Genomic DNA, 57,671 nt, shown 5'->3' on the forward strand with positions numbered 1-57,671 from the left:
TTTTCTTATCTATTGTCAAGTGTTTTTTTTATTATTTTTTATATTTCCCTAAGTTGACGACATTGGACGTCCGGGAACAGCTGACGAGATTGCAAATGTGGCTGAGCTTTTGATGATGCCACAGGGAGCCTTTATTACCGGCGCTGATTTCCTTATTGATGGGGGAGCCACAGCTTCCTACTTTTATGGACCATTAAAACCAGAAGAATAATACTACTAATTAATTGGAGGCATATATATGATTGAAACAAAGGATTTAAGCAAAGGCACTATTTTTTCTATAGGAGGTAAGCTTCCAGAAATGTTCAGCCAGTATTTTATTGGCCAGGCATATTTGAATATGTTAACAACCACAGGAGTTCCAATTGGAAATGTGACCTTTGAACCAGGCTGCCGCAATAACTGGCATATCCATCATAAAGGCGGTCAGATTCTTTTGGTAACTGGAGGAAGAGGATATTATCAAGAATGGGGAAAACCAGCTCAAAAGCTGCAAGCAGGGGATGTAGTTAATATTCCACCGGAAGTGAAGCATTGGCACGGTGCAGCTTCAGATAGTTGGTTTGCTCATTTAGCAGTAGAAGTACCATCAGAGGGTGCATTCAATGAATGGCTGGAGCCTGTAACTGATGAAGAATATAACAAATTAAAATAAAAAGGAGATAATTATATGAATAATTTTGTTTATGACATTCCTGTTAAAGTATATTTTGGTGAAAACCAACTTGGAAATCTTGGAGAGGAACTAAAAAAGTATGGCAAACGAGTATTGCTAACCTATGGTGGAGGTTCCATTAAGAAAATTGGATTATATGATAAAGTTATAGCTGAAATAAAAAATGCAGGGTTTGAAATTTTCGAGCTTTCAGGCATTGAGCCAAATCCACGTATAACCTCTGTTAATAAAGGTGCAGAAATCTGCAAGAACGAGAAAATAGATGTGTTATTGGCAGTAGGAGGTGGTTCTACAATAGATGCTACAAAGTTCATAGGAGCGGGAGCTTTCTATGATGGAGATGTATGGGATATTATTACAAGGAAAGTACCTGTTACTAATTGTCTTCCTATAGTTACAGTTCTGACTCTATCTGCTACTGGGTCTGAAATGGATGCAGGAGGTGTTATTAGTAATCTTGAGACAAAAGACAAAATTGGTTATATGCATCCAATGCTGCTTCCAAAAGTATCTTTCCTTGACCCAACCAATACTTACACAGTCAGTCCATATCAAACTGCCTGTGGGTCAGCAGATATAATCTCTCATATTATAGAAGTATATTTTAATATGAATCAAGACTTATACATGCTAGATTCTATAGCGGAAGCTCTTATGAAAACTGTTATAAAATACACACCAATTGCAATGAAAGAACCAGAAAACTATGAAGCTCGTGCAAACCTTATGTGGGCTTCTTCTTGGGCAATTAATGGTTTTATTAATGGAGGCAAGAGGCAGGCATGGAGCTGTCACCCAATGGAGCATGAATTATCGGCATACTATGATATTACTCACGGTCTGGGGCTTACCATTTTGACACCACGATGGATGGGATATACATTAGATGAAACAACAGTATCAAAATTCTATCAGTTCGGATGTAATGTGTTTGAAATAGATAAGAACATGGAACCAATGGCTGTTGCAAAGAAGAGCATAGAGATGTTATCAGATTTCCTATTCAAAACATTGGGTTTAAAAAGTACTTTCACAGAAATAGGGATTGATGATACTAACTTCAGTATAATGGCCAAAAAAGCTATAAATGGCGGACTTAAATATGCATTCAAACCTTTAAATGAACAGGATGTTAAAAACATCTTTAGAATGTGTTTATAAAAAAATAGATTATATTTTAGGTAATGGGGATGTTTATTGATTGGATCGTTAAATCAATCATTTTTGTAATTAGGTATATAGATGAAAGGTAAGCTTTATACAAGTTGATGTATGTTGTTTTTTTTCTTAACTAACTAAATATGTTAATTGAACTAGATTTTATAGCAATTTTGTTCAACCCACTCCTTGAGAATTACACAAAAATAGAAAAGAGAAAAAGGTTTAGCGTGAAGCTAAACCTTTTTTATATGGCAAGAAAATTTAAATTACTGTAAGTCAAACTTAGTAACTGCTCTTTGAGTTAACTGAGCTGTATACTTAGCAGTTAATGAACCATTTTTACTTAAGAAAACATCTTTAGCTATAATAGTATCCATTAAAGCTGATATCTCAGATTTAGTTATGTCACTCTTAACACCAGATACTGTCATGGAAACCTTGTCCCCAGTTTCAGTAACAAAAGTCATTGATAATGAATATTCCATAATTTCATCTCCTTTCTATAATAAAATAAATTGATTAAAAGTTAAACATTAGCGATTTTTGATGTTTCATTTAATAAGTAATCACGAGCAGGATTACTTAAAACACCTTTGATGGCTTCAGCTACATCAAATACATTTTCGGGAGCAGCATTAATCTTAACACCTGAGAAGTTTTTCTTCTTATAGACAACTTTGCCAGATCCATTAACACCATTCTCCACTTCAATAGCAAGAGAAGTAGAACTTAAAACCTTACTAACGGCCATACATCTCACCTCCTTTCAAAAATACTAGATTGTACACCTATGATCTGTACACTTATGACCTGTAGCATACCACGCAGTGGTTGCATTAGCTTCCTTTTGCCTTAGATGAAATCATCAAATCACTCACATGTACATATAAGATATATGTCAAACCTAAAATTATTGCTGAACTTTTTATAAAAAAAATTATGCAATTTTATCATCATTTCCATTATCTATAACAACTCCAAGCTTAGTTGAAATAATCGTATTTAGTTTGTTTATAGATGAGGTTAAACTGTTTAAGTTTTTCTCAAGTCTAATAAGTAGATATGCACTAATAGCAACAGGAAATCCTAGATTGGCTATTAGGGTTATTAGTTCATTAACTTCCATAGAAAATCACCTCCTTATCTTTTTAACTATCTAAGAACACCTTGTCTCTGTATAGACTTCTTCACAAGCCTCATTAGATTCTTCTTAACACTTAACATATATGCAAAAATATAAAATATTCACATAGTTATTCTTTGTTTTCATAAAAAGTTAGATTATAAAAAACATTAATGGCCTCATCCAGTATGGTACATAAATAAACATTAACATCTGGATGTTTTGCTTTAAGTTCGTTTAATTTTCTTATAGTTGATTCTCTGTAGTTGTGGCAGCGTTTAAGGTTAAAAGGCTCACCATCAATAGGGGGAGCAGCACCGTTGGCAGTTGGTTTTCCATAACGGTTATCCATTGATTTTTTATTAGATTGTTTAGTAAAGAGAATATCTTTGGTGTTATTATTAAAATCTATACTGTTAGAATTATCTGCTTCAGTGGTATCATTACAAAAAGAAAAACTAGATACTTGTGTTCCAAGAGGTGCAACATCAAATCCGCTTTCATCAAAATCTTCTTCAAAAGATAATTCATCTTCAGCAATTGTTTTCTTAAAACTTTTCTTTTTCATACTCATATCTCCTCAAAATTTTCTTATTTAACTTAGATATATGAAAAAGTTAAAATAATTAATGTAAAATTACATCAGTTTTTATTAGAAAAATGCTCTGAATCCGCATAAACACTATATATAGTTATATAGCTAGATAGATATATAGAAAAAAATATATCTATCTATATTTCTAAAATTGGTAAGAATATCTAGCAATAATTATAAAAAGTGCATATATTCTCTGTGATGGACTTCAAGGATTTAAAGAATCCATCAGAAATAATATGAGGAAGGTGTTAAGATGATAAAAGATAGGATAACTGTAAGTTCTAAAGAAGAGGGACAGAGCTTTGATAAGCTGCAGATTGCTTTAGCTATTAAAAATTCTACTTATGATGATGAGTTAAGCTGCTCTTTACTTGAAAATGGAGTAATTAAAGAGTGTAGCCGTTGCAATCTTAAAGAGATTTGTGAAGGAATTGAAGAAGTTTCTAAGGATTATTATGATAGGACTACTAAGGTTGTAGGAACATTTAAGTTTTAAACCTCTATAGAAGTGTTTGACATGAATACATTTTCTATGATAATATGATGTCAATTTGGTGAATTAAAGGAGGACATATATCTATGTATTCAGTACGTTTAAGATAAGAAGGCAATAAAAAAAGCGTTTAAAACATCCATGATGGTGGGCTTTTTTGTTGTGCTTATTTTACGTATTAGGACATAGATAGAGGGAGTGTAGTTATATTAAACTATGCGTTTTTCTTTGTGTCTTTTTAACGTTGATATGCAGACTAAAAATCCCATTGCGGATTTTAGCCTGCATTTTTTATTGCCTAAAACTTATAAGGAATCAACAATAAAAATGCAAGGAGAAATTTGATATGATAAAACAAAATTCGAAATGGAAACAAGATTTTTTTACTATATGGACAGGACAAGCAATTTCACTTATTTCTAGTGCTATTCTTCAAATGGCTATAATTTTTTACCTTACAGAAAAAACAGGATCAGCTATGGTTCTGTCAATTGCTTCATTAGTAGGATTTCTGCCTTATGCAGTATTTGGTCCTGCAATAGGTGTACTAGTAGATCGTTATGACAGAAAAAAGATAATGATTGTAGCTGATTTAATTATTGCTGGGGCTGGAGCTATACTTGCTATTATTGCATTGTATATGGAGTTACCAGTTTGGATGGTTATGGTTGTGCTGTTTATAAGAAGTATTGGGGCTGCTTTTCATTCCCCTGCCCTAAGTGCAGTTACTCCTCTTTTAGTACCAGAAGAACAGCTAACTAAATGTGCTGGCTATAGCCAATCACTGCAATCCATAAGCTATATAATTAGCCCTGCTGCCGCAGCATTTTTATATTCTGTTTGGAAATTAAATGCTATTATAGCCATGGATGTGCTAGGTGCTGTGATTGCATGTATTACAGTGGCACTTGTGAAAATTCCTAAGCTAAATATAGAGGAGCAAAGCCAGAAGAGTCATTTTATGAAAGAGCTTAAGGAAGGATTTGATGTTTTAAAAGAAAACAAAGGATTATTTGCATTGCTGCTTATAGGCACACTATATATGTTTGTTTATATGCCAATAAATGCACTTTATCCTTTAATGACCATGGAGTATTTTTCTGGAACACCCATGCATGTATCTATTACAGAAATCGCCTATGCCTCTGGTATGCTTGTAGGTGGTTTGCTGTTAGGCTTATTTGGAAACTTTAAAAAGCGAATAATATTAATAACTGCATCTATATTTATGATGGGAGTTAGTTTGACTATTTCAGGACTTCTTCATTCAAGTGGGTTTATAATATTTGTAGTTTGTTGCGTTGTTATGGGGCTTTCGGTTCCATTTTACAGCGGTGTTCAAACGGCTCTTTATCAAGAAAAAATTAAGCCAGAATATTTAGGGCGTGTATTTTCTCTAACAGGGAGTATCATATCTCTAGCTATGCCTCTTGGTTTGATCCTCTCTGGATTGTTTGCTGATAGAGTAGGTGTAAACTATTGGTTTTTAATTTCAGGTGTTTTAATAATTATTATTGCTATAGTATGTCCTCTAGTCACTGCTATTAGTAAATTAGATTAAATAAAAAATGAAAACATGGCATTTTAGATATTGATAAAAGGAGTGTGTTCGTATGACAAATAATATCATTCAATTAGTAACAGAGAAATTATCCCTTTTGCCTTTTATAGAAGGTGTTGTATTAGGTGGCTCACGTGCAAGAGGTACCCATACAGAGGATTCTGACATAGATATCGGAATCTATTATAATTCAGAATTATTTGACCTGACTTCTATCAATCAACTTGCTACAGAGCTAGATGATGAGCATAGAAGTAACCTTGTTGTACCTCCAGGAGCTTGGGGCGATTGGGTTAATGGAGGTGGATGGTTAGTCATAAATGGGTATCATGTTGACTTGATTTTGCGTGATAAAAAACGTGTAGTTCAAATAATTAAAGATACTGAACAAGGCATTGTTACTGCTAATTATCAGACAGGACATCCCCATGGATATATTAGTGCCATGTATCGTGGAGAATTGGCAATCAGTAAGTTGCAATACGCTAATGATGAAAAATTTTATGAATTAAAAAAGCAAGCAGAATGTTATCCAACAGCTCTTCAGAAAGGGTTATGTGAATTTTTTATGTTTGAGGCAGCTTTCTCTTTAATGTTTGCCAAGAAAAATATAAATAAAGATGATATATCATATGTTTGTGGGCATTGTTTTCGAAGCATATCCTCTCTTAATCAAGTCTTATTTGCATTAAACAGGGAATACTGTATAAATGAGAAAAAGGCTGTTAAGATGATTGAAGATTTTAAAATAAAGCCAAGTAATTACAAGGAAAGGATCGATAAGGTTATTTCCTTAATATCAACTGATGTAGATTGTACAACAAAAGGAATAGATATTCTTCAAACACTAGTAGATGAGGTTGAAGAACTGAAGGGAGTCAATATACAATGATGGGACCAGATAAGAAAAAACTTTATCCAAATGAAAATATAAAGACCGTTTGCTATATAAGTAACCTACCTAAAAGACTTAATGTTGAGATTGGAGAATACACTTATTATAGCGATAATAAAAAGTCTCCAGAGAAATTTTATGATAATATAGAGCATCATTACGAATTTTTAGGGGATAAACTGATAATAGGTAAGTTCTGTGCAATTGCAGAGGGAGTTAAGTTTATTATGAATGGAGCAAATCATAGAATGGATGGAATTACAACCTATCCTTTTAATATCTTTGGATGTGGATGGGAAAAGGTGACGCCTACAATAGATGAGCTTCCTTTTAAGGGAGACACAGTAATTGGAAATGATGTGTGGATAGGTCAAAATGTAACCATTATGCCTGGTGTTAAGGTTGGAGATGGAGCAATTATAGCATCTAACTCAACTGTAGTAAGAAATGTAGAACCTTATACAATATATGGTGGAAATCCAGCTAAATTTATTAAAAAACGATTTAGTGATGAAAAAATAGAGTTTCTATTAAAACTTCAATGGTGGAATTGGGATGAAGAGAAGATATTTAATAATCTTGAAAAGCTGACATCTGGAGTTGGGGTAGAGCAATTACTTTAAATTTACTATAAATCCTGCATTCTTTTGAGTGTAGGATTTATTTTTTATGCCAAAGGAGCTGGACACTAATTATTTAGTGCCCAGCTCCTTTTAAAGGATAATGTTGAAATGTTGACGGTGTAGATTTTAATACTTTAGGTCCCATATAGTTCGTCTAACTTTAGATAAAGCTTCTTTTGATTTATCTTTATTCATAAACATCAAAATTACATAGAGTGAATCTAATATGCTCAATTGAGATATACGAGAAGATAAAGCTTCTGAATGAAATTCTATTTCTTCAGATATAGAAATAAAAACGATATCACCTATCTTAGCTAAAGGAGAAGATGCATGGCTAGTGATAACAATTACTTTTGCACCAGCTTTTTTTACTACTTCAGCTATTTTGATAGTTTCTTTTGATTTTCCTGTATGTGAAATACAAATTGCACAATCCTGTGACGTTAATAAAGATGCTTCCATAAGTTGCATATGATAATCAGTACTATGCCGAACATGAGTTGGAGAACGTAAAAATTTATGATATGCATCTGCTGCAAGTATACCCGATCCACCCACACCAAAAAAGTATAGTAGATTTGAATTTGATATAATTTCAGCTGCTTTTTTCAAATCTTCTAACTGTAATATTTTTTTAGTATTAGTTAGTGTTTTAATGTTTGAATCAAAGACCTTCTGCGCCATAGTTAACTCATTATCATCAATTTCAATCTTTTCATGAATTGAGGTAGTTGAAAAATTATTTTCTTCAACTAAGATAGCCATCTTAAATTCTCTAAAGCCAGAATAACCTAGCTTTTTTGCAAATTGAAATAATGTAGAGACTGCAACATTGAGCTCAGCAGATAAATCGCTGATAGAATTTTGAGCCACAGAAATTGGATTTTCAAGTATATAATCTGCAATATTTTGTTCTTTAGTACTTAATCCATTGTATAATGATTTAATTTTAAGTCTAACAGATACATCCATGTTGGGCCTCCTTTGTATAAATGGTGTATTGTAACTTCAAAACAATAAAAAAATTGATTGGAATGTATATTTTAAATATTATCATATAAAAATCAAACTAATAAAAAATAGCGTTGTTATAAGTATATCAAATAGTAATTTCATGTCAATATTTTGCTAAATGTTGTTGCTACTTTATATGAATATCATATTATTTCTTAAATTGCAATAGTAGGTGAAAATAGAAATACGAGGGAAAAAATATTTAGAAAAATTTTTTTCTTAAAAAGCTTTACAGAAAAAAATTTTTTTGGTAAAATAAAGCCATGAAATGGAGGGATTGTATGAAAATAGCTATTATAGGTCTTGGCAAGATGGGTTTAAACATAGCATGTAATTTGAAGAGTCAAAGTTATGATGTTATGGGATATGATTTATCTGAACAAGCAAAAGAAAATGCTGAAAAGGCAGGTATAAAAACATTTGATGATTTAGAGGAAATGATTACTTCATTTACTGAAAAAAGAGTTATATGGTCTATGTTACCTTCAGGAGAAATTACGGAAACTGTATTGAATCAATTATTGAAGTTGCTTTCTCCAAATGACATCGTTATTGAAGGTGGAAATTCAAATTTTAAGGACTCAATACGACGTGCAAAAACTTTTAAGGAGAAAGAAATATCTTATTTTGATTGTGGAACATCAGGTGGAACTTCTGGAGCACTAAGTGGTGCATGTACAATGATTGGTGGAGATCCTGAAGTATTTAAGCATATAGAACATATTTTCAAAGATATCTCAGTTGAAAATGGCTACTTATATACTGGCCAATCTGGAAGTGGTCACTTTTTGAAAATGGTTCATAATGGAATCGAGTATGGAATGATGCAAGCAATCGGTGAAGGGTTTCAAATTGTTAAAGAAAGTGAATTTGATTACGATTTAGCTGCTGTTGCGAAAGTTTGGAACAATGGATCGGTTGTTCGAAGTTGGCTTATGGAAATTGCTGAATCACAATTTAAAGCTAGTCTAAATTTAGAAGATTATAGAGGTGTTGTAGCAGCATCTGGGGAAGCAAAATGGACTATTGAAACAGCTTTGGATATGGGAATTGCAGTGCCAACAATTGCTTTAAGTTTATTCATGCGTAATTTGTCTCAGGAAGATGATAGTTTTTCTGCAAAAGTGGTTTCGGCTTTACGAAACGGATTTGGTGGACATGCTATTGTAAAGAAGGATAAGTAAAGATGAGAGAATATAAGATAGCAATTGTTAATTCAAGTAGTTTTGGAAAGATATTCCCTGAGCACATCGATCGTTTGAAGAAAATAGGATCTGTTGATTATTTTCAAGTTGATAATGAAATGCATGGAAAAGAGCTTGCAAAATTATTAAGTGGATACAATATTATCATTGCAAGTGTAACCCCTTTTTTTACTAAAGAATTTTTTGATTACAAAGATGAACTTTTACTGATTACACGTCATGGAATTGGATACAACAATATAGATATTGATGCAGCAAAAGAGCATGATACTGTTGTTACAATAGTTCCAGCTTTAGTAGAACGTGATGCAGTGGCAGAAAACAACATTACAAATCTGCTAGCTGTATTAAGAAAAACAGTAGAATCCAGTAATCGAGTTAAGGCTGATCGTTGGGAAGATAGAGCTAAATTTGTTGGACATACACTTTTCAATAAAACAGTAGGGGTTATTGGAGTTGGGAACACAGGAAGTTGTGTTGTAGAGATTGTTAGAAATGGTTTTAGATGTAATGTTTTGGCCTATGACCCATACAAGTCAGATTTATATTTACAGAGTTATGGGGCAAGAAAGGTTGAATTAGATGCATTATTGACTTCATCTGATATTATTTGTCTTTGTGCAAATTTAACTGAAGAAAGTTATCATATGATATCTAAAAACGAAATTGAAAAGATGAAAGACGGTGTTTATATATCCAACAGTGCTAGAGGTGCATTAGTAGATGAAAATGCGGTTATTGAGGGATTGAAGTCTGGAAAAATTGCTGGTTTTGCCACAGATGTTTTAGAAGAAGAACCAGGAAGAAAGAGTCATCCATATTTAGTTTTTGATAACGTTGTAATGACTCCGCATACATCAGCTTATACTATGGAATGTCTAGAGCAAATGGGTAATAAATGTGTAACAGATATCGAACAAATAGTTCAAGGGGTTTTACCAGAAAGGGCAGTTCAGCCAGCAAGTAAATTTATTAAAGAATAGGGGGAAATCAAAATGTTGACAGATTTAAAGGTTAAAGTTGGTCCTGAGTTCTATAGGTATCATGAAGGTGCAATTGATTTTATTCCGGAATTATTAAAAGAACATAAATCAAAGAACATCTTAATTGTACATGGGACAGTTTCTTGGGAAAAAACTAAACCTAAAATGAAGTTTTTAGAAACTATAGAGCAAAATGTTTTATATCATCAGTATACAGGTGAATGTAGCTATTATGGCGCAGATTTAATAGCAAAAATCGTTGAAGAAAATGATATCGATTTTATTATTGGAGTTGGTGGCGGAAAACTTGTAGATCTAGTTGGATATGCTGCTCATATTTGTAATGTTAAATATGGTGTTGTTCCAACTTTGGTTAGTAATTGTGCACCATGGACGCCTTTATCTGTTATGTATAAAGAAAGTGGAGAATCAGAAGGGAAAACTGAGCATTATATGAGACAAGCTGCTTTTTTGATAACAGATCCCTATTTAGTAATTGATTCTCCAGTACGTTACTTCATTGCAGGTTTGGCAGATACAATTGCAAAATGGTATGAATCAGAATCTATTTTAGCTCAAGAACATTTACAGAACGAACCCTTTTTAAAATTAGCAAGTTATACTGCAAAGTTGTGTAATGAATCAATTGTAAAACACTCTGCTAAAGCAATGAAAGATATGGAGAATAAAGTAGTTTCGGAAGAATTTGTACATTTATCTGAAATTGTGATAGCAGTTGCAGGTTTATGTGGAGGACTAGGAGATAAATATGCCCGTAATGCTGCAGCACATGCAATGCATGATGCAATAGCTAAATATATTCCAGAAAGTCATTCATATCTTCATGGAGAAATAGTAGCTTATGGGGTATTATACCAGTTAGCTCTAGAGGGGAGGTGGTCTACGATTGATTCTTTAATGCCTTTCTATTCAGATTTGAAACTGCCTGTATCTCTAAATCGTATGGGATTGTATCCAGCAGATGAAAAGGTTATCGATGATATAGTTGGTTTTATTGATTCAAAAGAAAAAGTTCATTTAATTCCTATTTCAATTACACCGGAGATTTTGAAAAAAACAATTTTTGAGCTAGAAAAATATATAGAAAAGAGGTAGAAGAAGAGTAATGGAAACTTTAAGTGTATTACAGAGTTTTTTAATCGCTTTGTGGGTTGGAGCGGTTATGTCAAGATGGTTAGGTGGAGGAGCAACCTTAACACTTCGATTTTCACCTTTAATGACTGGTTTGATTGTTGGTATTGTTATGGGAGATGTTGGACAAGCGATGATTGTTACAGCAGCTTTACAGTTGATTTATATGGGGGTTTTCTCTCCAGGAGGATCCATGCCATCAGAACCATCTATTGCAGCTGCTATTGCGGTACCAGTTGCTTTGTTAGGAAATTTACAGCCTGAAGCAGCTATTGCTGTTGCAGTTCCTGTTGGTTTGTTAGGAAGTTATTTATATCAATTCCGTTTCTTTATCAATACATTCTTAGGTAAATATACAGATAAAGCTGTAGAAGATTTAAATGATGGCGCTATTAAACGTTCAATCATTCTTTTACCTACAATTGCATCATTTGCTCTATTTGTACCACTGGTATTCATAGCTTTATATTTTGGGGCACCAATGATTGCAGATGTAATAAATGCTTTAGAAGGAACTTTTGTATTCCATATTCTTGGAGTTGTTGGTGGCGGATTGGCTGCTATTGGTATTGCAACAACAGTTTATGTAATTGGACGTAAAGATTACTTAGTATTCTTTTTCCTAGCATATTTCATGAGCGTTTCATTAAAGTCATTGAATATTACAATGGTAACTTATGCTGTATTTGGTCTATTGATTGCTTTAATTTTCATAATGTCTCAAAAAGGAAAAAATGTTCCTATTACAACTGCGGCTAAGGCTACAGAGACATTAGATGAAGATGATTACGATGACGGGTTTTAAAGGAGAGAAGATAAAATGAGTGAAAGTGTAAAAAGAGCTGCTTCAGCTCCAGAAGAGATTACAAAAAAAGATGTTACTAAAGCATATTTAAGATGGCACTTTGCAAATGAAATTCCACATTCATTTGAAAGATATCTTGCATCTTCTTTATTGTATGCAATGATGCCAATTCTAAGAAAACTATACAAAGATGATGAATCATTAAAAGCTGCTTATAAGAGACAACTATTATTTTTCAATACTCAGTTAAGCTGGGGTGGTGGAGTTATTACTGGTTTGATGGCTTCTATGGAATCAGAACGTGCAAGAGAAGAATATGAAAAATCAGAAATAATGATGAAAGACGATTTGATGTATAATACAAAAGCTGGTTTGATGGGTGCACTTGCCGGAATTGGTGATGCAATCGACTCAGGGACTGTACAATATATATTTATTGCAATAGCAGTTCCTTGGGCTCAGCAAGGTAGTGCATTAGGAGCATTATTCCCATTCGTTTGTTTTGCAATTTATCAGGTTTTATTAGGTATATTCTTTTCTCGCCAAGCATTCAATATGGGACGTAACGCAACAGGACTTATGGCAAGTGCAGGAATTCAGACTGCAATTGACACTTTATCCGTTTTAGGTATATATATGATGGGAATCTTAGCAGGTAACTATGTAAAAGTTAGTTCAACTTTGCAATTTACAATTTCAGGGAAACCATTCGTTATCCAAAGTATTTTAGATTCTATTATTCCAGGACTTTTACCATTAACAGTAGTTATGGGAGTTTATTGGTTCTACAATAAAAAAGGTTTAAAAGTTACCTCAGCATTATTATGGTTAACATTAATTTTAATTGTTTTAGCTGGAGTTGGAATTCTATAAAATAAAAAGGAGATTTGAAAAAATGGGTGTTATAAATTTAGCAAGGGTAGATGAACGTTTAATTCATGGACAAGTTATGATGACTCTTTCACAAAAGAGTGGAGTAAATTCAATCTTTGTAGTGGATGAAGTTGTAGCAAATGACAAATTCATGAGAGAGTTATATAAAAATGCAGGTAGCCGTACTGGACAAAAAACAATAGTAATTACGCCAGATAAAGCTAAATTTTATTGGGATGAATATCAGTTCAAAGATTATAATTGTATCTTGTTAGCAAAAACTGTAAAGGTTATGTATGAGCTAGTTAAACATGGAGTACCAATGAAAGAGTTGAATATCGGTGGTATTGCACAAAAAGATGCAAATAAAGATTTATTAGTTACAAAATCTGTTTATATAAACAAAGAAGATGTGGATAGATTAGTAGAGATGAAAGAGAAATATGGAGTAGAGAATATATATTTCCAAGCTACTCCTTCTGCTCCTAAAACAGAACTAAAAGATGTTGTTAGTAAATTTAAGTAAATTTTCCTAAAATAAAAACTGGAGGTTTATCATGGAGGATATTTTTAACGATAGATTAGCTAGGTACTCCTTTATGTATCGTTCACGGAATAGCGATAAAGAGAAAACTAGATTTCTGAAGGCACTTGTAACAGATATATCACAAGTGAGAAAAGATATTTCCGTAATCGAATATAGTAATCAAAAAAAATACAGTGCACGAAATGTGTATGTTGGAGATATTAAAAAGGCAGATCAAATCGTTTGTACTTATTATGATACACCTCCAGCTTATTTAGGAGATTATGTATTGTTTGATAGAAAAAAACAAGAAAAGCAAACTACAAAAGCGGTTCTTTGTTCATCTCTCATTTGGGTATTCCTAGGTATTTTAGGAACACTTTTATACATGAGGTTGGTTTCTTCCCCATTTGTTTTATTTTCAGTGCAAACAGCATGTCTTGCACTGATATATGGTGGATATTTTATGATTTTATCAAAACTAACAAAAGGTGAGTTGAATCGAAAAAATTTAATTAGGAATACATCTTCAGTACTTTTTTTACTACAGATGCTAACAGAGAATAAAAATCAAAAAAAAGTGGCTTATGCATTTATAGATGAAGGCTCTTATGGAAGTCGAGGATTAGACGTCTTAATGAGTTCTGTAAAAAAGAATGCAAAGATTTATTATTTAGATTCTATTGGAGCTGATGCCACTTTAAATGTAATGGGTAGACAATTTGAAAAAGAGGTTGCTGAATCTAAGGGAGTACGTTATGTATCCCCTAAAGATCAAATCAATTATTTGTTTTGTGCAGATATGAATCAAAACAAAGAGTTTTATTTAGACAAATCAAAGTTAAATAAGAAAAATTTAAATTATGACCATTTTACTAAGGCACTAGAATTGTTAAATCAAGATATAAAAGGAGATTAATTTATGCTAGGAATTGTAATAGCCACACATGGTACTTTAAGCGACGGTATTAAAGATGCAGCTGAAGTTATTATGGGAAATACAGAAAATATCTTAACAGTAAATTTAAATGCTGGAGACGATGTTGAGAAACTTGGTAAGAAAATAAATAGCTCTATTTTAGAAGTAAATCAAGGCGATGGTGTTCTGGTATTAGTTGATTTAGTAAGCGCAAGCCCATATAATCAATCAGTTCTTGTTACAAATAAATTAGAGCAAGACCTAAAAGATAAGGTTTATATTATTGGTGGAGTTAACTTACCTATGTTATTGGAAATAATAAATCATCAAATTTTAGGAACACAAATAGAGATAGTTGCAAAATCAGCTGCAGAACAAGCAAAAGACTGTATTAGTTTATGGCATGCACCTGTAGATGTAGATATGGATGATAATGATGAAGATGATGATTTTTGATGGAGGAATAAAATGAAGTGGGGATTTAGATGGTATGGAGCAAAAGACTCTATTCCTTTAAAACATTTCAGGCAAGTTCCAGGGACAGATGGGGTTGTAGGAACCTTATTAAATAAGTTGCCTGGAGATGTTTGGGAAATAGATGAAATAAAAGAATTTAAAAATTCAATTGAAAAAGAAGGCCTGGAGCTACTTGGTATTGAAAGTGTTGCGGTTCATGATGCAATTAAAGCAAGGACAAAAGATTGTGATCATTATATTGATAATTACATTCAAACAATCAGAAATTTAGCAGCATGTGATATTCATTTAGTATGTTATAGTTTTAAGCCAATCTTTGGATGGGCTAAAACAAATTTAAAATATGAAAATCCAGATGGTAGTTATTCATTACTATTTGATCAAGCTGTGGTAGAAAACATGGATGCGAAAGATATGTTTAAACTTATAAACAGTCAATCGAATGGTTTTAAATTACCAGGATGGGAAGAAGAACGTCTAAAGAAGTTTAATGATTTAATGGAAATGTATGAAAATATTACAGAGGATGATTTATTTGACAACCTTGCGTATTTTCTAAAAAAAGTTATTCCTGTTTGTGAAGAGGTTGATGTAAAAATGGGGATTCATCCGGATGATCCACCATGGGAAATCTTTAATCTTCCAAGAGTAACAAAAAACTTAGAGGATTATAAAAGAATAATAAATATTATAGATTCTCCTTATAATGGGGTAACACTTTGTACAGGATCTTTAGGAGCAAATCCGGAAACAGATTTAGTCAAAGTAATACATGAATTAGGAAGTAGAATTCATTTTGTACACTTAAGAAATGTTGAATTTTTAGGAGAACAAAAATTTAGAGAATCTGCTCATTTGAGTATTGATGGATCATTTGATATGTATTCACTTATGAAGGCACTTGTAGATATTAATTTTGATGGTGTCATCCGTCCAGATCATGGTCGTGCAATTTGGGACGAAATAGCAATGCCAGGATATGGGTTATATGATCGTGCTTTAGGTTTTACTTATTTAAGAGGCTTACATGAAGCTGTTACCAAATCTCAAAAAGAAAATGAATTGGAGAAAAAGTAATGAGTGTAGATGTATATAAAAAATTAGGAGAAATAAAGTTATTACCTCTTTATACTGCAACTGATTTAAAGTATTTAGATGATTTGGAAGAGATTCTTTTGCAAAATGATGTACCTTTTATAGAAGTAACATTTAGAAGCAATCTTGCTTTAGACGCAATTAATAAACTTTCACAATCTGGTAAGTTGATTGTTGGAGCAGGAACTGTGCGTACATTAGAAGAAGCTAAGAAGGCAATTGAAAATGGAGCAAGCTTTATAGTTTCTCCAGCTGTGATTCCAGAGGTAATTGAATATTGTATTGAAAATAAAGTTCCAGTTTTCCCTGGAACAGCAACTCCAACTGAAATTCAAAAAGTAGTTAGTTATGGACTTAATGTTGTAAAGTATTTTCCAGCGGATATCTATGGTGGTTTAAAAGCTATTAAAGCATTAAGTGGACCATTCTATGATGTTAAATTCTTGCCAACAGGGGGAATTAATGCAGATAACTTTATGGATTATGTCAGTAACGATTATATTTTAGCAGTTGGTGGATCTTTTATTATTTCTGAAAAGATGATCAAAGATGACGGTAAAGAAAAGACAAGCAACTTGTTAAAATCATTAGTTGATCAAATTAAAGCTTAGTGCAATATTGCACGGCTTTTTTTTTAAGGAGGATTATGTGAAAATGGAAAAACCTGAATTAGTTATATTTGATATGGATGGGTTAATGTTTGATACTGGACAACTAGCATATCGTGCATATATAGAAGGTGCTAAAAATTTTGATTTTACAGTGAATCATTCTGTATATTACTATTTGACTGGACGTAGAGAGGCCGAGATTCGAGAGGGAATGAAAAAATTATACGGAAAGGATGCTCCTGTATATGAATGGAGAAATAAAATCATTTTAAATAGAGAAAAAATTTTAAGTGATGAGAAACGTGTATACAAGAAAAAAGGTTTATTAGAACTGTTGGAATTTTTAAAGAAAAATTATTATAAAATAGCTTTGGCTTCTTCTAATAGCAGAGAAAAAATAAAACACTATTTTAAAATTGAAGATATGCCTGATATATTTGATATCATTGTATCAGGAGATGAAGTCTATAATGGAAAACCAAATCCTGAAATATTTTTAAAGGCCTGTGAAAAAGCAAATGTTTTACCAGAACATGCTTTAGTATTGGAAGATTCTATAGTAGGTATTAAAGCTGCTTTGCAAGGAAATATTAAGCCTTTTCTAATTCCAGATGACATATCTAATTTACCAACACACAAAGGAAAACATCCGTTATTGATAAATCCTGAAGAGTCTCTTATTACGATACCAGAGAATGTAGAAACTTTTAAAAATTTATTAGAAGTTATAGATTATTTAAAATAATTAACATGAAAATTCATCGATTTTTATTGGGAAAATGCCGTGAAATGCTCTGAAGCCGCATAAACACTATATATAGTTATATAGCTAGATAGATAAGAATATATATAGCTATATTCCCGAGGATTAAAATTATAAATAATTTTATGAGTGAAGTTGTTCTTTACTTCAAAATGTAATAATAAAAAAATGTAGTCTTTGTAATCTTAAAAAGATTTGTGAAGGAGTTGAAGAAGTTAATAAAAAATTATTATTAAAGGGCTACTAAGGTTGTGGGGAGTTTTAAATTTTACACCTCTTAATACTGTAGAAGCTCTAAAGAGCTTTATTAAAATCATTTTCTCTATAGATGCTTTAGGGCATCTGTTTTTATTGAAAGTTTATGTATATAAACATAAGAGTACATTAAGTTGCTTAGTTAACGTAGAAATTTTAGGAGAATTTAACTTGGCACTAACATTAAACAAAGAAAATATGTTAAAGAGAATAAATGATGATTTTAGACAAGGGGAATGTGATTAATTTTAAAAAGTTAAGCAAAAATTTAAAAAAAAGTATTAGAAAAACTGATTTTATAATCCGAATGATGGCAATGAGTTTTTAGTGATATTTCTTAAGACAACAATGAAAGAAGTTAATAAAACATGGAATAGAATAGTAAAGTTGTAGAGGAAAATAACAAAAGTAATGATTAGTATAATCTGAGTTTAAGTTATTATTTCTATGATTATTGAAAAGATGTTTAAAAGATACTCTCTATTAATGATTTAATAAAAAGGCAGATGTTAAAATATATAAGAGTAAAATAAAAAAGATGAAAGTTAAAGAAAAATATGTAATAATATAGCTTAAATGTAATAAAAAACTGTTGTTGTACTTGCAATGCTGTAGTGCAAAAAATAGTCTATAGATTTACTTTAGAAACTTTAAAAGGAATAGTCAAAAAGGAGTTGAAATATGGATAAAAGGGAGTCGTTACTTAAATTAATATGGTTAAATATTGAGAAATTTGTGTCTGGTAGCATAGATAAATTTAGTGATAATTATAACAAACTTAAAGACAAACTAGAACTAAATACAAAAAACTTAGCTGATATGGATTTTGAAAATTTAGCGCCGGTAGAGGAAATAGAAAATGGTGAGGAGTATTTTAATGCTTTGGATTGGGCATTAAAAGATGAAAAAGTCTTTAATATTGCACTAGCAGGACCATATGGTTCAGGTAAAAGTAGTATAATTCGAGCATACATAAAAAAACATCCGAGTATGAAAAGTATAAATATTTCATTGGCATCATTTTTAGAAGATAAGAAGGATAAAAATGGTGAAGTACAACAAACACTTGTAGATATGGGGGGAGAAGAAAAGATTGAAGAAGGTATTTTAAAGCAGCTTTTTTACAAAGTGGATTATAAGAAAATTCCTCAAAGTAGGTATCGTAAGCTTCATAATGTTAGCAAGGCTAAGATTTTTAGCAATTTTTTTATAGTAATAATAATTACAGCTGGAACAATATCTTTTTTTAGTCCTGATAGTTTTATGTACGTAATGAATATTTTAACCAATACAAGTAATTGGTTGAAAGTAGATTTAAAATGGACATTTTTGATTGCTTTAGGTTTGTTTGTATTAACTTTAAAGACGTTTACTCATTTCTTTTGGTGGCTTTCATCAAAATATAAAGTGAAAGAATTGAATTTTTCGGGTAAGACTTCTATAGCAGAAAAAGAAGAAAATAAGGAATCTATTTTTAATAAAAATATGGATGAAATTGTCTATTTTTTCGAAGCAACGGATTTTAATATAGTTTTCATTGAAGACTTAGATAGATTTCAAAGTTCTAAGATATTTATTAAGTTACGGGAATTAAATACAATTCTTAATAACTATGAGATGATTAAACGTAGAATTGTGTTTGTGTATGCAATTAAGGATGATATGTTTATTGACAAAGATAGAACAAAATTCTTTGACTTTATTATTCCAATAATACCAATTATTAATTCAACAAATTCTGGAGAGATTTTTTTAAAACGCCTAAAGAATGGTGAAGATGAAAGCGGAAAAGATATATATAAATATAATATTAGCTCAAAGTACGTGACGCAGATTTCGCCATATATAGAAGATATGCGTATGCTCAGAAATGTTTATAATGAATTTGTTATATTTAAAAATACATTAAGTACAAAACAAGAATTGAATTTATTGGATGAATTAATGATGTCTCTTATGATATTTAAAAATTTGTATCCTAAAAATTTTGCTGATTTGCAGTTAGAAAAAGGAATTGTAAAAAAAGCATTTGATGATAAAAAAGATTTTATTGACAAAAAGGCAAAAGCACTTGAAGATGAAAAAGAAAATTTAGTTCAAAATTTAGAAGCAATAGAATTAGATACTTTAGCTAGTATCAAAGAACTTAAAGCAGCTATGTTGTTCTACTTGTCAGATAGTAGGGGACCAGTATGGCAAATTTATGTTAATGGCAGATATTATAACTATAATGATGTTATGAGAGACGATTTTGATATCAATATTTTAGTAAACACACAAATTAGAGTTTATTACCATTATAATGAATATTCACAAGATTACTTAACAATAGATAATATAGAAACAATTACAAAAGCAAGTGGAAATAATATAGGATATATTGATAGGTATAAATATTTAAAAAATAGTATTCCAGAGCGTCAGAATGAAATTAAGAAACGAATTCGGGAACTAGAAAATGATGTTCATTGCATTAAAACACTGTCATTGCAGCAACTTATTGAAAAAAATAGTGCTGAAATCGTATTATCTGATGAAGTAAGAAAGAATAAACTATTAGTTTTTCTTTTAAGAAATGGGTACTTAGATGAAACTTATGCAAATTATATGAATTATTTCCATCCAAATAGCATTACTAAGGATGATATGAATTTTATTCTAGGGGTGCGAAATCATGAAACAATGGACTATGGATACACATTAACAAAGACTGGTCAGATCATAGATAGACTTCTTGACTACGAGTTTGATCAGAAAGAAATATATAATTTTGATTTATTAGAATATTTATTGAAAAATAATTCAAATAGTTTACAATGCAAATCATTTATGCATCAATTATCAGATAAGAATAAAAGCAGCTGGAAGTTTATTAATGAGTTTATAGATAGAACAGAAAAACAAGATTTGTTTGTTGAACTTCTCGCAAATTCTTGGAAAGGCATGTGGAACTACATATATAATGAGCCAACTTTAACATATGATAGAAGGATATTTTATTTTAAATTAATTCTTAATAATGTAGATATTGAACAAATAGAGAAAATGAATAGTGAATCTTCTGTTAAGCAATTTATGTTAGAAAATGCTGATATTCTACAAAAGTTAATAGAAGTAAGGGCGTTAAATATCAAGAATCTTATTGAAAAATTTGATATTATATTTAAAGCATTAAATTGCGATGGAGTATCAGAAGAATTATTAAATTTTATTTTTGATAATAAATATTATGAAATAAATATAGATATGATTAGAAATATAGTAAATTTAAAAAATCCAGAGGAAGTGGGACTATTAGATTCTGCAAATTATACTGTACTTAGAAATCTTGAATATCAGCAATTAATGGATTATATTGATGAAAATTTTGTTGACTATGTTAATAATATTGTTCTTGGTTTAGATAGTAATACAGATGAATCTATTGAAACAGTAATTTCAATCTTGAAAAAAATATACACAAATCCAGAGTTAAGTGTACAGGTTGTTCAAAAAGAAAATATTTTATTACAACATTTCACAGAATGTTGTATAGAAAATATAGAAGACGATGAAGAATCAAGAAATGCTGTAAAAGCTATTTGGAATGCATTTTTTGATACAGGAAAAGTGGTAGCCTGTTGGGGAAATATTATTACATATTGGGAACAGTTTGCTATAAGCTTCAATTTACTTAGTTTTATAGAAAAAAATATAGACATACTGATTAATTGCACAGACTCAGAGTTTGTAAATGATGAGTTTGTAAAAACTATATTAATTCAAAAGATAGATTTGAATGTATATCGAAAATTCATTGAAAAGTTTAAGGTTTCAGAATTTACAAATACTTTTTCAGAATTTACAAAAGATCAGATTAAAATCATGCTTGATTATTCTTACTTTATTTTGACTCCAGAAAGATACGTAGAAATGAAAAAATATCACAATGAATTGCTAATAGAATTCATATTAAAAAATAAGGATATATTCTTAACTAATCTTGGTGAATTTGAGATAGAAGTACAAGATGTTGAGGAATTAATGTGTGTAGATGAATTATCTGATGAAGAGAAACTTAATATTATTAAAATAATTGATGAAAGTATTATTACAGTAAAAATTGCTCATGCTATACGCAAGATAAAGATATCGGTTAATAAGAGTATAGTAGAAGTATCATGGAGTTTATTACCACAAGAAAATCGTTATGAGTTGTTTTTAAATCAAATAAATGTATATTCGCATGATGAACTTGCAGCGAAATTTGAGGAATTTGGAGGGGACTATAGAGCTCTAGCAAATAGAGAAAATAGTCACAACGCTACGTTAAATGATACTGACTATAATAGAGCATTAATGAACTATTTAGTGAAAATAAATTATTTAACTAGTAAGAAAGATGAAACGAAAACTTATGAAGATCCAATTACCTTTAAAAAGAGAGAAGAAAAGTTTATTGTAGGAAGAGTTAAAGCAAAAAAGTAAAAATAATGAGAAATCATTGACGTATTTATTTAGAAAAATAGCAAGCTTAGTCTTTGTGTTTCAGCAATTTTACCTGGGCATAGAAATGCTGTTAAAATCATTTAAGGTATAGAGTTTTCACTCTATGCCTTATTTTTTTGCTTTGAGATTAATTGAATTAGAGTTATTTTCTAATTATTAGCCGTTTTAAATGGGAATGGACACTATATTTCTACTTAAATTAATTTCAATTTTATCCTCTTTTAACTTAGCAATTTTTTGGAAAGTTACATATATATTCTGTAAGGAGGTTGATAGATTGAGTAATGTATTAAAACTAGCCATTGATATTGGTCATAATTGCAGTTATGACCTAGGGGCATCTGGGATTAAGTCAGAGGATAAGTTAAATCTTGAGGTAGGCACTAAACTAATTGAGAAATGCTTAAGTGCAGGTATTGAGGTTATTAAATGTTTACCTAGTAGTGCTTCAAGTCTTTATGACTCTTTAAACAAGAGAGTAGCTATAGCTAATAATCATAATGCGGATTTCTTTGTATCTATTCATCATAATGCTTTTCCAGGAGCTCAAGGATGTGAGATTCTTTGTTATCCAGGTAGTAAGGGGATAGATATTGCAAAAGTAATACTTCCAGAGATTGTTTCTTTAGGGTTTAGGGATAGAGGGGTAAAAATTAGGGATGATCTCTTTGTATTAAAGAATACTAGTATGCCTGCAATGCTTATTGAATGTGCCTTTTGTGATAGTGAACATGATATGCAAATTTATAACTCTGAAGCTATGGCGGCTGCAATTTTTAGAGGAATTAAAAAGGCTTTTAATATCCATAATGAAGAAAGCAATCAGGCAAAAGAAGAGGGGCTATATCATGTAGTAAAAAAAGGGGATAACTTATGGACATTATCAAAGATTTATTTCACAACGGTAAAAGACATCATAGCTCTAAATAATATTGAGAATCCAGATTTAATATATCCTGGTCAAAAAATAAGAGTTAAGTAAATAATCAAAAATTCTATTTAAAATGAAAGGAGGCGAGTCATATGACAGAATCAATTTTAACTTCATTAGCTTTAGTTGTAGAATATAAAAGCGGATTAGATAAAGAAGGAAAAGATGTCTACAAGAAGCAAAGATATTCAAAAATATCTGAAGATGCTACAGATGAAGCTTTATATGATGTAGGAAATGCTATAGGACAAGTAATTGATACACAGACCTATAGAGTTTCAAAAGAAAATAAATTTGAACTTTTGAGATTGTAACCCTTATTCCTGTAGAAGCTTGGTCTTCAAAGCTTCATTAGAGTCATTTTTAGCCCCATCAAACTCTTTTAAGATTTTGATGGGGCTAATTCTTTATAAAAATGACAGTGGTTGTCAGGGTTTTGTTGATATACTAATAATAAGAAAACAAAAGGAGTGAGTTAATCATAAATATAGAAGGTTTACTTAATGTAAGGACAAGGGAAGAACTAAGAATTTGGTTGAAAGATAACAGTTCAATTGAAACAAGTTGTTGGGTAGTGGTTAGTATTGTGCCTAAATCAGATACATTATTATATCTGGATGTAGTTGAAGAGGCTTTATGTTTTGGGTGGATTGATGGAATTAAAAAGAAAAATTCAGAAAATCAGCTTGTTCAACGACTATCTCCTAGAAGTAAAAAAAGTTCATGGACAGAATTGAATAAAGAACGTGTAAGGCGTCTTGAGAAACTTGGACTTATGACTGATGAAGGAAGAAAGGTCTTACCTGATATGAGTAGTAATTCTTTTGTTATTGATAAGTTTATAGAGGAAAAGTTGAAAGAAGATGAGTTAGTATATAAAAATTTTATGAATTTCCCTGAGCTTTATAGAAGAGTACGAATAGATACAATACAACAGGTGAAAAACCAACATGAATTATTTATGAAGAGATTGGATAAGTTTATAGAAAATACTAAACAAGATAAGATGTATGGTTCGTGGAATGATAATGGACGCCTTATTGACTAAAATAGGGAAGTGAAAAATGAATCACCAGAATAAACCCTAACAGACCTCCACAGTTTTATATAATGTATGTAGAAATATGGAAACAGTTACTGTAAAATAGAAATAAGTGTAAGTAGTTAAGTTTAAATATTTTGGTTAGTTTAGGAGGGTGCTATTTTGTTCTTTATTTTCTTTGAAAAAATATATACTAATCCATTTGTGGAAAAAGCATTCTATTTAGTATGTGGAGAAAAACTTATTACTGATGGATACTGTGATATGAATCGTTATATATCTGGCAAGATTAGCAAAGATTCAATGCTGCAAATATTAAAGAATATAGATTCTCCATTTACTGAACTATATAGGAGCAAATTCGTTGAAGCAAAGGATATTGAGAAAGCTCTTGATGCATTTATTAATTCCAAAGCTATGAGGAATTATGGAAATGCTGACTTTATGAAATTTGAGGAAGCGCAGGCTTTAATTAATTGGATTTACAAGTCAATAAACACAATTGATGAGCGTTTAGTAGCTACTAAGGAAATGATGAAGTCATTAAAAGAAAAGTACAAGCTGTCAAGTGAAGTAAATATTTCTCAAGGGATAGTATATCTAAACTCAACAGTTGAGTTAAATTTTTTGTCTTCCATTGAAGAGTTTTTTAAATATATTAGAGAAATATCACTGCCAGGGAAAACATTATTTTATAGGGGACACGCGGAAGCTAATTATATCTTAATTCCTTCATTAATGCGTAGGCATAACTGGAGGATTAGTGAAAGAAAAATGTACAATGAACTAATAATTAAGTGTCCAAGTAGTTTTGAAAAAATGAAATCTCATCTTGAATATCTTGTGGAAATGCAACATTATGGGTTGCCTACAAGGCTATTAGATATAACAACTAATCCTTTGGTTGCCTTATATTTTGCATGCGAAAACTATCAGGATTCTTTTGGAGAGATTGTAGTTTTTTCTGTTGATGATAACTCTATAAAATATCCTCAAAGTGATACTGTTTCTATATTGGCAAGTTTACCTATGTTTGAATATGAAAAACAACAAGAGATGTATGAGTGTGCAAGTGATAAAAATATGTCACAAGAACAGTTTAATACAAAAGTACATCCTTTATTACAGGAAGTGAAATCTGAAAAGCCTGCATTTAGAGATGAGATTGAAAAAAATGATTTGCTTAGTAGTGTAGTTGTATTGCCGCTTAAAAACAATAATAGAGTTCTTAAGCAGGATGGAGCATTTATATTATGTGGTTTATCTAAGAACTATAAAGAGCTGGATTTAAATGAGTTAAGATATAAAGATTCTAATGAAAAAAGACAAGTATTTATAATTAAGGAGAAGAAAAGTTTTATTGATATGTTGAATGCTTTTTCCATAAACAAATCAACTCTTTTTCCTGAAATTGATGATGTTGCTGATTTTATTAAAAGAAGATACTAATATGCGGAAGACAATTTGTCTTCCGCATAATTACTGATTATTTAAGCTTAATTTGCTTTAATTACCACTAATTGAAATATCATTTCTTAGATTGAATTTCAATTTATTAATAATACTATTTTTCTTATTAACAACTTTTGAGTAGTTAAGATTGCTATGCAAGGAATACTGCTTTAAGGTATGTTTTTTTAGAAAAACATAGTCTACAAGCTTCTTTTCAGTGTGACTAAGCTCACTAATTGCCTTTTTTAAGTTATCAATATCAATTTTTTTGATAACTTCATCTTCTATAAATTCCTTATCATTTGATACTACATGTTCAAGATTATCAGTAAGAATTAATGTAGCTGCCCCATCAGTTTCGTTTCTTTTATTAGCTAATCTTATTAATAAGCCAACTGAGTTTTTTATTGAGATAGTAGCATAGGCAACAAACCTGTGTTTTTCAGGGTTATATCTACTTAAGCAATTAAATAAACTGTTATAACATTCATTAACTATGTCTTCAAACTCAAAACCATGAATGTAAGATTTTTTTGCAAGATTTAATATAAATGGTTTAAAATTTTCTGCTAATTCTTCCTTTGCTCTCATATCTCCTTTTATCGATAGTAACGCTAATCTTTCCACTTCATCAAAATTCAAATTTATCACCTCTTACTCATTTTTAATAGGAGGTTGATGGGGTAAGTAATGAATTAATAGGCCATTGATATTAGTCATAATTGCAGTTATGGCAGGGTTGGAATTGAAGGGATTCTTCAGGTACTTTATCTATAGGAAAATTATACCATAAACCAATCTTGATAGGAATAGGCGTTCTAGATAGCTAACAATTTTTATATTTTAAGCTACTACTTTTTTATCGTTTTTGAATGGTTATTAAATCTCCAAAAATAAACAAATTAGTTTATATGAAAACTAAATTTTGGTAATATTTTTATATTAATCATTGACTATGGGGTTACCCCTTGATTTAAAATTGATTTGTTTTTAATAAAAACAATTAAACAAAGGGGGACAATGATGAAAAGTATAAAATCAAAATTAATAGTATTTGTGGGATCCCTGTTCATAGTTATATGCATAAGCATGGGAATAGTGGCATTCTTAACAGCAAAAAGTTCTCTAGAATCTAATTTAGAGAAAACACTTCCTAATATTTCAGTAAGAACTGCTGCAAATATTGAAAGTAAAATAGAAGGTGAATTAAAATCACTTGAGTCGATAGCTGCTAGAGATGAAATAAGCAATCCTGACATATCTTTAGAAAAAAAATTATCAATTCTTTCTGAGGAATCTAAAAGGATTGGAAGCTTAAGGATGGGGGTTGTAGATAAAAATGGATCAGCTCATAACACAAGTGGTACAACCGCTGAGATAAAGGATAGAGAGTATTTTCAAAAAGCATTATCAGGGGAAGGTACTGTTTCAGATCCAATAATAAACAAAACTGATGAAAGCGTAATTATTATTTATGCAGTTCCGATTAAACATAATAATGAAGTAGTTGGAGTATTAATTGAAACTAGGGATGGAAATTATTTAAGTGAATTAACTAATGAAGTTAAGGTTGGTGAAACTGGGTATGCATTTATGATAAATAAAAAAGGCATAACTATTGCTAATACTAATAGTGACTTAGTAGTTAAAATGAATAATGCTATAGAAAAAGCAGAGAAGGATGAAAGTTTACATAGTCTTGTAGAAATCTATAAAAAAATGATAGTCGGAGAGACTGGATTAGGTGAATATAAGTATAATGGGGTTAAAAAAATAATAGGATATGCTCCAGTAAATGGTGGGGAATGGTCCGTAGGAGTTACAGTAAATAAAAAAGAAATTTTATCAGAATTAGATGGATTGCTGATACTTATATCAGTAGCAGCTGCTGTATTAGTACTAGTAGGTTTTATTATGATTTATATAATATCAAGTACTATAGCAAAAGGGATAAAATCAACTTCTAAACATCTAAAGCTATTATCAGAAGGAAATTTAAATAAAGAAGTATCTCCCAAGTATTTAAGGCTGAAAGATGAAATTGGAGATATGACAAATTCAATGAAAGTAATGCAAGAATCATTGGGAGCAATGATTAAAAAGATAAAGAATAACTCTGAAAATATTAATTTTCGCTCTGAAAATCTAACAGCTATATCAGAGCAGATAGCAAATGTATCAGAAAATGTAACTGAAGCCATTTCTGATATCACTAAGGGGACAGGATCTCAATCAGAAGACTTAATGTTAATTGTAACAATACTTAATGAATTTAGTGATAAATTATCTGAAATGGTTAAAGAGATTCAGGACGTAGACTCAAATTCAAAGCAGATAAATATTATGGCAAACAATAGTAGTAATGATATGAATGAATTAAATAAATCTGTTATAAATGTAAGTACTTCTTTTAAGAGTTTTTATGATAAAATAAAAATCTTAGGAGAAAATATTAAACAAATAAATGAAATAACTAATTTAATCAATAGTATATCAGAGCAAACAAACTTACTAGCATTAAATGCTGCTATTGAGGCTGCTAGAGCTGGGGTATCTGGAAAAGGTTTTTCGGTAGTAGCAGAAGAAATAAGAAAATTAGCAGAGCAATCGAAGGATTCAGCAGAAAATATAAGTAAATTAATAAATATAATATCAAAGAATTCAGATGTTATAGTAAAAGATTCGGTAACTATGGATGATGAATTAATGAAACAAGTTGAGATTATTGATAATTCAACAAAATCTTTTAAAGAAATCATATCTGCTGTGGGCGAAGTAATACCTAAAATTGATAGTATTAAAAGCTCTGCTGAAAATATAGAAGGCGATAAAAATGTTATATTAAGTAGAATAGATGGAATATCTTCAATTTCATTAGAAACTTCAGCATCATCTGAGGAGATATCAGCGTCATCAGAAGAGATGTATGCTTCAACTGAAGAAGTAGCCGAAGCTGCAAAAACGCTTAATAGTATGACTACTCAAATGATAGAAGAAGTAAATAGATTTAAGATTTAATGATAAAATAAAAATAGAATTACTTGCTTATTAGCTAGGTAATTCTATTTTTATTATTTAGCTTCTATCTATAGCTTTAACTCGAGCCCATATTAAAATATAGTATATAGGGATTGTGTCTGCATTTTCAATAAAAAGCAATCTTCCAGAAGTATTATCTACAAATTCATATCCTTTTAATTTTGCATAAGAGGTAAGACAAGATAAATCATCAGGAGAAATAGAGAATATATCCTTTACAGCAATGCAGGTTCTAATACATAAACCTTCATTAGTTATCTTAACATTATTACTACAACTTAAAGATAGATCATCGAAATATTTTTTTGTTATTCCTATACCGATAGTTGAAGAATATTTTTTGCTAAAGGTATCATCATTTAATTCCTCCTTGGATAATGATATAGATATATATGAAAATGGAAAACAATTAACCCACTCTTTTATAAAATTGAATTCTTTTATTGAAGAATCTTTGGTGATTATAGGTAATGAATATATTGTTGTACCATGAAATTCATCAACAGAATTTATTAATTTCATACCAAAACTTGAGTATTTTTTAGTTTCTTTTAAGCGGAACAATTCATCCTCAAGTCTCTTAATTTTATCTTCAAGTTCTGTTTCTTTGTCACATAGAAAATAGTTGAATTCATTTAAGGAGGTATTTTTAATAGTATGTCTTATTTCTGATAATGGCATATGTAAACTAGTTAGCTCTTTTGTAAGTAGAGTAATAAGTGCTTGTCTATTATCATATTTAAAATAACCGTTTAGTGATTGAGTTGGCGTAAGAATATTAATATCTTTATAGTGACGAATAGTGTCAATACTCAAACCTAGTAATTGTGCAAATTTTCCTATAGTATACATAGATAACTCCCTTCAATATTAATTGATGATTCGACATATAAGTACAAATTTAGAGTTTATAATAATTAATTATAATAATTAAATTATGTTTAGTATATAGATTATGGAAGAGAAAAATTTTTTTATGAATAATCTATTAATAAATATTGACTATTGTGTTACCCCATGGTTTACAATCAAGTTGTTAATTTTTAAACAATATTTACATACTAAGGGGGATAATATGAAAAAATTATTAGGAATTCTATTATGCGTATTAATGACAAGTACTATGGTTTCTTGTGGAAGTAAAGTAAAAGATGAAACTACAGATATTGTTATCGTAGGTGGTGGTGGTGCAGGAATGACAGCTGCTATAGAAGCAAAATCACAGGGAATGAATGTTATACTTGTAGAGAAGATGCCTGAAATGGGAGGAACTACTCTTCTTGCATCTACTGCATTTAATGCGGGAGGAAGTTCAGTACAATTAGGTAAAAAGAAGGAAGCGACTGATACAGACGCTACTTCATCAGCATCTGTTGATACAACTGTTGATGAGAGTGAAGTGTATACAGCCGATGATTATTATAAAAAGCTTTTAGGTAGCAAAAAGGAAGACGATCCTTCATTGAGATTATTAGCAGATTTATCAGGGAAGACTGCTGATTGGCTTATAGATATGGGGGCTGATTTATCTAAGGTTATAAATGGCTCTCAACATACAACTGAAGATGGCAGTGCTATGGGAAAAATGCTGGTTTCTGTATTACTAAAAAGAATGGATGAATTAAAGATAGATTACAGAACAAATAGTAAAGCAACTAAGGTTATAATGGATGGAGATAAGGCTGTAGGCGTTGAGATTGAAAGCGATAAAGGTAAGTACAAAATAAATGCAAAGGCTGTAATTCTTGCAACAGGAGGATTTGCATCTAATGCAGAAATGGTAGCAAAATATACTCCTCAGTGGGCTGGATATCCTTCGACAGCAAGTGAAGGAGCAACTGGAGATGGTATTACTATGGCGATGGAAGTAGGAGCTGGTATAGGCAATATGGATGTCACATCTCCACAAACTGTTGCATTTGATACTGGTAATGGTGCAGTGTCTTTGACCAATGTGCGTTACAATGGAGCTATATTAGTTAACAAAGAAGGAAAAAGATTTGTAAATGAATTAGCGAATACTACTGAACTTGGTGAAAAAATCACTAAGCAAACTACTGGATATGCATACTTAGTATTTGACCAAGTATCTGTAGATAATGCAGCTCTTATGCAAGAATATAAAGATAGTGGTTATTTTACAGAAGCTGATACTTTAGAAGAGCTAGCAGAAAAGCTTGGCTTAGATGATGGACAAACTTTAGTAGAAACGGTTAATACTTATCAAAAATATTTTGATTCAGGTAAAGATGAAGAGTTTGGTCGTAAAGATTCTATGTTCAGTCGTATTGATACACCAAAATACTATGGAGCTAAAATTTCTCCTGCAAGCCAAATAACAAATGGTGGTGTATTAATTGATTCAGGTGCACATGCATTACGTGAAGATAAAACTGTTATTGAAGGGCTTTATATAGGAGGAGAAACTGCAAGTCAACTAGGACATGGATTGACAGTATCATTTGTAATAGGACGTCTAGCAGCTGAAACTGCCATAGCTGATATTAAAAACAACAAATAAGTCTAAATTCAGAATCATTGATTAAATTATCTGTAATATTTTTTATATTAAAAGTTAAATTATAGAGCTGTTGTATTAGTTAGTATAAAACTACTAATACCCAGCTCTTATTTTTTCAATTTAGCATTATTAATATATCCCTAGGTTTAAATACTCTATGATCTTCTAAATGCTTCTTCTTTTTTAACGTTGTTATCTTCATAATATTTAAAGATATTTACAATATCATTTTTATCTTTAGCGGATATAAATTTATTAAAAGCTTTAGGATTACAAAGTGTATTCATTGTAGTAAAAAGCATATTAAGATTTTTCTTAGTATCTATAATAGAAATCATAATTATTATATTTATTGGATCATTAGTCTTATGGCCAAACTTTACAGGCTTTTTTAGCCTTACAAAAGAAGCACCAAGCTTTTTTGCTCCATCTTTAGGAGAGGCATGGGCAATAGCAACTCCAGGTGCAAATACAAAGTAAGGACCATTGTCTATTACATTATTGACTACAGCTCTAATATAATTGGGTGTAATTATATCTTTCCATAGAAGGGGTTCTCCCGATAAAATTATTGCCTCTTTCCAATTTTCAACCTCTTTATCTAATATAATTAACTCGTCAGTTAAAAGAGAGGAAAAGGTTTTCTCTTTTAAAATAGTAGGTTTTATTTTTAGATTTTCGTATTTATCATTGGAGAAGCTATCTATCATAGATTCTTTATTTTTATCTATTTTTGTTATTGCTTTATATGGAGTTATTTTATTTAGGAAATCAGATACCAGTATATTGATATGAACTATATCATCATCAGATAAAATAGGATTTACTTGAATCCAAGGGATAGATATACCGATTAATGGAATTGTACTAATAATTAGATCGCAATTAAGCTGTCTTTTCTGTATATATTCTTTAAGTTTGTGTGAGGATATAATTTCTAAAATATTTAGTTTAAAATGTTTTGATAATCTTTCTGCTAAAAAATGAGATGTTCCAAAACCTACATGACAAACAATAATTACAGAAGGGATAATAAAGCTTTGACGTATTTTTTCTAATGAAGCTTCTATATGCATTAATATATAAGAGCTCTCATCTTCGTTAATCCTCACATTGAGATTTTCTTCTAAGAAGTTAATATTGTCTCTTAATATTTTAAAATCTTTTGGATAAGTTGAAATAAGCTGATCTTTATAGGGATTTATTAAAGGATCTCCTTCTTTTATCCTATGGTAAACTCTAGCTATATGGGCTGTTAAAAATTCTTGAAGTTTGTATTCTTCTTGAAGATTTATATTAAAAGCTTGAGATAGGTTGTACAAGAAGCCGTTAACTATTATATAATAATTGATAAGTTCTTGATTAACAGGAGTATTGTTTTTATAAGTTATTTTATATCTTAATTTATCTGCGAGGTATAAAATATCTCCTTTAGAGAACCCTCTATCATTCATAATTAGTCTTAATGCATACTCAGATATTTCACAGAATATATCATCTGAGTGAATATCTCCTACATAATCTTCTATAATTCTTTTTTTATCTAACCTATAGCATATTATGCAAAGAAGAATTAATATTTCATTGAAATCTATATCTGTCATTGCGATACAAAAATGAGGTTCAAGAATGTAAAGTGCATTTTCAGCCATTGATTTATAAAAATTGAAGTTAATTTGATGTTTTATATAATATAGACATATGTCACCAGAAGTATCTAAAGAGTTTGGATTGGAAAGCTCCTTTTCTTTTAAGAAGCTGTATATGACGTTTCTTCTAGTGCTTTCATCTATATCTAAAATATAACCATATCTCTTATTCTCAGAGAAGGATACACCATATTTATTTAATATATTTCTTGCTAAAGAAATGTCTTTTTTTATTGAGCTTCTGCTAGCAAATAGAGCATCTTCAAAATCTGCAATAGTTATGGGTTCATCTGATAATAAAAGCATTATAGATATTATTATCTGTCTTTCATCAGAAGAAAGTCTATAATCGTAAAAGTCACTTTTAGCTGCAATATTTAAAATTTTATTTATGTGAGCTTTTTCTCCTATGAAAGATACCTTACTATTATTTTTTATTAAGATATTCTGAAAGTCATTATCTATTAAAAAGTCCTCTATTATAGATATATGATTCCTGATAGTACGAACATTAACGTTAAAATAATCCCCAAGTTCTAATAAATGAAATTCCTTGTTTTTATTGTTTATTAAAAAAACCAATAGTTCATAAACTCTATTATTCATATGGAACTCCCCTCTATAACACTACCTTCTAAGATATAAGACTATTATAATATACTTTCAAATTTAGTTGTAACTGTTTGCAATATAATTTATTAACAAATGTCTTCCCGATTTTGAGAAAACTTTTAACCAGTTAAATAGTTTCAATATGTTCTATGAAATAGGTAATTTTATTGCCCTTTTATATATTTTTTATTGAACTTATAATTTAGGCATAGACAGATTGTGCTTTTGGTCATTGTGAAAGTTAATAATATAAGTTTATGATTTAAAAATAATTAGTGAAGGAGTAAATCATGGTAGAGAGAGAAATAACAGTAAAAAATAAAACAGGAATTCATTCTCGTCCGGCATCAGAACTAGTAAAAAAATGTTCTAATTTTAAAAGTAATGTTGTTATAAAAACTGATGATAAAAAAATTAATGCAAAGAGTATACTAAATGTTTTATCAGCTGGTATAGTTCAAGGAACAAAAATCACCCTCTGTACAGAAGGTGAAGATGAGGTTGAAGCATTAGAAAGCATTTCAAATTTTATTAATAACTTAATAGATTAATTATATTTATTTCTTTATGGAGGTGGTGTTATGGGGAAAGAAATAAATGAGATTCCTTGTCTTTACTGTGGCAAAAAAACTACTAGCAGAAAATTTATAATAAACCCTAAGGCAAAAGAGGAAATGCCTTGCTGTAGTAGTCAGTGTATGAATGAGGTTAAAAAATTTATTGAGTGGGATAAGTATAATAGAATGAAGTTGTATGTTATGTTGTTTATTTTTGTTGTTTTGAATTTGATCATTTTAGGATTTGATTGGAGTTCCAGGTGGAGAAATACTCCAATTATATGTATAGCTATTTCTGTTTATTTTTACCCCTTAATTTTTACAAGGTATATAAGATATCAAAAACTAGGAATTAAAAAGACAATTAAGAGTGTGAAGGCAATAAGCATTTTTATAGTAGCATTTAATATTTTATTAATGCTATAGATTATAGATTATAAAAAAGTATTAGAGGAGAAAAGTACATGAATTTATTAAATAAAAATTTAATTATTATGAATGCTGATGTATCTTCAGCTGAGGAATGTATTAGATTAGCAGCAGGTTTATTCTATAAATATGGATATGTAAAGGAAGGCTATGGAGAAGCTGTTCTTGAAAGAGAACAGAATTACCCAACAGGGCTTCCAGGTAAAGGTGTTAATATTGCAATTCCTCATACTAATAATAAACTTGTAAACAAACCAGGTATTGCAGTAATTATTCCTAAGAGACCAGTGAAATTTACTATGATGGGAACAGATGATAATATCTTAGATTGTGAAATTATTATTCCTTTAGTGGTTTTTGATTCACATATGCAAATAAATATGTTAAAGAAAATGACAAAGATTATTCAGGATGAAAAATTACTTAAAATGATTTTAGATTCAAAAAATGAGGAAGAAGTAATAGCGTGTTTAATCTCTTTAGAAGAGAATTAAATAAAAAATAACATGTAAAGGGGAGTTTATTATGAGATCAGTAAAAATTTTATCAGTCTGCGGTTCAGGTACTGTTAGTTCGGCTATGCTTTCATCAAAACTCGAGGACGTTTTAGAGGAAAATGGATATTCTATGGAAGCAACAGAAGTTGCTCCAGGGGGAGTACCACTTGCTATTCAATCTGGTAAGTTTGATTTAATAGCATACACAAGTCCTGTAGAAGGTGATTATGGAATTCCAATATTAAATGCTACACAATTTTTAGTAGGTATTAATGAAGAGGATTTCATTGATAAATTATTAGAGATACTTAAAGGAATAAGTCTATAATTTAAAAAATAATAATTTGTTAGGGGAGAATATAATGTCAATTTTTGATTTTTTGAAAACCTTTTTTGACACATTTGGTAACTATATAACAGTGCCAATAATTATTTTTATAATTTGCTTATGTTTTAAAACTCCTGTAAAAAAAGCTTTTGCCTCAGCAGTATTGATAGGTGTTGGGTTAAAAGGTATGGCTTTTATTACTAGTGCATTTGGAAGTGTTCTTTCGGTATTAGTTAAACAAATTATTGATTATACTGGATTAAGCCTTCCAGCTCTTGATATAGGTTGGCAAGCTGTAGCATCGGTTGCTTATTCAACTAATATAGGGATGATGTTTATCGGAGTAGGACTTATTTTTCAAATTGTATTATGGCTTATAAAATGGACGGATATTTTTATGCCTTCAGATTTGTGGAACAATTATTCAATTATAGTATGGGGCTCTATGATATATCAGCTTACCAATAATTTAATTCTAGCCTTTGCAGTAATGCTTTTTATAAACTTAGTGACACTATTAATTTCGGAAGTAGTACAGAAACGTTGGTCTATATATTACAGATACCCTGGTTGTGCTATGACAGCTCCACATCATATGGGAGATGCACCAATGTATCTTGCTCTTAATATAATTCTTAGCAAATTAGGTATGGATAAAATAAAAGTAGATCCTGATACAATTCGTAAAAAAATTGGATTCTTAGGAGAACCAATGTATATAGGTATAATAGTTGGTCTTATTCTTGGAGTAGTTGGAAACTTTACTAATCTTGCTTCAATGGAAGCTTGGGGACAAATTGCTAATGTAACAATAACTTGTTCAGCAGTAATGGCTATATTCCCTAAGATAGCTGGTATATTTGCATCTGGTTTCACTGCTTTAACAGACTATTCGAGGAAGACCCTTAAAAAAAGCAAGTATGGTAAAGATAGAGAGTTTATAATTTCTGTAAACGATGCCTTGGGATATGGTGAAGCTGCAACACTTACTACTGGATTATTAGTTATTCCTTTTGCAGTATTGATAGCTTTCTTAATACCAGGAAATTTAGTTATTCCTGTTATGGTTTTACCTTCACTACCATATATGGTAGAGGTTCCAGTTTGTTTATCAAACGGAAATATAATGAAGTCATGGGTAATGGGATGTATAGTATTTACAGCAAAGATTCTTATGGCCTCTTATTGGGCGGCTACATTTACTCAAGTTGCTGCTAATGCAGGGTTTGAATCTGCTATAACAGCTTTAGCTGGAGGAACATTAATAATAGGATTTATAATGTCAAATTGCACTGCAGGAGTTATTACAATGGCATTTTTAACAATGAATCCTTTAATAATTGGTGCTGTAATAGCAGTTTATCTTGTATTGTACATCTTATTTAAGAAAAATAAGGTTTCAGTTCATCAATATCTTGAAAACTTGGCTATAGGTACCAATGATTCAGAACAAACAGTAATTAGCTAGCTATAAAATGTGTTTTATTAATGATACTGTTTGATTTTTTAATAAAGACAAACAGTATCTTATTTTTAAGTTGATATTACTATACGTGATAATGAAAGGAGAGTATATATGAAAATATTAGTTATAGGGGATCGTATTGTAAGCTGTGAGCTTTTAGTAGAAGCTTCAAAGAGTCTATCTATTAGTGAAGAAGTTATAATAAAGGAAATACTTTGGAGTAGCGATAGCAGACAAGATTTTCAAAAGAAAGCATTAAACATCGAAAAAAATGGTCCTGAGGCAGAAGAAATTCCACAAGAACTATATGAAGAAATAGAAGGTGCAGATATAGTATTAACACACTTTTGCCCAATTCCTAAAGCATTAATTGATAAGAGCAACAAATTAAAACTTATAGGAACTTGTCGTGGTGGTATGGAGCATATAGATATTGAGGCTGCTACTAAAAGAAACATACCAGTTATTCATTGTATTCGTAATGCTGAGGCAACATCAGATTTTGCTGTGGGATTAATGTTTGCAGAAACAAGGAATATTGCAAGAGCTCATTTAGCTATAAAAAATGGTAATTGGAGAAAAGACTATGTTAATAATAACTACACTACATCAATGAGAGATATGACTGTAGGTATTGTAGGATTGGGGCATATAGGTAGGTTAGTAGCTGAAAAATGTATAGGTATAGGAATGAAGGTTGTAGCTTATGATCCTTTTGTCACTCAAGAGAAGGTAGATGACATAGGACTTAATGTTAGTATGCTATCTTGTGAAGAGCTATTTAAAAATTCAGACATTATTTCATTGCATCTAAGATTAACCCCTACTACAAAAAACTTCGTAAATGAAGATTTAATAAAATTGATGAAACCAACAGCTTATTTAATAAATACATCTAGAGCAGGTGTATTAGATAAAGATTCACTAGTAAATGCACTAGAGAATAAGACAATTGGTGGTGCCGCTTTAGATGTTTTCTGGGAGGAGCCATTATCACTAGATGATCCTATGTTACAGCTTGATAATATAACGTTAACTCCTCACAATGCAGGTAATGTTGTAGATGCTTTACCAAAATCACCATTGTTATTAGCCAAAACTATAAATGCCTTTTGGGAAACAGGTAAAAGTGATATGGTAGTTAATTTGAATAAATTAAATAAACAGTTATAGAAAGGAAGTAGTAATTATGTTAATGGAAAAAGAGAGAAATGAAGTTGTTGAATATGGAAAATTAATGAGTTCATCTGGTCTTAGTAAAGGAACAAGCGGAAATATAAGTGTATATAATCCTGAAAATGGATATATGGCTATAAGTCCATCTGGTGTAGGCTATTTTGAAACTAAGCCTGAAGATGTTGTAATTATGGACTTGGAAGGAAACATAATAGATGGGGATAAGAAGCCATCTAGTGAGCATGATCTTCATAGCATATTTTATAAAGAAAAACCTGAATCAAGAGCTGTTGTTCATACTCATTCTACTTATTGTACAACCTTTGCATGTCTAAATCAGCCTCTAAAAGCAGTTCACTATGTAATTGGAGGTGCAGGCACATCTACTGTTCCCTGTGCTGAATATGCTACCTTTGGTTCACCAGAGCTTGCACGTAATGTAATTGATAGTTGCGGAAAGGGAAAGGCTGTACTTTTGGCGAACCACGGGCTTGTAACTTGTGGACCAAGTCTTAAAAAGGCCTTTGGTTTAGCTGTAAATATGGAGTTTGTAGCTGAAATGCAGTGGCGTGGAATGTCTGTTGGAAACCCTGTTGTTTTAGACGACAAGGAAATGGACCATGTTATGGAATGTTTCAAGTCATATGGACAACCAGCAAAAAAAGTTGAAGAAAATAAAGAAGGAAATTGTTATTAAAAAGAGAGGGCGATATGTTAAGAGCTGTTTTATATAAAGAAGAGGATTTACGTATAGAGGAGTGTTCTATACCAGAGATAGGATCAGGAGATGTATTAATACAAAATAAGATTTCAACTACTTGTGGAACTGATGTCAAAATATTTAAGAGAGGTTATCCTCTATTAAAGCCACCTCATCCATTTGGCCATGAATTCTCAGGGGTGATTGCTGCTGTAGGAAAAGATGTAAAGGGCTTTAAAGAAGGTGATAGAGTTGCTGTTCATAATACAGCACCTTGTAATCAATGTTATTTTTGTAAAAAAGGACTTCCGTCTATGTGTGAAGATATGTTGTTTAACAGAGGTTCCTATGCAGAATATGTAAGAGTTCCAGAAAGAATAGTTAAGCAAAATATGTTTCTTTTGAATAAGTCTATTTCTCATAAAACAGCTTCTCTAATGGAACCTTTTGCTTGTGCTGTCTATGGCATAGATAATTGCCCTATTCATAGTGGAGATGTTGTAGTAGTTAATGGAGCTGGTCCAATAGGACTTATGTTCGCAAGATTGGCAGTTATGTCTGGTGCAAAAGTAATAGTAACAGATATTATGGATAATAGACTTGATCTAGCTTTAAAACTAGGAGTCTGGAAGACTGTAAATGTTGAAGGACTAGAAGAGAGTGTGGAAGCTGTAAAAGCTTTAACTGAAAACAGGAGAGGTGCAGATGTAGTCATTGAGGCTACTGGTATTATAGGAGTGTGGGAAAATAGTATTAAGATGGTTCGAAAGGGTGGTTTTGTATTACTTTTTGGTGGAACTAAGTCCAATAGTATTCTTAATATAGATTCTACCCTTCTTCATTACTCTCAGATAACCATAAAAGGAGTTTTTCACACTACACCTCTTCATGTTATGACAGCCTTGGAGCTTCTTAATATGGGAGTCATATCTAGTGAAGATTTCATTCAAAATGAATATAAGATTGAAGATCTAGAGGTAGCTATTAGAGAACATGCATCAGGAAAAGTAATAAAGAATTGTATTGAATATCCATAGATAAAGGAGATGATAATATTGTATTCTATAAAATTTGGTTGCGAAAAAATGTTTTGTGGTGAAAATGCAATTAAAGGATTACGGAATTTAGAATCACAGAGAAAAAAGGCCTATATAGTTATGAGTGGTACTATATTAAAGGATATAGGCTACTTAAAAATTGTTACAGATGTTTTAGAAGAAGCAGATTTTAAGTGGAAGATATACACTGATGTTGAAGCAGAACCAAGCTTTCAAAGCATTCTTCGTGGAGCTAATGATATGAAAGAGTTTGAGCCAGACTGGATTATTGGATTTGGAGGCGGTTCTGCTATGGATGCAGCAAAAGCAATGTGGGTATTTTATGAAAATCCAGAATATACGGAAATTGAAGATGTTATGCCTCCAAATGAAATAAAAAATCTTAGGGTAAAGTCTAAGATAGCCTGCATACCTACATCAGCAGGAACTGGAAGTGAAGCAACAAGGGCTGCATTGATAAAAGATCCTATAAAGAAAAAAAAGTACTCTATACGTTGTATGAATGGAAGAATGGTTCCAGATGTTGCTATTCTTGATCCAATATTTACTGTATCAATGCCTAAAAGTCTTACAGCAGCATCAGGAATGGATGCTATAACACATGCAATAGAGTCTTATGTTACTCCATTAGCTAATCCTTATTCTGATGCTATGGCACTAGCTTCTTTTATAAACGGATATAAAAATTTAGCAGAGTGTTATGAAAATGGAAGTAATATGGAGGCCAGAGGAAAGATGTTAGCTGCATCTTGCATGGGTGGAATTGCTTTTTCTAATTGTGCACTTGGTCTTGTTCATAGTATAGCTCATACATTTGGGGCAGAGTATAATATACCTCATGGCTTAGCTAATGCTGTAGTTTTACCTTATGTCCTAGAGTTTAATTCTAGGAATAATGATACCAAGGAGAGATATGATCAGTTAGCATATTATGTAGGAACTAAATCTCTACTTGAGGGAATTTTAGAGCTAAGAAAAAGAATAGATATACCTGAAAGCATGAAGGAGATAATTTCTAATGAGAGAGAGATTTTAGATAAACTAGAATTGTTAATTGACAAAGCTTTTTCCGATGTCTGCACACCATTTACTCCTGTAAAGCCTACTAGGGAAGAGATGAAGGAACTAATATTAAAGGTTTATTATGGGAAATAATATAGAATGTTAAAATGAGATAAGGGTGTTGCAAAATGATATTTTCAAATTATTTTGCTAGCCCTTATTTTTTGTATCTTATAATATCTCTAACTAATAAAAACAACTAAATTTATTAGTTATAAGGAATAAAAGCATATATTAATACAAATATTAATTTAGTGGAATAATTAAATTGGAGTTGATACAAATGATGGAAAAAGCTATGTTTACACAAACTGAATTATTAAATATATGTAGGGCTCAAGAGTATATTAATAATATGAAGAGAAATGGCTATAATGTTGAGATTAGTGAGCTTGTAGATAAGCAAATAAGTAATAATATTGATAGGTTAAGCACTAGAGATAGAGAAGTTCTATTTAGTGAGATAGACAAGATAGTTAATGAAATTAAAGATTATAGCTTTGTTAATCCAGAAGCATATAAAGATTATGTTCAGGATATAACTTCTGTTAAAAATGATATACAAGCGAGCTATATTAATGATATGCAGGAATTAGTAAAGCAGCATTTAAGTGATTATATAGGTTCATAATTATATAAAACAATATAATATAAAAATAGGATGTACTTAGTTAGTTATAGTTTTAAACTATAAGGTAACTTAGTACATCCTTTATTGTTTTTAGTTTAATATTCTTCTTGCGCCAATGAATGTCCATATTGGAGATATCTTAACTACGCTACCAGTTCTAGGTGCGTGAATAATTTGTCCATCGCTTACATAGATACCAACATGTCCAGAGTTAGTAAATACTAGATCACCTGCCTGTAAATCAGCTCTAGCTACAGATGTTCCTTCTTTGATTTGAGTATAGGTTGTCCTAGATAAATTTATGCCTAATTGACCGTATACATATTTTGTAAATCCAGAACAATCAAAAGATGAAGGACCAGTAGCGCCATAAACATAAGGTTTTCCTAAATGTCTTTTTGCTTCATTAACTATATCTTGTCCACTAACAGTAGCTGCATTTGCTTTAACTATAGCGATTGAGGTAGATGATACTATGAATATTAGAAACAGCATTAAAAACTTTTTAATAAATTTCATATTAATTCCCCCTCTTATAATATATTTATAAAGCATTATACTAACGTTTTCAATGAAGAATATATACAAGATAAGGAATAATCTTCTTATATATAAAGAATTAACCTAAGATATTAGGGGGAGGAGAGATAGGCAATAAAGTTTAAATAAATTTTATATATTGTAAGGATTAATACATTGATATAAGGATGTATTATGGTATAGAATTAAATTATTGTGTTAATTTTAGAGGAGATGATATATTGAACTTTATTGAAAGAAATTTGACAAGTAACTCGTTTAAAAAAGCATTGGCATTAGTTTTATTAATAGCTGCACTATTTTTGTTAAAAGATTTTATGTCATTGATACTTCTTACTCTAATCGAGGTGATACTGATACTGGATCTTTCAAAAACCTTGTATAAAAAAGCTAGGTTTAAAAGGATATTTACCAAAAGAATAGTTGATATAATATCATATTTTTTAGTAGTGTTAGGTTTAATTGGATTTTTAGTGGTTTTTATTCCTAATATAGCTAATCAAGTAAACTTATTAATAAATGGAATTAAAAATTATGATTTTAGTGAGTTTATCTCAAAGTTTGATAAGTATAATTTGGATATAAAAGAAGACACTTTGATGAAGGGATTATCCAGTATTAATGTACTTACTATGAAAGCTGTGGGATACATTAAAAATACAGGCTTTAATATAGGACTTTCAATATTATTATCTTTTATGTACATATTAGAACAACATAAACTTAAAGCGTTTTTCCAAAGATTTGAGACTGGAAAAGGAAATTTTCTTTATACATATTATAAATCTCTAGCTAAAATTTTTATGAAATCATTTGTTGTTGTTATAGAAATGCAGCTAGTAATTTCTTTAATAAATGCTATAATCTCAAGCATAATATTAACTCTACTTGGTTTTGAAAATGTCTTTATACTTGGGCCAATGATGTTTATATTAGGACTAATGCCTGTAGTAGGAGTAATAGTTTCTTTTATTCCTTTAAGTATATGTGCATTACAGATTGGAGGAATATCTAAGCTCATATCTGTTGTGGTAATGATTATAGTACTACATGCTTTTGAGAGTTATGTTTTAAATCCAAAGATAATGTCTTCGGCTATACATTTACCTATATTCATAACATTCACTGTTCTTATATTATCAGAGCACTTTTTAGGGGCATGGGGTATGATAATAGGAATACCACTCTTTGTATTTATTTTGGAACTTGTAAATGGGGAAAGAGAAGAAATAGCATAAATGATATAAACTACTTAAAGTTTTACAATTTTAAGTAGTTTATTTTTTTGTCAAAATTAGTGTAGCATCTTTTCAATTATTAAACTTTAATTTAAAGTTTAAATGTATTGTATAAAACTATAAAAATATATATAATTATGTCATAATATACATAATTTTCTGAAAAGACTTATGGGGGTGCTAAGAATGAAAATATCAAAAGAAAGTGTTATAAGTGTTATTAAAAATACAGACAAGCTACCAACAATTAAAGCAGAAATATCCGATTTAATAATAATGATAAACAAAGAAGAGGACATAAATATTACTGAACTTTCATTGAAAATAAATGAATGCGGAAATTTAAGAGAAGCTTTGCTTACTAATATTAATTCTGGATATTTTAAGCTTCAAAGAAAAATTGAATCAATTAAAGATGCAGTTGTTTATTTAGGGATGAGAGCAGTAGAAAAATTAATAGTAGCTTATTTAATAAAATCTCTTTTACCTACTAATTTAGGTAATTCTAAAGAGTTAAATAGTGAAATGTATTGGAAACATTGCTTGGGTACATCAATAGCAGCAAATTTAATAGCTGAAAAGCTTGGAATTGAAGATAAATATAGATATTTTGCCTATGGGCTAATCCACGATATTGGATATACTGCATTAGATGTGTGTTTTCCTGAGATAGTTGATGAGGTATATGAGATTCAGAAAAAAGGAGTAAGTCAGGTTGTTGCTGAAAGAATGATAATGGGAGGATGTACTCACAGCGATATAGGGGAAGTGCTCTGTGAGAAATGGAATCTTCATGAGGATATAAAAACAGTAGTTAAACACCATCACACTCCTTTGGCAGCTGAGAATTATAAATTAGAAGTAATGATATTGAGTGTTGCTGACGCTATAAGCACACTATATTATGAGAAATTAGTAAAAGTAAGTACTAACTTTTCATTAAGCCATAAAATAATTGACGAATTAGGATTAGATATGGAGTTTATAGAAGAGATTAGTAAAGTGCTCCCTATTAAGGTTGAAATGGTTAATAAACAATTAAACTTTGCAATTCTAAGTCTTTAGATTATTGATAATAATTATCAATAAGATGATTTTAAACATAAATACATAAAGTAATGGTTTAAATCAGTTTTAAACTCATTATATTAGGATATTTGAGATGTGATATTTTAAATCAGTAGTGATAAAATTAATATATAGAAAAGAGATAGTACATATTTAATAACTGGTTTAAAGAGAGGGATTAAGAATGAAAAAGATAGTATTATTAAGACATGGAGAAAGTGTTTGGAATAGAGAAAATAGATTTACTGGATGGTCTGATGTTGACTTATCAGATAAAGGTGTACAAGAAGCAATAAAAGCTGGACAAGTGCTTAAAGAAGAAGGATATACATTTGATGTAGCTTTTTCTTCAGTATTAAAAAGATCAATAAAGACTTTGTGGTATGCATTAGATGAGTTAGATCTTTTATGGATTCCAGTTCAAAGATCTTGGAGATTAAATGAAAGACATTATGGGGCCCTTCAAGGACTTAATAAAGCAGAAACAGCTAAAAAGTATGGAGATGAGCAGGTTCATAAGTGGAGAAGAGATTCAGCTGTCTACCCACCAGCATTAGATAAAAATGATGAAAGATATGCGGGACTAGAAAGTAAGTACAAGGATCTTAAAGAAGATGAAATACCATTAACAGAAAACTTAAATGATACAATAGATAGAGTAATACCATATTGGAATGATGTTATAGCTCCAACTATTAGGTTAAACAAAAAGGTTATAATAGCAGCTCATGGAAATAGTTTAAGGGCTTTAGTTAAATATCTAGATAACTTATCTAATGAAGAAGTTACTAACTTAAACATTCCAACAGGAACTCCGCTAGTTTATGAACTAGATGATGATTTAAAACCAATTAGACATTATTACCTAGGAAATATTGAAGAGATAGAAAAATCAAAACTTGAAGTTGAGAATCAAGGCAAAGCACAATAATATATTAAGTCAGTAGAAGTAAATTATTATTTCTACTGGCTTTTTCCATTTATTATGAAAACAAATTCTGACTACGGTACATATATTAATAAAGAACGATACTTGCCCATGAAGTTACAAAGGAGGAAATATTAATGAGAATTGCCGTAAGAAGAGGATATCAAAGAACTGGAGAAGATTTAGGTGCCATAGGACTTTTAAGAGAGGTTGATATTGCAGAAGATTATCATATAGAACTAATGAAGCAGTTAAGAGCTTTAGGACATGAGGTTTTAGATGTAACTCCGCCAGAAGCTCATAGAAGCTTAGCTGATAGTATTGATTATGGGGTAGAAAAAGCTAATGCTTGGGGGGCAGATTTATATATATCTTGCCAAACTAATAACTACTATCATAGATTTAATGGAGCATTAGGATCAGAGGTTCTTTATTATAAGTGGAGCAATAAAGGAAAAATATATGCAGAAAATATTGAGAAGCATTTAGTTAAAATTGGATTCAGGTCAAGAGGGGCTAAAGGTGATGCTAAATATTTAATAGAATTAGCTAAAACAGAAATGCCTGCAATTATTATCAAAGCATTTTTTGTAGAAGCCTCAGAAGATGTAGCTCTTTGGAGAAGTGTTGGAGCTAAAGGTGTAGCAGAAGCTATAGCTAAGGGATTAAAATAAATATAATACAGGTAGCAGATTTTGCTACCTGTATTTTTAATAAATAGAATCTAAATATGTTTTGAAGGTCTTTGTTTGTCCATATTTTTCCTTAAATACTTTTATAGACTCAGGTTTTATGTTATCTTCGTATGCATTAACTAAAAAATCTGCCTCAACCAATATTTGTAAGTCAATGCCATCTATATTGTTATAACTATGATGATTTCCTATTAAATAACTAATCCTCTTAAGAATATCATCATCTAAATTTAAATCCTTAAGTAACTCTTGAGCAACAGGAGGCCCCTCTATTTCCTGATAGTTTCCAGCAGAACTATTATATTTTCTTTCGCTTTCTTTAATTCCTATATCATGCAAAATTGAAGATATCTCAAGTACTAACTGAGTTTTATCATCCAGTCCTTCCATCTCCCCAATAGTTTTACTAAAAGAATAAACTTTTAGCGCATGATTTATCCTTCTAACATCTTTCTCAAAGTAAGCTATCATCTTTTGAATAACAATACTAGTTATATTTTTCATTCATATTACCTCACTTTTAAATTATTACTATTTTACCATTAACATATATTGGGTTCAAGCTATAAAGATAGTATTATACACATTTTTTAGTACTTCCGAAGGAAAGGATATATAAGAAAATTTATGCATTATTATAAGATTAGAGGAGGAATTTTTAAATTTTGAAAAATTTATATTGTTTGAGTCATATTCATTTGATAGAATATATGTAGGTAATTAATAACCCGGCGGGACTAAAAAGTTCCCGTGTGAAGAATAGCCCTTTCGAGTAACCTTTAATTATAGGCTATAAATTCGTTTGTTAGGGAGGAGTAAAAAAAATGATGTATTCAAAAGAAGTTGAAGAAATGTGTGTAGTTGCCAAAGGCCCAAATCATGGCGCAGCACCAATTCCTGTAGAAGGAAGATGGGTACAAGCTAAAGAAGTAACAGATATATCGGCATTAACTCACGGAGTAGGCTGGTGTGCACCACAACAAGGAGCTTGTAAATTAACTTTAAACGTTAAGGATGGAATTATTCAAGAAGCTTTAGTTGAAACTATAGGATGTTCAGGTATGACTCATTCAGCTGCAATGGCATCTGAAATATTACCAGGAAAAACTATATTAGAAGCATTAAACACAGACTTAGTTTGTGATGCTATTAATACAGCTATGAGAGAACTATTCCTTCAAATCGTATACGGAAGATCACAAAGCGCTTTCTCAGAAGGTGGACTTCCTATAGGAGCAGGTCTTGAAGATTTAGGAAAAGGATTAAGAAGCCAAGTTGGTACAATGTATGGTACTTTAGCAAAAGGACCAAGATACTTAGAAATGGCTGAAGGATACGTAACTAACGTTGCTTTAGATGCAGATGATCAAATCATAGGATACAAGTTTGTTAACTTAGGAAAAATGATGGAATCTATCGCTAAAGGAGCAGATGCTCAAGAAGCTTTAGAAAAAGCAACAGGTCAATATGGTAGATTCGATGAAGCTGCTAAAGTAATAGACCCAAGACATGCATAATAAAGTGGTTGAAGGAGGATTTTAAAATGGCATTATTTGAAAGTTATGAAAGAAGAATAGGACAAATAACTCCAGTTCTTGAAAAGTACGGTATTGCATCTCTAGAAGAAGCAAGAAAGATTTGTCAAGATCTTGGATTTGACCCATATACAATAGCAAAAGAAACTCAACCAATAGCATTTGAAAATGCTGGCTGGGCATATGTTTTAGGAGCAGCAATTGCTGTTAAAAAAGGAACTAAAAAAGCTGCTGACGCTTCTACTTGTATAGGAGAAGGTCTTCAAGCATTCTGTATCCCTGGTTCAGTTGCAGATGATAGAAAAGTTGGTTTAGGACATGGTAATTTAGGAGCTATGCTTTTAAGTGAAGAAACTAAATGTTTCGCTTTCCTAGCTGGTCATGAATCATTCGCAGCAGCAGAAGGTGCTATAAAAATAGCTGAAAAAGCTAACAAAGTTAGAAAAGAGCCATTAAGAGTTATATTAAACGGTCTTGGAAAAGATGCAGCTCAAATAATCTCAAGAATTAATGGATTTACTTATGTTCAAACTAAGTTTGACTATTACACTGGAGAATTAGCAATAGTTAACGAAATTGCTTACTCAAACGGACCAAGAGCTAAAGTTAGATGCTTTGGTGCAGATGATGTAAGAGAAGGTGTTGCTATAATGCACAATGAGGGAGTTGACGTATCTATAACTGGTAACTCAACTAACCCAACAAGATTCCAACATCCAGTTGCAGGAACATATAAGAAAGAAATGATAGATTTAGGAAAGAAATACTTCTCAGTTGCATCAGGTGGTGGTACTGGAAGAACTCTTCACCCAGATAACATGGCAGCTGGTCCAGCTTCTTATGGTATGACTGATACTATGGGAAGAATGCACTCAGATGCTCAATTTGCAGGATCTTCATCAGTTCCAGCTCACGTTGAAATGATGGGTCTTATAGGAATGGGTAACAACCCAATGGTAGGAGCTACTGTTGCAGTTGCTGTTGCTATAGAAGAAGCTTTAAACAAATAATTTAAGCTTTCTTTAATCGTAAATAAATCTAGAAATTGGCCCTGTGCTTAGGAATTGACCTAGGTATGGGGCTTTTTTAATTTAAGAAATAGAGAATTAATACTATTATATTTAAGGGGAGGTTTGAAGAGTATATTGACAATTGCAAAGAAAGAAATTTGAGAGATTAAGAAGTAGATATGTTTACTTTGGGTAATTATTTAAATAAGATTAAGGATGTTAAGAAGCAGACATAAAAACTGCTTCTTTTTGTAGTACAAGTTTAATAAAATAATAGTTTTATTAAACAGCTTTTTAGAATTAATAGATATTTACATCTAATAAAGATAAATGTTAGAATTTACTAAAGGAAGATGGAGGTAATATGAATAAAATAACTAAACTAGGCGAGATATATTATGCTGATCTATCCCCATTTATAGGCTCAGAACAAGGAGGTATAAGACCCGTAATAATTATAAGTAATGATATTGCAAATAGATATGCGCCAACAGTCACAGTGTGCCCAATTACGTCTCAAATTAATAAGGCGAAACTCCCAACCCATGTAGAATTATTAGCAAAAGATTATGATCTTCAGAGAGATTCAGTTGCTTTATTAGAACAACTTAGAACAATAGATAAGTATAGATTGAAAGAAAAGATAGGAATTTTGCTAGTAGAAGATATAGAAGAAGTTAAAAAAGCTTTAAGTGTACAGCTAGACTTAGTATCTATAAAAAGTGAAAAACAAAATGATAGAAAGAATATTGAAGTTGAAATAGGGAAAATAGTGAACCTATTAGAAGGAATATCTAAAGAGTATGGATTAGACAAAATTTCAACTAGAGAAGAAGCATATTCTAAAGCATATGAGGAAATAAGTTTTAATATTAAGCAAGTTGATAATAAATTAGAATCAATAAACAAAAATGTTAAAATAAATAAAAATATTAGGGATATATCTAAAGGGCAACTATCAGAATATGCAGTTGTAGAATATTTCAAGTATCATGGATATAATTCTGAAAGAGCAGGTAGTAAACTTGATCATCTTAAAATTGATGTAGTAGCACAAAATGAAGATAATAAAATTTTTATCCAAGTTAAATATGGTCAAATGCCTAAGCAAGATTTAAAAATACTCGTTAAAAATGTATTAGAAATTGAATGTGATAATAATATTTCAAAAGTAGTCGCAGTAGTTGCAGAGCGATATAATGAAGATTGTGAATTTTTAAGATTATTACTTCAAAATAAACATAATATACCGATTATGCTAATACATAAATATCAAGTATTAGGTATTGTAAATGAATTTAAGAGAACCTTGGAATAAAATGAAAAATAAATATAACTTTGAAATTTATAACCCCTATAGAGTATAGTTTTAGGAGGTTATATATTTTGATTATTAAGATGTGGATTTCAAAATATGTAATAGATTGGAGTAGTTCGTTTTCTTCGGGAACTATAATATATAAAATAAATATCAATGGTCTTATGAAATTTGGGCACATTCAAAGAATTTAGTAGAAAATGCAGTGAATAATTTTCAACTTTAAGATGGAATATCTAAATTTAAAGAAGTGTTTGAATCATAGATTAAAAGTTATTGAAGTCATATACAAATTTAGAACTATTGATATATCTGATAAGCCAAAGGTGTATTGGAATTGTTGAAAAAAGTATGAAATAGTTAGACCATCTATAATGAAAGCTCTTTTATATATAAGAAGTAATATTTGGCATAATGATGCCAATATACCTAATAAAGAAATTTTAGATACTGATTTATGGATAAGAGCAAAATTAATTTTGAAACCTTTGGAATTTTCTAAAGTTATAAGCAAAGTAATAAACTCAAATTGAAAATAAAATTTGAGTTTAAATAAGATTAAGGCAAGAGAAATCTTGCTTGTTCTATATAATACAATTTGAAATTTTTGAGAAATAAATAGTAATTTGTAGGAGGAAAGATGATTATTCGGGAATACAAACCGTCAGATTGCAAAGAATTAGCAGACCTATTTTATAATACTGTCCATACAGTTAATGCAAGAGATTACACAAAAGAACAATTAGATGTATGGGCAACAGGTACGATTGATTTAGAAAATTGGAATCAATCATTTCAAGAGCATTATAGTATTGTTGCACTTGATAATAAACTTATCATTGGTTTTGGAGATATAGATAAAACAGGCTATCTTGATAGATTGTTTGTTCATAAGGATTATCAAGGAAAAGGTGTTGCTACTGCTATTTGTGATAGATTGGAAAAATCAGTTCAAAAGAAAGTTATTACCCACGCTTCTATTACAGCAAGACCTTTCTTTGAAAAAAGAGGTTACAAGGTTATTAAAGAGCAACAGGTTGAGAGACAAGGAATTGTGCTCATAAACTTTGTTATGGAGAAAAAAATAGATTAGCCAGAATTTATAGGAGGTGATGACAAAATGATTGTTTTAATTACAGGAGCTTCTCATACAGGAAAAACTCTGTTAGCACAAAAATTTCTTAAAAAATACAAATATCCCTATTTCTTTATTGACCTTTTGAAAACGGGGTTAATACGAAGCAAAAACACAGCTTTAACTTCCGAAGATGGCAAAGAACTTGAAGATAACACTTACTATCTGAATATGTGCGAAAAATATAACTGTAATTATATTCTGATTGATGATTGTTATCAAGTGGAAGCTAATTTATAAATTCCAATTTGTTAAGTATATTAATTAATATTATGCTTAGTGGGCTTAATAATAAGTTGGAAGCATGTAGAACTAGTTTACAGATATTAATTAGAACGAGAATCTGATTGGACTTTAAAATAAAAAGCCCCAACTTAATGGAGCTAGTTTTCCGTTTAAAGGAAGCTTTAAATGACTATAGAAAATTTTAGAATTTAATAATTATCTATTTAGTTTTAATATATTATATGTAGAAATTTGTATAAGTGATACAAATTATAATCAAATTGTAAAAAAGAAGACAGAAAATATATTTTCTGTCTTCAATGGGGAAATTGGTGTTTCTTATAAAAAAATTTCAACTTAAGTATATTAAATAATTATAGCTTAATCAATAATTAGGACACTAAAGTAGTTTTTAAGAACATTGAAATTTAAAATATTATGTTTTGCTATTAATTCTATTAAAATTTCTAAAGTGAAAAATAAAAAGCTCCAAATTAATGGAGCTAATTTACCAATGAAAGGAGTTAACTTCTATGACTGAATTAAAACTATAATAGTTAATATATTATATGTATGCAATTAGCCATATTGTTACAAAAAAGCACATCGAGAAAATCAAAAATATTCGTTAGTTATAGTTAATTTTATTAAAGTATAATAAATCAAAAGATATTCCGTCAATAAGGTTTGCATCTTTTTGTATTTTTTCTAATTCATATCCATTTTTTCTCAGTATCTTACTAGATGCAATGTTAGCATCAGTTACTCTGGCATTAAGTTTATTAAGCTTAAGAGATTTAAAAGCAAAATTTGTGATTAAAGAAACAGTTTCATTTCCATAACCTTTGCCCCAGTGGTTTCTACTAAGAACATATCCTAGTTCTGCACTTTTTGTTGCTTTATTAAAATCAAATAACATAGCTGTTCCTATAATCTCTTTAGTTGTATTTAAAACAATAGAGGCATACAAATAGTCGCCAGATAATTCTTCTTTCATCATTTCTTTAATATGTTCTCTGGTGTCATCTAAGTTCTTCATTAAATTCCAACCTATAAATTTTTTAACTTCCTTATCTGATAAAAAGTTATGGATACCTTGAATATCATCTAAACTTATTGGTTTAAATGATATGTTAAGACCTTTTAGTGTATGAAATAAAATTGAATTCATTATTGGGCCTCCTTTAGCATAATATGATAATTAATATCATAATTATAACAGGTTTTTAATAGAAGTAATTTGCAGCATAATAATATTTATATAATTTATGTGAAAAAAATGTTGCAAATTTCACAAAAAAGGTCTATCATAGAAAAAGTGAGGAAAAGTTATGAAATTTTCCTTGCAATTAGTAAATACATATGACTTTGTTAATTATAAGGTCTCATGCTTTGCAAAGGTGCTTGGTGTGAGGACTTTTTTTATTGTATAGGAAAGATAGGAATGATAATAATGGAATCACAAGGATTTAAAATTATTAAGTTAGCTACATATAACAAAAGACTAAATGACGAAGATAAATACGGAAGAATTATGACAGAGAAAGGTGAACTTGCAATTTTGCCTGCAGATGATATAAATTTTTTAGCTTACTGTGATTTTATAAAAGGTAAAGAGCCGAGAGGCAATCATTATCACAAAGAAAAGATTGAGTATCTATATGTTTGTAAAGGACGACTAAAGGTTTATATAAAGAAAGCAGAAGATTCAGAAGCAGAAGTGCAAACTTTTGAAATACAGGGGGGAGATATAGTCTGTATTGAGACTGGATATACTCATGCTGTTGAGACTATAGAAGAGGGATATGGAATAGAATTCTCAAAAACAAAACAAGAAATAATAAAACAAGATTCATTTTATGAAAAAATTACAGAGATTTAGAAACATTTAATAGGAATTAAATATAATAGTAAAAAGAGCCTTGTATTTAGGATTAGCCTAGGTACTTGGCTTTTTGTTTTGTAATTTATTGAAAAGCTCTGATTTAGTGATAATATTAATATATAGAAATATTTAGAAAAAACTTGTTATGGAATAGGGGGAGAAAAATGAACGTAATATTGAAGCAACCACAATTATATAGGTTTTTAAGTTATTGTAATGAAAGTGATCTAGATAAAGAGGTATTAGACTGCGGAGCAGGAGGAGACTTACCACCACTTTCATTATTTTCGGAACATGGTTATAAAACTTATGGATTAGAAATAAGTGATGATCAATTACATAAATCTAATGAATTTTCTAAGAAACATGGAATTAATTTAAATATTTCAAAAGGAGATATGAGAAGTCTGCCTTTTGAGGATGAATCTATAAGCTTTATTTATTCTTATAATTCTATTTTTCATATGACAAAAAAGGATATTGAAGCATCCATAAATGAAATTAAGAGAGTTCTAAAGCCTGGTGGGCTATGTTGTTTAAATTTTCTCTCTATAAATGATGAATGGTATGGAGATGGGAAAGAACTTGGGAAAAATGAATTTCTTCAGATAGAAAGAGGGGAAGAGGTTATTCATACCTATTATGAAGTTAATGAAGGAGAAGGCCATTTTAAAGACATGACAATCCTTTATAAAGAAGATAGAGTTATTGAAAGGTTATATGAAGGAGAAATGATAAAACAAGCTTATATAGATTATATAGTAAAGAAAGAAGTGATTGAATGAGTACTGTTATAAACCTTTTTCCAGGTGGAAAGAGAAAAGCATTGACTCTTAGCTACGATGATGGCGTAATTCAAGATAAAAAACTTGTAAGTATTTTCAACAAATATTCCTTAAAAGCGACTTTTAATCTTAATTCTGGTATACAAAGCGAGGAAAATTATTGGATTAAAGATGGAAAGACTATAAGTCGAATAAATATTGATGAAATTGAGAAGCTGTACAGAGGCCATGAAATTGCTGTTCATAGTTTAACTCATCCTCATTTAGAAGAACTTCCAAAAGAAATGATTTTAAATGAAGTTTTTGAAGATAGAAAAAACTTAGAAAAAATAACTCAGTATCCTGTAAGGGGTATGGCATATCCATTTGGCACTTACAATAAAAAAGTCCTTGATGTAATAGATAGCTGTGGAATTGAATATTCAAGAACTGTAAAGCAACATGAAAAATTCACCTTGCCAGATACTTTCCTAGAATGGCATCCAACTTGTCATCATACAAATCCAAGATTTTTAGAAATTACCAAAAACTTTTTGGAATCAGAAGCTAAGTCTATGGAATTATTATATGTATGGGGGCATAGCTATGAGTTTGACATAAATGAGAATTGGGACTTAATTGAGGAATTCAGCAAACTAGTTAGTAATAATAACTCTATATGGTATGCTACTAATATTGAAATAATAGATTATTTAAAAGCTCTAGATGCTTTGAAGTATTCGGCAGATTGCTCAATAGTATATAATCCTACAGCTATATCAGTTTGGATATGTGCTTATGGGTCAGATATCGAGATTAAGTCAGGAGAAAAACTGTCTATATTACCCAATAAGCAATAGTTAAATAATAAATAAAAAAACTATAAAAACCTGTTGACTTTAACGCAACGTCAAGGTGTATAGTTAAATTGTCAGGAGGGAGCTTATGGAGTACACAGTGAATAAATTAGCTAAACTAGCAGGTGTTAGCACCAGAACATTAAGATATTATGATGAATTAGGAATTCTTAAGCCGGCAAGAATTAATTCTTCAGGATATCGTATATATGGTGAAGCTGAAGTAGATATGTTGCAACAAATATTATTTTTTAGAGAATTGGATGTAAGTTTAGATAATATAAAGTTAATTATTACATCTAAAGACTTTGATAAAACTAAAGCACTGAAAGAACATCATGAGAAACTCCTAGAAAAAAGAAAACAGTTAGAAACACTTATCAAAAATGTTGAAAAAACTATTGATAAGGATGAAAGGAGAATCATTATGTCAGATAAAGAAAAATTTGAAGGCTTTAAGCAAAAGCTAGTTGATGATAACGAAAAGAAATATGGTAAGGAAATAAGAGAAAAATACGGTGAAGATGTAGTTAATGAATCTAATAAGAGATTCAAAAATATGTCTAAAGAGCAGTATACAGAGTTTGAAGAATTAGGTCAGACTATATTAGATAAGCTTGAAGAGGCTTTTGAAACTGGAGATCCAGCAGGAGAGCTTGCCCAAGAGGTAGCTAAACTACATCGTAAATGGATTACCACTGCATGGAACAGATATTCAAAAGAAGCTCATGCAGGTGTAGCTCAAATGTATGTAGATGATGAGCGTTTTACAGCTTATTATGATAAAAATAAACCAGGTCTTGCAAAATTCTTAAGAGATGCAGTCGTAATTTATACAGATGCATTAGAAGAATAAAATAGAGCCATTGCAGAGATGCAATGGCTTTAAAGCATTTAAAGAGAAACTATTTTTGTGATTTCACTAGGATGATCTATAACAAATTTTGGTGAATAACTTTCAAGCTCTTCACGTGTTCTAAATCCCCAAGTAACCCCAATAGTATCCATGCCAGCCTTTATTCCAGTTTCCATATCAGTACTGGTATCACCTATGTATAAGCATTCTTTAGGGGATATACCTAAAGTTTCAGCTGTAATAATGGCACCAATTGGATCGGGTTTTCTTCTAACCCCTTCTTTTTCACCAGATACCATATCAAAGTAATCCTCACCAAAAACCCCATATATATTATCGAGAGTTCTTTCATGTGGTTTGTTTGATAGTACAGCTATCTTTATCCCTTTTTCTTTTAAGTCATGAAGCATGTCCTTGATTCCATCATAGGGTTTAACCTCATGCATACAATGAATTTCAAAATACTCTGTATAAGTTTTAAGAGCATCTTCATAATTAATTAAATCTTTATCTCCAGAATAGATAAGTGCTCTTTCAATCAACTTTTTATAACCATCTCCAACAAAAATCTTATATTTCTCCTCAGAGATTGGACCAAATCCATATTTAGATAAAGTTAAATTAGAAGTATAGGAGATTGCCTTTATAGAATCAACTAAAGTACCATCTAAATCAAAAATACAACATTTATACATTTAAAAAATCCTCCTATTAATAAAAAGTTAAAATGATTATTATAATAATCATTTTATTAAATGTAAACTTTAGAGTTTATTCGAAGGGATAAACTAGTCCCCATTGATTTCTTATATCATTTAAGATATGAGTTACATCAGAAGATAATTGAAGTTGATCTTCTTCAGTCTTATTTTCAATATATTCCTGCATATCAATAATTTCATAATTAAGAGCTTTTGAAGTTTCTCCTAAAGTAATTTCTTCTGTTCTTCCATCTTCAGTGTAAGTTATGGTAGCTTTGTCTCCACGAGGATAATTATTTACCTCTATATATCCAAGATCTCCTGCGACAACACCACGCTTAGGTTGTTTAGCCCTCATAGTTAAAGATATTACTGCCATTTGATCACAATCATTTTTCAAAATAATTCCTGATTGTTCATCTACCCCTGTTTCAAAATATTTAACCGTAGTCAAAATTACATTTGGTTTCTTTTCTAAGAAATATCTTGCAAAAGAAACAGCATAAACACCTATATCTAGTAAAGCTCCACCAGCTAATTCTTTACTGAAGAAACGATTAGTAACATCGTATTCCTTGCAACTGCCAAAATTGACTTGAACCATTTTTACTTTACCTATAGCCCCAGAATCAATAATTTCCTTTAACTTCTTATATAAAGGCATATGGAATAGGGTCATTGCTTCAGCCACTACTAGATTCTTTTCTTTAGCAATAGAAATTACCTCATCTAATTGTTTTGCATTTACAGTTATAGCTTTTTCACAAAGTACATGTTTCCCGCTCTTTAAAGCTTTTAATAAGTATTCGTAGTGAAGATTATGAGGTGTAGCAATGTATAGAATATCAACATTAGGGTCATTGATCATTTCATTACTGTCTGTATAGAATTTAGAGATGTTGAATTCTTTAGCAAATGCTTGAGCCTTCTCAATATTTCTATTTGATACAGCATATATTTCACCATTTACTTCGTTTAAAGCTGCTGCCATTTCTCTAGCTATAACGCCCGTGCCTAAAATAGCCCAATTAAATTTTCTCATCAATTAAACCTCCTCAAAAATAACATTTTATATAATTATAACATACAAAATTAAAATTTATAGAATTATATATGCGAAAAATAAAATTTTATTTTTGCATTACTATATTGACTGAAATTTATAACTATAATATTATGAGTTTATATATAATGAGTTATTACAATTAAATTAAGTAAAGGAGTATAAGGGCTTGAAAAATATAGATAAAAGTGTTTTAGATAAAATATTATCAGTTTATGGAAATTTATTTGAAGCAGAAAAGAAGATTGCAGATTATGTTATAAATAATAGCGAAAAGGTTATTGAAATGACCGTTTCAGAGTTAGCAAATAAAAGCAATGTCAGTGAAGCCACTATAATAAGATTCTGTAAAAAATGTGATTTTAGAGGTTTTCACGATATTAAAATAAGTATTGCAAAGGAAAT

Annotated in this window: 60 protein-coding genes and 4 pseudogenes (1 of these 64 running past the window's edge); 51 read left to right on the plus strand and 13 right to left on the minus strand. The window is 30.4% G+C overall.

Annotated elements, in window-relative coordinates; translation table 11 throughout:
• Nucleotides 1-64 precede the first annotated feature (64 nt).
• The 3 genes and pseudogenes from L1S49_RS12390 to L1S49_RS12400 all read left to right on the plus strand — a co-directional run.
• Nucleotides 65-211: pseudogene (locus L1S49_RS12390) on the plus strand (short-chain dehydrogenase); the annotation flags it as partial.
• 27 nt (nt 212-238) lie between these two features.
• The gene (locus L1S49_RS12395; protein ID WP_238904910.1) at nt 239-655 is read left to right on the plus strand and encodes a cupin domain-containing protein; all 417 of its coding nucleotides are present in this window, start codon (nt 239-241) and stop codon (nt 653-655) included.
• 15 nt (nt 656-670) lie between these two features.
• Nucleotides 671-1,837 (plus strand): iron-containing alcohol dehydrogenase, encoded by a 1,167-nt coding sequence (locus tag L1S49_RS12400; RefSeq protein ID WP_238904912.1) that lies wholly within the window; start codon nt 671-673, stop codon nt 1,835-1,837.
• A gap of 266 nt (nt 1,838-2,103) precedes the next feature.
• Here L1S49_RS12400 and L1S49_RS12405 read toward each other — a convergent pair whose 3' ends face one another.
• The 4 genes from L1S49_RS12405 to L1S49_RS12420 form a co-directional block, all read right to left on the minus strand.
• Entirely contained in the window at nt 2,104-2,322 is a 219-nt protein-coding gene (locus L1S49_RS12405) for a DUF2922 domain-containing protein (RefSeq protein WP_238904914.1), read from the minus strand.
• A 41-nt stretch (nt 2,323-2,363) separates the two neighbouring features.
• Nucleotides 2,364-2,588: a DUF1659 domain-containing protein gene (locus L1S49_RS12410; RefSeq protein ID WP_073017606.1), complete on the minus strand. Its 225-nt coding sequence runs from the start codon at nt 2,586-2,588 to the stop codon at nt 2,364-2,366.
• 186 nt (nt 2,589-2,774) lie between these two features.
• Nucleotides 2,775-2,963 carry a YvrJ family protein gene (locus L1S49_RS12415; RefSeq protein WP_238904916.1) on the minus strand — a complete coding sequence of 63 codons (189 nt, stop codon included), beginning with the start codon at nt 2,961-2,963 and terminating at the stop codon, nt 2,775-2,777.
• 127 nt (nt 2,964-3,090) lie between these two features.
• The gene (locus tag L1S49_RS12420; RefSeq protein WP_238904918.1) at nt 3,091-3,534 is read right to left on the minus strand and encodes a hypothetical protein; all 444 of its coding nucleotides are present in this window, start codon (nt 3,532-3,534) and stop codon (nt 3,091-3,093) included.
• A gap of 277 nt (nt 3,535-3,811) precedes the next feature.
• On the opposite strand from L1S49_RS12420, the gene L1S49_RS12425 reads away from it, so the two are divergent.
• The 4 genes from L1S49_RS12425 (at nt 3,812) to L1S49_RS12440 (ending at nt 7,130) form a co-directional block, all read left to right on the plus strand.
• Nucleotides 3,812-4,054 (plus strand): hypothetical protein, encoded by a 243-nt coding sequence (locus L1S49_RS12425; protein WP_238904920.1) that lies wholly within the window; start codon nt 3,812-3,814, stop codon nt 4,052-4,054.
• A 346-nt stretch (nt 4,055-4,400) separates the two neighbouring features.
• A complete protein-coding gene (mef(A), locus tag L1S49_RS12430; protein WP_238905116.1) occupies nt 4,401-5,612 on the plus strand; it encodes a macrolide efflux MFS transporter Mef(A) in 1,212 nt (403 codons plus the stop codon).
• Nucleotides 5,613-5,664: 52 nt separating this feature from the next.
• A complete protein-coding gene (locus L1S49_RS12435) occupies nt 5,665-6,504 on the plus strand; it encodes a nucleotidyltransferase domain-containing protein (protein ID WP_238904922.1) in 840 nt (279 codons plus the stop codon).
• Nucleotides 6,501-7,130: a Vat family streptogramin A O-acetyltransferase gene (locus L1S49_RS12440; RefSeq protein ID WP_238904924.1), complete on the plus strand. Its 630-nt coding sequence runs from the start codon at nt 6,501-6,503 to the stop codon at nt 7,128-7,130. Before L1S49_RS12435 ends, L1S49_RS12440 begins: the two co-directional genes overlap by 4 nt.
• A gap of 126 nt (nt 7,131-7,256) precedes the next feature.
• Here L1S49_RS12440 and L1S49_RS12445 read toward each other — a convergent pair whose 3' ends face one another.
• Nucleotides 7,257-8,105: a MurR/RpiR family transcriptional regulator gene (locus tag L1S49_RS12445; protein ID WP_238904930.1), complete on the minus strand. Its 849-nt coding sequence runs from the start codon at nt 8,103-8,105 to the stop codon at nt 7,257-7,259.
• A 323-nt stretch (nt 8,106-8,428) separates the two neighbouring features.
• Here L1S49_RS12445 and gnd point away from each other — a divergent pair, with 323 nt between their 5' ends.
• The 17 genes from gnd (at nt 8,429) to L1S49_RS12530 (ending at nt 25,721) form a co-directional block, all read left to right on the plus strand.
• Nucleotides 8,429-9,331 (plus strand): phosphogluconate dehydrogenase (NAD(+)-dependent, decarboxylating), encoded by a 903-nt coding sequence (gene gnd, locus L1S49_RS12450; RefSeq protein WP_238904939.1) that lies wholly within the window; start codon nt 8,429-8,431, stop codon nt 9,329-9,331.
• Nucleotides 9,332-9,333: 2 nt separating this feature from the next.
• Complete coding sequence (locus L1S49_RS12455) at nt 9,334-10,335, plus strand: D-isomer specific 2-hydroxyacid dehydrogenase family protein (protein WP_238904941.1); 1,002 nt, start codon at nt 9,334-9,336, stop codon at nt 10,333-10,335.
• Nucleotides 10,336-10,347: 12 nt separating this feature from the next.
• Nucleotides 10,348-11,451: an iron-containing alcohol dehydrogenase family protein gene (locus L1S49_RS12460; RefSeq protein ID WP_238904949.1), complete on the plus strand. Its 1,104-nt coding sequence runs from the start codon at nt 10,348-10,350 to the stop codon at nt 11,449-11,451.
• A gap of 10 nt (nt 11,452-11,461) precedes the next feature.
• On the plus strand, nt 11,462-12,292 hold the full coding sequence (locus L1S49_RS12465; protein WP_238904951.1) for a PTS sugar transporter subunit IIC: 831 nt from the start codon (nt 11,462-11,464) through the stop codon (nt 12,290-12,292).
• 15 nt (nt 12,293-12,307) lie between these two features.
• On the plus strand, nt 12,308-13,165 hold the full coding sequence (locus L1S49_RS12470; protein ID WP_238904953.1) for a PTS system mannose/fructose/sorbose family transporter subunit IID: 858 nt from the start codon (nt 12,308-12,310) through the stop codon (nt 13,163-13,165).
• 22 nt (nt 13,166-13,187) lie between these two features.
• Entirely contained in the window at nt 13,188-13,691 is a 504-nt protein-coding gene (locus L1S49_RS12475) for a PTS sugar transporter subunit IIB (protein WP_238904955.1), read from the plus strand.
• A 31-nt stretch (nt 13,692-13,722) separates the two neighbouring features.
• Nucleotides 13,723-14,610, plus strand: a complete 888-nt coding sequence (locus L1S49_RS12480) for a hypothetical protein (protein ID WP_238904956.1) — start codon at nt 13,723-13,725, stop codon at nt 14,608-14,610.
• Between the two features lie 3 nt (nt 14,611-14,613).
• Nucleotides 14,614-15,066, plus strand: coding sequence for a PTS fructose transporter subunit IIA (locus L1S49_RS12485; RefSeq protein ID WP_238904957.1), 453 nt, complete (start codon nt 14,614-14,616; stop codon nt 15,064-15,066).
• 12 nt (nt 15,067-15,078) lie between these two features.
• A complete protein-coding gene (uxuA, locus tag L1S49_RS12490; RefSeq protein WP_238904966.1) occupies nt 15,079-16,164 on the plus strand; it encodes a mannonate dehydratase in 1,086 nt (361 codons plus the stop codon).
• Complete coding sequence (gene eda, locus L1S49_RS12495; RefSeq protein WP_238904968.1) at nt 16,164-16,793, plus strand: bifunctional 4-hydroxy-2-oxoglutarate aldolase/2-dehydro-3-deoxy-phosphogluconate aldolase; 630 nt, start codon at nt 16,164-16,166, stop codon at nt 16,791-16,793. Before uxuA ends, eda begins: the two co-directional genes overlap by 1 nt.
• Nucleotides 16,794-16,836: 43 nt before the next feature.
• Nucleotides 16,837-17,538, plus strand: coding sequence for an HAD family phosphatase (locus L1S49_RS12500; protein WP_238905118.1), 702 nt, complete (start codon nt 16,837-16,839; stop codon nt 17,536-17,538).
• Nucleotides 17,539-17,805: 267 nt separating this feature from the next.
• Nucleotides 17,806-18,057 carry a hypothetical protein gene (locus L1S49_RS12505; RefSeq protein WP_238904971.1) on the plus strand — a complete coding sequence of 84 codons (252 nt, stop codon included), beginning with the start codon at nt 17,806-17,808 and terminating at the stop codon, nt 18,055-18,057.
• Nucleotides 18,058-18,492: 435 nt separating this feature from the next.
• Nucleotides 18,493-22,278: a hypothetical protein gene (locus tag L1S49_RS12510; RefSeq protein ID WP_238904973.1), complete on the plus strand. Its 3,786-nt coding sequence runs from the start codon at nt 18,493-18,495 to the stop codon at nt 22,276-22,278.
• Nucleotides 22,279-22,576: 298 nt separating this feature from the next.
• Nucleotides 22,577-23,281, plus strand: coding sequence for an N-acetylmuramoyl-L-alanine amidase (locus tag L1S49_RS12515; RefSeq protein WP_238904975.1), 705 nt, complete (start codon nt 22,577-22,579; stop codon nt 23,279-23,281).
• 41 nt (nt 23,282-23,322) lie between these two features.
• Nucleotides 23,323-23,544 carry a DUF1659 domain-containing protein gene (locus L1S49_RS12520; RefSeq protein ID WP_073017549.1) on the plus strand — a complete coding sequence of 74 codons (222 nt, stop codon included), beginning with the start codon at nt 23,323-23,325 and terminating at the stop codon, nt 23,542-23,544.
• A 221-nt stretch (nt 23,545-23,765) separates the two neighbouring features.
• The gene (locus L1S49_RS12525; protein WP_238904977.1) at nt 23,766-24,278 is read left to right on the plus strand and encodes a YdeI/OmpD-associated family protein; all 513 of its coding nucleotides are present in this window, start codon (nt 23,766-23,768) and stop codon (nt 24,276-24,278) included.
• Nucleotides 24,279-24,434: 156 nt separating this feature from the next.
• Nucleotides 24,435-25,721, plus strand: coding sequence for an FRG domain-containing protein (locus L1S49_RS12530; RefSeq protein ID WP_238904979.1), 1,287 nt, complete (start codon nt 24,435-24,437; stop codon nt 25,719-25,721).
• A gap of 57 nt (nt 25,722-25,778) precedes the next feature.
• On the opposite strand, the gene L1S49_RS12535 is transcribed toward L1S49_RS12530, so the two are convergent.
• Complete coding sequence (locus tag L1S49_RS12535) at nt 25,779-26,366, minus strand: sigma-70 family RNA polymerase sigma factor (RefSeq protein WP_238904981.1); 588 nt, start codon at nt 26,364-26,366, stop codon at nt 25,779-25,781.
• Between the two features lie 381 nt (nt 26,367-26,747).
• Between L1S49_RS12535 and L1S49_RS12540 the strand changes: the two genes are divergently transcribed.
• Nucleotides 26,748-28,742 carry a methyl-accepting chemotaxis protein gene (locus L1S49_RS12540; RefSeq protein WP_238904983.1) on the plus strand — a complete coding sequence of 665 codons (1,995 nt, stop codon included), beginning with the start codon at nt 26,748-26,750 and terminating at the stop codon, nt 28,740-28,742.
• Nucleotides 28,743-28,799: 57 nt separating this feature from the next.
• Here the strand turns inward: L1S49_RS12540 and L1S49_RS12545 are convergent, their stop codons facing one another.
• Complete coding sequence (locus tag L1S49_RS12545) at nt 28,800-29,615, minus strand: MerR family transcriptional regulator (RefSeq protein ID WP_238904985.1); 816 nt, start codon at nt 29,613-29,615, stop codon at nt 28,800-28,802.
• Nucleotides 29,616-29,838: 223 nt separating this feature from the next.
• On the opposite strand from L1S49_RS12545, the gene L1S49_RS12550 reads away from it, so the two are divergent.
• Nucleotides 29,839-31,284, plus strand: coding sequence for an FAD-dependent oxidoreductase (locus L1S49_RS12550; RefSeq protein WP_275299592.1), 1,446 nt, complete (start codon nt 29,839-29,841; stop codon nt 31,282-31,284).
• A gap of 155 nt (nt 31,285-31,439) precedes the next feature.
• Here the strand turns inward: L1S49_RS12550 and L1S49_RS12555 are convergent, their stop codons facing one another.
• On the minus strand, nt 31,440-33,539 hold the full coding sequence (locus tag L1S49_RS12555) for a PTS sugar transporter subunit IIA (protein ID WP_238904987.1): 2,100 nt from the start codon (nt 33,537-33,539) through the stop codon (nt 31,440-31,442).
• Between the two features lie 296 nt (nt 33,540-33,835).
• Between L1S49_RS12555 and L1S49_RS12560 the strand changes: the two genes are divergently transcribed.
• The 10 genes from L1S49_RS12560 to L1S49_RS12605 all read left to right on the plus strand — a co-directional run bounded on the left by L1S49_RS12560 (nt 33,836) and on the right by L1S49_RS12605 (nt 41,448).
• On the plus strand, nt 33,836-34,096 hold the full coding sequence (locus L1S49_RS12560; RefSeq protein WP_238904989.1) for an HPr family phosphocarrier protein: 261 nt from the start codon (nt 33,836-33,838) through the stop codon (nt 34,094-34,096).
• A gap of 30 nt (nt 34,097-34,126) precedes the next feature.
• On the plus strand, nt 34,127-34,528 hold the full coding sequence (locus tag L1S49_RS12565; RefSeq protein ID WP_238904991.1) for a hypothetical protein: 402 nt from the start codon (nt 34,127-34,129) through the stop codon (nt 34,526-34,528).
• 38 nt (nt 34,529-34,566) lie between these two features.
• The gene (locus tag L1S49_RS12570) at nt 34,567-35,025 is read left to right on the plus strand and encodes a PTS sugar transporter subunit IIA (protein ID WP_238904993.1); all 459 of its coding nucleotides are present in this window, start codon (nt 34,567-34,569) and stop codon (nt 35,023-35,025) included.
• 31 nt (nt 35,026-35,056) lie between these two features.
• Nucleotides 35,057-35,356 carry a PTS fructose transporter subunit IIB gene (locus tag L1S49_RS12575; RefSeq protein WP_238904995.1) on the plus strand — a complete coding sequence of 100 codons (300 nt, stop codon included), beginning with the start codon at nt 35,057-35,059 and terminating at the stop codon, nt 35,354-35,356.
• Between the two features lie 34 nt (nt 35,357-35,390).
• Nucleotides 35,391-36,824, plus strand: coding sequence for a PTS transporter subunit IIC (locus L1S49_RS12580; RefSeq protein WP_238904997.1), 1,434 nt, complete (start codon nt 35,391-35,393; stop codon nt 36,822-36,824).
• A gap of 108 nt (nt 36,825-36,932) precedes the next feature.
• Nucleotides 36,933-37,994, plus strand: a complete 1,062-nt coding sequence (locus tag L1S49_RS12585) for a 2-hydroxyacid dehydrogenase (RefSeq protein ID WP_238904999.1) — start codon at nt 36,933-36,935, stop codon at nt 37,992-37,994.
• A gap of 16 nt (nt 37,995-38,010) precedes the next feature.
• Nucleotides 38,011-38,694: an L-fuculose-phosphate aldolase gene (locus L1S49_RS12590; RefSeq protein ID WP_238905001.1), complete on the plus strand. Its 684-nt coding sequence runs from the start codon at nt 38,011-38,013 to the stop codon at nt 38,692-38,694.
• 14 nt (nt 38,695-38,708) lie between these two features.
• Nucleotides 38,709-39,734 carry an alcohol dehydrogenase catalytic domain-containing protein gene (locus tag L1S49_RS12595; protein ID WP_238905003.1) on the plus strand — a complete coding sequence of 342 codons (1,026 nt, stop codon included), beginning with the start codon at nt 38,709-38,711 and terminating at the stop codon, nt 39,732-39,734.
• An 18-nt stretch (nt 39,735-39,752) separates the two neighbouring features.
• A complete protein-coding gene (locus L1S49_RS12600) occupies nt 39,753-40,910 on the plus strand; it encodes an iron-containing alcohol dehydrogenase (RefSeq protein ID WP_343073977.1) in 1,158 nt (385 codons plus the stop codon).
• A 190-nt stretch (nt 40,911-41,100) separates the two neighbouring features.
• Nucleotides 41,101-41,448 (plus strand): hypothetical protein, encoded by a 348-nt coding sequence (locus L1S49_RS12605; RefSeq protein WP_238905011.1) that lies wholly within the window; start codon nt 41,101-41,103, stop codon nt 41,446-41,448.
• Between the two features lie 90 nt (nt 41,449-41,538).
• Here the strand turns inward: L1S49_RS12605 and L1S49_RS12610 are convergent.
• Nucleotides 41,539-41,868: pseudogene (locus L1S49_RS12610) on the minus strand (C40 family peptidase); the annotation flags it as partial.
• Between the two features lie 341 nt (nt 41,869-42,209).
• Between L1S49_RS12610 and L1S49_RS12615 the strand changes: the two are divergent.
• The 4 genes from L1S49_RS12615 to L1S49_RS12630 all read left to right on the plus strand — a co-directional run bounded on the left by L1S49_RS12615 (nt 42,210) and on the right by L1S49_RS12630 (nt 45,896).
• Nucleotides 42,210-43,226 carry an AI-2E family transporter gene (locus tag L1S49_RS12615; protein ID WP_073017536.1) on the plus strand — a complete coding sequence of 339 codons (1,017 nt, stop codon included), beginning with the start codon at nt 42,210-42,212 and terminating at the stop codon, nt 43,224-43,226.
• A 186-nt stretch (nt 43,227-43,412) separates the two neighbouring features.
• Entirely contained in the window at nt 43,413-44,291 is an 879-nt protein-coding gene (locus L1S49_RS12620; RefSeq protein WP_238905013.1) for an HDOD domain-containing protein, read from the plus strand.
• A gap of 187 nt (nt 44,292-44,478) precedes the next feature.
• Nucleotides 44,479-45,225: a 2,3-diphosphoglycerate-dependent phosphoglycerate mutase gene (gene gpmA / locus L1S49_RS12625; RefSeq protein WP_238905015.1), complete on the plus strand. Its 747-nt coding sequence runs from the start codon at nt 44,479-44,481 to the stop codon at nt 45,223-45,225.
• A gap of 134 nt (nt 45,226-45,359) precedes the next feature.
• Nucleotides 45,360-45,896, plus strand: coding sequence for an N-acetylmuramoyl-L-alanine amidase (locus tag L1S49_RS12630; protein ID WP_238905018.1), 537 nt, complete (start codon nt 45,360-45,362; stop codon nt 45,894-45,896).
• Between the two features lie 36 nt (nt 45,897-45,932).
• Here the strand turns inward: L1S49_RS12630 and L1S49_RS12635 are convergent, their stop codons facing one another.
• Entirely contained in the window at nt 45,933-46,421 is a 489-nt protein-coding gene (locus L1S49_RS12635) for an HD domain-containing protein (protein ID WP_238905020.1), read from the minus strand.
• Between the two features lie 320 nt (nt 46,422-46,741).
• Here L1S49_RS12635 and L1S49_RS12640 point away from each other — a divergent pair, with 320 nt between their 5' ends.
• The 6 genes and pseudogenes from L1S49_RS12640 to L1S49_RS12660 form a co-directional block, all read left to right on the plus strand.
• Nucleotides 46,742-47,434, plus strand: coding sequence for a NifU-like protein involved in Fe-S cluster formation (locus L1S49_RS12640; protein ID WP_021802716.1), 693 nt, complete (start codon nt 46,742-46,744; stop codon nt 47,432-47,434).
• A 26-nt stretch (nt 47,435-47,460) separates the two neighbouring features.
• Nucleotides 47,461-48,462: a GGGtGRT protein gene (locus L1S49_RS12645; RefSeq protein ID WP_073017525.1), complete on the plus strand. Its 1,002-nt coding sequence runs from the start codon at nt 47,461-47,463 to the stop codon at nt 48,460-48,462.
• Nucleotides 48,463-48,826: 364 nt separating this feature from the next.
• Nucleotides 48,827-49,171 (plus strand): annotated as a pseudogene (locus L1S49_RS12650) (type II toxin-antitoxin system PemK/MazF family toxin); the annotation flags it as partial.
• 677 nt (nt 49,172-49,848) lie between these two features.
• On the plus strand, nt 49,849-49,974 hold the full coding sequence (locus L1S49_RS23260) for a hypothetical protein (RefSeq protein ID WP_275299593.1): 126 nt from the start codon (nt 49,849-49,851) through the stop codon (nt 49,972-49,974).
• Between the two features lie 446 nt (nt 49,975-50,420).
• Nucleotides 50,421-50,873 carry a GNAT family N-acetyltransferase gene (locus L1S49_RS12655; protein WP_238905022.1) on the plus strand — a complete coding sequence of 151 codons (453 nt, stop codon included), beginning with the start codon at nt 50,421-50,423 and terminating at the stop codon, nt 50,871-50,873.
• 27 nt (nt 50,874-50,900) lie between these two features.
• Nucleotides 50,901-51,062: pseudogene (locus L1S49_RS12660) on the plus strand (adenylate kinase); the annotation flags it as partial.
• Nucleotides 51,063-51,768: 706 nt separating this feature from the next.
• Here L1S49_RS12660 and L1S49_RS12665 read toward each other — a convergent pair.
• Nucleotides 51,769-52,311: a GNAT family N-acetyltransferase gene (locus L1S49_RS12665; RefSeq protein ID WP_238905024.1), complete on the minus strand. Its 543-nt coding sequence runs from the start codon at nt 52,309-52,311 to the stop codon at nt 51,769-51,771.
• 273 nt (nt 52,312-52,584) lie between these two features.
• On the opposite strand from L1S49_RS12665, the gene L1S49_RS12670 reads away from it, so the two are divergent.
• The 4 genes from L1S49_RS12670 to L1S49_RS12685 all read left to right on the plus strand — a co-directional run bounded on the left by L1S49_RS12670 (nt 52,585) and on the right by L1S49_RS12685 (nt 55,502).
• Entirely contained in the window at nt 52,585-53,022 is a 438-nt protein-coding gene (locus tag L1S49_RS12670) for a hypothetical protein (protein WP_238905026.1), read from the plus strand.
• 167 nt (nt 53,023-53,189) lie between these two features.
• The gene (locus tag L1S49_RS12675; protein WP_238905028.1) at nt 53,190-53,810 is read left to right on the plus strand and encodes a class I SAM-dependent methyltransferase; all 621 of its coding nucleotides are present in this window, start codon (nt 53,190-53,192) and stop codon (nt 53,808-53,810) included.
• The gene (locus L1S49_RS12680) at nt 53,807-54,649 is read left to right on the plus strand and encodes a polysaccharide deacetylase family protein (protein WP_238905030.1); all 843 of its coding nucleotides are present in this window, start codon (nt 53,807-53,809) and stop codon (nt 54,647-54,649) included. The genes L1S49_RS12675 and L1S49_RS12680 overlap by 4 nt, the downstream gene beginning before the upstream one ends.
• An 85-nt stretch (nt 54,650-54,734) precedes the next feature.
• Nucleotides 54,735-55,502 (plus strand): MerR family transcriptional regulator, encoded by a 768-nt coding sequence (locus L1S49_RS12685; protein ID WP_238905032.1) that lies wholly within the window; start codon nt 54,735-54,737, stop codon nt 55,500-55,502.
• Nucleotides 55,503-55,540: 38 nt separating this feature from the next.
• Here the strand turns inward: L1S49_RS12685 and L1S49_RS12690 are convergent, their stop codons facing one another.
• Both L1S49_RS12690 and L1S49_RS12695 read right to left on the minus strand, forming a co-directional pair.
• Nucleotides 55,541-56,197, minus strand: a complete 657-nt coding sequence (locus tag L1S49_RS12690; RefSeq protein ID WP_238905035.1) for an HAD family hydrolase — start codon at nt 56,195-56,197, stop codon at nt 55,541-55,543.
• Nucleotides 56,198-56,273: 76 nt separating this feature from the next.
• Nucleotides 56,274-57,245, minus strand: a complete 972-nt coding sequence (locus L1S49_RS12695; protein ID WP_238905037.1) for a Gfo/Idh/MocA family oxidoreductase — start codon at nt 57,243-57,245, stop codon at nt 56,274-56,276.
• A 190-nt stretch (nt 57,246-57,435) separates the two neighbouring features.
• Here L1S49_RS12695 and L1S49_RS12700 point away from each other — a divergent pair, with 190 nt between their 5' ends.
• Nucleotides 57,436-57,671, plus strand: partial view of a MurR/RpiR family transcriptional regulator gene (locus L1S49_RS12700; RefSeq protein ID WP_238905039.1) — the beginning only. Its footprint extends 616 nt past the window's final position; the window shows 236 of its 852 coding nt (coding positions 1-236); it begins with the start codon at nt 57,436-57,438; its stop codon lies off the right edge, out of view.

It is taken from the genome of Clostridium sp. YIM B02506 (assembly GCF_022324845.1).
In the GTDB taxonomy this organism is placed as follows: Bacteria; Bacillota; Clostridia; order Clostridiales; family Clostridiaceae; genus Clostridium_T; species Clostridium_T intestinale.

What these genes read in the sequence shown, in the direction of transcription:
- L1S49_RS12655 (WP_238905022.1), top strand. Translation starts at nt 50,421, where the DNA reads ATGATTATTCGGGAATACAAACCGTCAGATTGCAAAGAATTAGCAGAC.
- L1S49_RS12405 (WP_238904914.1), bottom strand. Translation starts at nt 2,322, where the DNA reads ATGGAATATTCATTATCAATGACTTTTGTTACTGAAACTGGGGACAAG.
- L1S49_RS12510 (WP_238904973.1), top strand. Translation starts at nt 18,493, where the DNA reads ATGGATAAAAGGGAGTCGTTACTTAAATTAATATGGTTAAATATTGAG.
- L1S49_RS12560 (WP_238904989.1), top strand. Translation starts at nt 33,836, where the DNA reads ATGGTAGAGAGAGAAATAACAGTAAAAAATAAAACAGGAATTCATTCT.
- L1S49_RS12485 (WP_238904957.1), top strand. Translation starts at nt 14,614, where the DNA reads ATGCTAGGAATTGTAATAGCCACACATGGTACTTTAAGCGACGGTATT.
- gpmA (WP_238905015.1), top strand. Translation starts at nt 44,479, where the DNA reads ATGAAAAAGATAGTATTATTAAGACATGGAGAAAGTGTTTGGAATAGA.
- L1S49_RS12585 (WP_238904999.1), top strand. Translation starts at nt 36,933, where the DNA reads ATGAAAATATTAGTTATAGGGGATCGTATTGTAAGCTGTGAGCTTTTA.
- L1S49_RS12420 (WP_238904918.1), bottom strand. Translation starts at nt 3,534, where the DNA reads ATGAGTATGAAAAAGAAAAGTTTTAAGAAAACAATTGCTGAAGATGAA.
- L1S49_RS12665 (WP_238905024.1), bottom strand. Translation starts at nt 52,311, where the DNA reads ATGAATTCAATTTTATTTCATACACTAAAAGGTCTTAACATATCATTT.
- L1S49_RS12635 (WP_238905020.1), bottom strand. Translation starts at nt 46,421, where the DNA reads ATGAAAAATATAACTAGTATTGTTATTCAAAAGATGATAGCTTACTTT.
- uxuA (WP_238904966.1), top strand. Translation starts at nt 15,079, where the DNA reads ATGAAGTGGGGATTTAGATGGTATGGAGCAAAAGACTCTATTCCTTTA.
- L1S49_RS12605 (WP_238905011.1), top strand. Translation starts at nt 41,101, where the DNA reads ATGATGGAAAAAGCTATGTTTACACAAACTGAATTATTAAATATATGT.
- L1S49_RS12410 (WP_073017606.1), bottom strand. Translation starts at nt 2,588, where the DNA reads ATGGCCGTTAGTAAGGTTTTAAGTTCTACTTCTCTTGCTATTGAAGTG.
- L1S49_RS12565 (WP_238904991.1), top strand. Translation starts at nt 34,127, where the DNA reads ATGGGGAAAGAAATAAATGAGATTCCTTGTCTTTACTGTGGCAAAAAA.
- eda (WP_238904968.1), top strand. Translation starts at nt 16,164, where the DNA reads ATGAGTGTAGATGTATATAAAAAATTAGGAGAAATAAAGTTATTACCT.
- L1S49_RS12455 (WP_238904941.1), top strand. Translation starts at nt 9,334, where the DNA reads ATGAGAGAATATAAGATAGCAATTGTTAATTCAAGTAGTTTTGGAAAG.
- L1S49_RS12425 (WP_238904920.1), top strand. Translation starts at nt 3,812, where the DNA reads ATGATAAAAGATAGGATAACTGTAAGTTCTAAAGAAGAGGGACAGAGC.
- L1S49_RS12570 (WP_238904993.1), top strand. Translation starts at nt 34,567, where the DNA reads ATGAATTTATTAAATAAAAATTTAATTATTATGAATGCTGATGTATCT.
- gnd (WP_238904939.1), top strand. Translation starts at nt 8,429, where the DNA reads ATGAAAATAGCTATTATAGGTCTTGGCAAGATGGGTTTAAACATAGCA.
- L1S49_RS12400 (WP_238904912.1), top strand. Translation starts at nt 671, where the DNA reads ATGAATAATTTTGTTTATGACATTCCTGTTAAAGTATATTTTGGTGAA.
- L1S49_RS12550 (WP_275299592.1), top strand. Translation starts at nt 29,839, where the DNA reads ATGAAAAAATTATTAGGAATTCTATTATGCGTATTAATGACAAGTACT.
- L1S49_RS12555 (WP_238904987.1), bottom strand. Translation starts at nt 33,539, where the DNA reads ATGAATAATAGAGTTTATGAACTATTGGTTTTTTTAATAAACAATAAA.
- L1S49_RS12465 (WP_238904951.1), top strand. Translation starts at nt 11,462, where the DNA reads ATGGAAACTTTAAGTGTATTACAGAGTTTTTTAATCGCTTTGTGGGTT.
- L1S49_RS12620 (WP_238905013.1), top strand. Translation starts at nt 43,413, where the DNA reads ATGAAAATATCAAAAGAAAGTGTTATAAGTGTTATTAAAAATACAGAC.
- L1S49_RS12685 (WP_238905032.1), top strand. Translation starts at nt 54,735, where the DNA reads ATGGAGTACACAGTGAATAAATTAGCTAAACTAGCAGGTGTTAGCACC.
- L1S49_RS12695 (WP_238905037.1), bottom strand. Translation starts at nt 57,245, where the DNA reads ATGAGAAAATTTAATTGGGCTATTTTAGGCACGGGCGTTATAGCTAGA.
- L1S49_RS12640 (WP_021802716.1), top strand. Translation starts at nt 46,742, where the DNA reads ATGATGTATTCAAAAGAAGTTGAAGAAATGTGTGTAGTTGCCAAAGGC.
- L1S49_RS12445 (WP_238904930.1), bottom strand. Translation starts at nt 8,105, where the DNA reads ATGGATGTATCTGTTAGACTTAAAATTAAATCATTATACAATGGATTA.
- L1S49_RS12435 (WP_238904922.1), top strand. Translation starts at nt 5,665, where the DNA reads ATGACAAATAATATCATTCAATTAGTAACAGAGAAATTATCCCTTTTG.
- L1S49_RS12475 (WP_238904955.1), top strand. Translation starts at nt 13,188, where the DNA reads ATGGGTGTTATAAATTTAGCAAGGGTAGATGAACGTTTAATTCATGGA.
- L1S49_RS12520 (WP_073017549.1), top strand. Translation starts at nt 23,323, where the DNA reads ATGACAGAATCAATTTTAACTTCATTAGCTTTAGTTGTAGAATATAAA.
- L1S49_RS12540 (WP_238904983.1), top strand. Translation starts at nt 26,748, where the DNA reads ATGAAAAGTATAAAATCAAAATTAATAGTATTTGTGGGATCCCTGTTC.
- L1S49_RS12645 (WP_073017525.1), top strand. Translation starts at nt 47,461, where the DNA reads ATGGCATTATTTGAAAGTTATGAAAGAAGAATAGGACAAATAACTCCA.
- L1S49_RS12470 (WP_238904953.1), top strand. Translation starts at nt 12,308, where the DNA reads ATGAGTGAAAGTGTAAAAAGAGCTGCTTCAGCTCCAGAAGAGATTACA.
- L1S49_RS12675 (WP_238905028.1), top strand. Translation starts at nt 53,190, where the DNA reads ATGAACGTAATATTGAAGCAACCACAATTATATAGGTTTTTAAGTTAT.
- L1S49_RS12440 (WP_238904924.1), top strand. Translation starts at nt 6,501, where the DNA reads ATGATGGGACCAGATAAGAAAAAACTTTATCCAAATGAAAATATAAAG.
- L1S49_RS12500 (WP_238905118.1), top strand. Translation starts at nt 16,837, where the DNA reads ATGGAAAAACCTGAATTAGTTATATTTGATATGGATGGGTTAATGTTT.
- L1S49_RS12460 (WP_238904949.1), top strand. Translation starts at nt 10,348, where the DNA reads ATGTTGACAGATTTAAAGGTTAAAGTTGGTCCTGAGTTCTATAGGTAT.
- L1S49_RS12480 (WP_238904956.1), top strand. Translation starts at nt 13,723, where the DNA reads ATGGAGGATATTTTTAACGATAGATTAGCTAGGTACTCCTTTATGTAT.
- L1S49_RS12630 (WP_238905018.1), top strand. Translation starts at nt 45,360, where the DNA reads ATGAGAATTGCCGTAAGAAGAGGATATCAAAGAACTGGAGAAGATTTA.
- L1S49_RS12680 (WP_238905030.1), top strand. Translation starts at nt 53,807, where the DNA reads ATGAGTACTGTTATAAACCTTTTTCCAGGTGGAAAGAGAAAAGCATTG.
- L1S49_RS12690 (WP_238905035.1), bottom strand. Translation starts at nt 56,197, where the DNA reads ATGTATAAATGTTGTATTTTTGATTTAGATGGTACTTTAGTTGATTCT.
- L1S49_RS12575 (WP_238904995.1), top strand. Translation starts at nt 35,057, where the DNA reads ATGAGATCAGTAAAAATTTTATCAGTCTGCGGTTCAGGTACTGTTAGT.
- L1S49_RS12590 (WP_238905001.1), top strand. Translation starts at nt 38,011, where the DNA reads ATGTTAATGGAAAAAGAGAGAAATGAAGTTGTTGAATATGGAAAATTA.
- L1S49_RS12545 (WP_238904985.1), bottom strand. Translation starts at nt 29,615, where the DNA reads ATGTATACTATAGGAAAATTTGCACAATTACTAGGTTTGAGTATTGAC.
- L1S49_RS12415 (WP_238904916.1), bottom strand. Translation starts at nt 2,963, where the DNA reads ATGGAAGTTAATGAACTAATAACCCTAATAGCCAATCTAGGATTTCCT.
- L1S49_RS12395 (WP_238904910.1), top strand. Translation starts at nt 239, where the DNA reads ATGATTGAAACAAAGGATTTAAGCAAAGGCACTATTTTTTCTATAGGA.
- L1S49_RS12595 (WP_238905003.1), top strand. Translation starts at nt 38,709, where the DNA reads ATGTTAAGAGCTGTTTTATATAAAGAAGAGGATTTACGTATAGAGGAG.
- L1S49_RS12670 (WP_238905026.1), top strand. Translation starts at nt 52,585, where the DNA reads ATGATAATAATGGAATCACAAGGATTTAAAATTATTAAGTTAGCTACA.
- L1S49_RS12580 (WP_238904997.1), top strand. Translation starts at nt 35,391, where the DNA reads ATGTCAATTTTTGATTTTTTGAAAACCTTTTTTGACACATTTGGTAAC.